Below are 57671 nucleotides of genomic sequence, written 5' to 3'. Positions count from 1 at the left end.
CAGACATAAAAAAACCGGCGTTGGCCGGTTTTTTTATGTCGCTAATTAGCGCACGTCCGTTTAACGCACTTCCATGCCCGGTTTGGCGCCACTGTCCGGGCTGAGGATGTGAATGTCATCCCCGCCGGGGCCGGCGGCCAGTACCATGCCTTCGGAAACGCCGAACTTCATCTTGCGCGGTGCCAGGTTGGCTACCAGTACCACCAGTTTGCCTTCCAGTTCTTCCGGTGCGTAACGCGCTTTGATGCCGGCGAAGACGTTGCGCTCGCCCAGCTCGCCCACGTCCAGTGTCAGCTGCAGCAGCTTGTCGGCGCCTTCCACGTGAGCGGCCTTGGCCACACGGGCCACGCGCAGTTTTACCTTGAGAAAATCATCAATGCTGATGGTGTCGTCGTCTGCGTCCGCTTTTTTCGCGTCTGCTTTCTTGGGCTTGTCGGCAACCGGTGCGGGCGTGCTGTCTTTGGAATCCGCCAGCATGGCTTCGACCTGCGCCATGTCGATACGGTTGAGCAGGGGTTTGAACTTGGCGATTTCATGGCCCAGCAGCAACTGGTCCGCGTCTGCCCAGGTAAGCGGCTCCACCTGCATGAAGGCTTCAGCACGCTCGGCCAACGCCGGCAAAACCGGTTTCAGGTAGATCACCAGCAGGCGGAACACGTTGATGGCGGTGCTGCAGATGGCCAGCACTTCCTGCTCCTTGCCCTCTTCCTTGGCCAGACTCCAGGGCGCCTTGTCGGCGATGTAGCCGTTGGCGTGATCGGCCAGTGCCATGATTTCACGCATGGCCTTGCCGAATTCGCGTTTCTCGTAGAAATCGGCAATGCGTGGGCCCGCTTCCTGGACTTCGCGCACCAGCATCATGTTGTCCAGGTCGGTACTGAGCGTGCCGCCGAACTTCTTCACGAAGTTGCCGGTGCGGCTGGCGATATTGACCAACTTGCCGACCAGGTCGGAGTTCACTCGCTGGGCGAAGTCTTCCAGATTCAGGTCGAAATCATCTACCCGGCTGGAGAGTTTGGCGGCGAAGTAGTAGCGCAGGTACTCCGGGCTCAGGTGGTCCAGATAGGTGCGGGCCTTGATGAAGGTGCCGCGGGACTTGGACATTTTGGCGCCGTTCACGGTGACAAAGCCGTGGCTGTAGATGGCGGTGGGTTTGCGCAACCCGGCGCCGTCCAGCATGGCGGGCCAGAACAGGCCATGGAAGTTGATGATGTCCTTGCCGATGAAATGGTACAGCTCGGCGGTGGAGTCCTTGCCCCAGTAATCGTCGAAGCTCAGGCCTTCGCGATCACAATAGTTCTGGAAGCTGGCCATGTAGCCAATCGGGGCATCCAGCCACACGTAGAAATATTTGCCCGGGTAGCCGGGGATCTCAAAGCCGAAGTAGGGGGCTTCACGGGAGATATCCCAGGGCTGCAGGTCTTCGATCCATTCCTGCAGTTTGTTGGCTACTTGCTCCTGCAGGGCGCCGGAGCGGGTCCATTCGCGCAGCAGGGCTTCGAACTTGGGCAGGTCAAAGAACAGCTGGGTGGTTTCCTTTTCCACCGGGGTGGCACCGCTGACCGAAGAATAGGGATCGATCAACTCTGCCGGGGTATAGGTGGCGCCACAGACTTCGCAGTTGTCGCCGTACTGGTCTTCGCTCTTGCACTTGGGGCAGGTGCCCTTGACGAAGCGATCGGCCAGGAACATGCCTTTCTGTGGGTCGTACAGCTGGGTAATGGTCTTTTCCAGGATGTAACCGGCATCCTTGTTGCGCTGGAAAACCATTTCTGACAGCGCCCGGTTCTCGGGGCTGTGAGTGCTGTAGTAGTTGTCGAAATTCACCTGGAAGTCGGCAAAGTCCCGCTCGTGGTCCGCTTTCACCTGGGCAATCTGTTGCTCCGGGGTGATGCCGTTTTCCTCGGCCTTGAGCATGATGGCGGTGCCGTGGGCATCGTCAGCGCAGACATAGGTGCACTGCTGGCCACGGAGCTTCTGGAAGCGAACCCAGATGTCGGTCTGGATGTATTCCAGCAAATGGCCGAGATGAATGGGGCCATTGGCGTAGGGAAGGGCACTGGTGACCAGTATCTTGCGGGGAGTGTCACTCATGGGAACGGCATCGATTTCCAAAAAATGGGTGGCCTATGATACGGGGGCTGCCGGGGTTTTTCATCCTGTGTTCTTCGCTGTCTGCGGTGCCGGTTTTGTACGCGTGCTGACGGCCATACCGGGAACGGCACCGCTGGAGTGAACGGGCGTTGTGGCGGTGCGGCGATGTGCTAGGGTTTGCGGTTAGTTGTGAGGGGGTGGGCAATGTCGCTGAGAGTTCGTATTCGCTGGTTACTGGTGGTCTCTGCCGCTATTTGTGTGGCGCTGGCAACGGTGGCCCTGTACTGGGTAAACCTGTCGTTGGTGGATACCCTCGCGGAGCGCAATGCGGAACGTGAGCTGGGCAAGGTGGAAGCCGCTTTCCTGGACCAGTTGTCGGTGTTGCGGGTACGGGCGCAGGACTGGAGCCAGCAGCCCGAGCAGGCGCCGCTGAATCAGGGGGGCGTTGGCCACCTGGACCTGATGATGGCGCTGGATAACGATGCCATTCGTTGGGATAACGGGGAGCCGGGAGTGAATTCGCCGGTGTTCGAGACCTTGGCGCGGCGTTTCACTGAACAGGGCTGCATGCCGATTTGGGGGGTGGTGAAGGTAGAAGGCAGGCCTTTGCTGTTCAGTACTGCGGTGGAAAATGGCTGTCAGGCCTATCTGCTGGGGGTGTGGCTGGATAGTGGCTGGTTGAGTTACCTGTCCGAGCGGGTAGGGCATGCCTTGTACGTGCAGGAAGCCCAGAGTGACGGCCAGTTAATGCGGGGTCTGGGCGAGGTGGAAGGCGGGCAGTTACAGGGGCGTTTTCCCATTCCGGATTTCCTCGGGGGCACGCCGCTGGCGGTGATTGTCGAGATCCCCCATGACGGTTACCAGAGTATGCTCTATGCGGTTTTGTTGGTGGCGCTGATTATGGTGGTGCTGACCTCGATAACCGTGTTCGTCATCAATTGCCGTATTCAGCCCATGCTGTTTGGGCGTTTGCGGCTGGTGCATAACGCCGTGCGATCGATTGCCCGTGGTGGGGCGCTGGACCAGCGTGTACCGGTGCTCGGCCGCGATGAGATCGGTGCCCTAGCGGAAGACTTCAATGCCATGGTGGACAGTATTCACCATGCCCAGACCCAGCTCGCGCAAGCCAGGATGCAGGCAGAGGATGCCAGCCAGACCAAAAGCCAGTTTCTGGCCAATATCAGCCATGAAATCCGCACGCCAATGACGGCGATTCTCGGTTACACCGAGCTGTTGCGCGATGGCTCGCTGAGTGCCACAGACAAGCGGCGCTACCTGACCATCATCCAGCACAACGGCGATGCGCTACTGGCGCTGATTAATGATGTGCTGGATCTGTCACGGATCGAGGCAGGCCAACTGCACCCGGAACAACGGCTGTTTTCTGCCCGGGTGCTGCTTGATGAAATCATCGACAGCTTGCAGTTGCGGGCCACCGAGAAAGACATTGACCTGCGTATCCATTACCTGACGGACATGCCGCCAACGGTCAGTGGGGATGCGTTCCGCCTGCGCCAGATACTGGTCAATCTGATTGGTAATGCGGTGAAGTTTACCGAGCGCGGGCGGGTGCATGTGGGGGTTAACTGGGATGAAGAGGCGTCGCGTCTGAATGTGTCAGTGGAAGACACCGGGATTGGCATCAGTGAAGGCGAGCTGAGCCGCATCTTCCAGCCCTTCTCCCAGGCGGATGCATCGCATACACGCCGCTATACCGGTACCGGTCTGGGGTTGAGCATCGCGCGACAATTGGCCCGTGCCCAGGACGGTGACATCCAGGTCTTCAGTACCCTGAACCAGGGTAGCTGCTTTGTGCTGGATATTCCGCTGGTGCGTGCCTGTGACACGGTTTCACAAACCGCTGGCGACAGGCCGGATGCCCTGCCTGCGTCCCGGGAAGCGCTGGCTGCGCTGGAGGGGGTGCGGGCGTTGCTGGTGGAGGACAACGAAGTGAACCGTCTGTTTGTGCGCAAGGTGCTGGAGCAGGTGGGCATGCGGGTAACCGAAGCAGAGCACGGGCGAGAAGCCTGTGCGGTCTTTCATGACGCAGACGGCGCTTACGACCTGGTGGTACTGGATATGCAGATGCCGGTGATGGATGGCTATGAGACTGCGCAGGCCCTGCGCGATCGGGGGTTTGACGGGCCTCTGCTGGCTCTGACGGCCAACGTGCTGGCGGTGGATCGCCAGCGCTGCCTGGAAGCCGGTTGCAATGCCTTTTTGGGTAAACCGGTGCGGGTCAGGGAGTTGCTGGCGGTGTGCGCGCAGCTCCTTAACCCGTCAGAGGTTTCCGTTAGCCGCTAATGTTTCTGGAAACCTGGGGAACCTCTGGATAACTCCTTGCATGCTCAGCGTGACCTGGAGCGTACAGCTGTTGTGTCTTGTCTCGACGGTAAGGGTGGCTCCCTTTCCTAGAGACAGGGCGCAGCAGATGTGCGCTCCAGGCCGCGCCCTTCGGGTCTTCCAGGCTGACCCGCACTCGTTGTTGCGCTTTTTCGATGGATGGACATACACCTTCAAAAACGCGCCTAGATTGCGAGCCAGCCTGAAAGACTGAGCACGTAAGGAGTTATCCAGAGGTTCCCTGGCCACGCCTGAGTGCATCGTGGACCTGTTGTTGGGAGACCGGTTTGCTGAGGTAGTCATCCACACCGGCGTCGCGGGCTTTCTGCACATAGTCACCGGTAGCGTGGGCCGACAGGGCGATGATCCAGCAATGCGGTGGTGTCTCCTGGGCGGTTTCCAGGGCACGAATTTCCCGGGTGGCTTGGTAGCCATCCATCACCGGCATCTCACAGTCCATGAAAATGATATCCCAGTAATCCGGATGGTTGCGGACCTGCTCTACAGCCTGCGCTCCGTCGCTGACCAGCGTGGCATGGATACCTAACGATTTGAGGATGCTGTCGATCACCAGCTGGTTGACGGCATTGTCCTCCGCCACGATCACCTTGAGCATATTGGCGCGGTCCAGCCGGATCAGTGGTTCTTTCGTGGTGGATGGAGCACGCGATTCGTCGGGGCCGGTGAGCAGGCTGCGTTTCAGCGCCTGACAGGAAAAGGGCGTTTCTATCAGTAGCAGATCTTCCGGCAGGGTGTCGCTGAGCGGCTGCCCGGTGGGGTGCAACAGCACCAGTGCCGGGTTGTCGAAGTGAGCGCGCAGGCGTTCCACGTAGTGGGGATCTTCCAGCACAGGTAGTTCCGCGATGAGATAGTCCACGGCTTGGCTGGGGCTGGCGGGATCAAGCGCGGTAATGACGTCACGGTATTCCAGCGTCTTGGCGCCCCAACGGCTGAGAATCTGCGAGAGGCTTAGCAATTGCGGGGCAGTGCTGGAGATGATCGCGGCGGTCCGGTTTGCCAGCACCGGTTGTTTCTGAATTTTTTCCACTTCCACCGGCAGGGATAGCCAGAATGTGGCCCCGCGGCCCAGAGAGCTGGAGACGCCGATATCACCGCCGAGCAGCTCGATCAACCGCTTGCAGATCACCAGCCCAAGGCCGGCGCCGTTGTGTTTGCCCTTGGCAGACAGATCGCTGAACGCCTGGAACAGGGACGACTGCTGGCCTTCATCCAGGCCGATCCCGGTGTCGACCACTTCAATCATCAGCACGCACATGCCCTTGTTATTCACCGGTTGCTTCAGGTTCACGTGCAGGGCGACGTGGCCGCGGTCGGTGAATTTGAAGGCATTGCTGAGCAGGTTGGTAATGATTTGCTTGAGGCGAATCGGATCGGTTTTGATGCGTTCAGGTACCCGGCTGTCGATATGAATATACAGCGGCAGGGATTTTTCGCTGGAACGCAGGGCAAACAGCCGCACGCAATCATCGACGATGTTTTCCAGTGCAATAGGCTGGTAATCCAGCTCCAGTTTCCCGGACTCGATCTTCGAGTAATCGAGAATGTCGTTGATGACGGTCAGTAACGACTGGGTGGACTGATAAATGGTGCCTACATATTGCGCTTGTTGATGGGTCATGCTGGTGCGGCGCAGCAGGTCGGTCATGCCCATGATGCCGTTCATGGGCGTGCGAATTTCATGGCTCATGGTGGCGAGGAATTCGCTTTTGGCGTGGTTTCTGGCGCCGGCCTTGAAGGCTTCCATTTCCGCGATGGCACGGTCGCGCACGGAATCGGAATGGGCTTCCTTCAAGCGGTTGATGCGCCGGGCGAGAGCCAGGGAAAGCAGCACGACTTCCAGAAAGACGCCTATCTGTACCAGGTTTTCGGTCAGAGAATTGCGTGGAACAACGCCGTATTTATTCAGTGCCATGGCCGCTGCGCCGACAATAAAGCAGGACCAGGCAATGGTGAAAATGCGCGCATCCGGGTCGCCGGCGCGGGTGCGGATCAGGCCGACGAAGAAGATACTGAAATCCATCAGCAAAATGGCACTGACGGAAATCGGAATCAGGAAAGTGCGGCTGGTAAAAGGCGCCGCGAGAAAGAGTACGGTGCCAATGCCCACCAGCATTTGCAGCCACATGGCCAGGCGCGGTGCTTTTTCCCGTAGCGACAGAAAGTGCAGGGTAAAGAGTGGCGGAAGCAGCACAATCAGGGGCAGCAGGTAATGAATCATGTACTGGCTGATCAGGGTGGAATGCGGCCACAGATAACGGTGGGCATAGCCATGCAATACCGCCATGAACAGGGTGACCACGGCGGACCAGCACACATACAACAAATAGACTTTTTCGCGAATGGAAAAGAACAGCGACAGGTTATAGAGAATCATCACTAGCATGCCGCCGAAGAAAATTCCCTGCACCACGCTTTGTGTTTGCGTCGAGGCGTTGTAACTTTCCTGTGACAGTAATTCCAGCGGCAGCTGGATGCTGTGTGCAGAGGCGACCTTGAGGAAAATGTCGTTGTCGGTGCCTGTGGGTAAGGTCAGCGGGAACGCGGGCGTCGGGGCTGTGCCTGGGCGTACGGAAAAATCCCGGTCCATGCCTGCCTGAAAGTGGGCGACCAGCGTGCCGCCGGCATCGATCTGGTAGACATCCACTTCACCGAGCATGGCGTAGTCGATTTGCAGCTGCCAGTCAGGATGAAGTCGATTAAGATTGCGAACTGAGAAGCGGAACCAGCAATGATCGGTGGTAAAGCCTAAATTCGGCGTGCTGGCTCCGGATGGTTGCCAGGGCAGGTCGGTGCGCTGAAGAATGGCATTAATGCCGGGCGACTGATCCGCAGGCGTGCAGAAGGTGTACAGGCCCTGATAGGGGTGCATGTGTTCCTGCTGTTCGCCGATGATTTGGGTGTCCGGCCCTTTGGCTGAAGCCAGGGAAGACAGGCAAATCGAGAAAAAAGCGACGAACAAAAGCAGAGCGGCTTTCGAGTCCTTGAACAAAGTGTCTTTATCCTGAATAGACGGGGTGACATCACCTCTAATCAGTGATGCTAGCAGCGTGAGCCGGGGGGCTCAATGCAGGGGGAGAATAACAGATGACAGGGATAGTGAACCGCTTTGCGGTGGGGCCAATTACCGGTGAGTCAGGGAAAAGCCATGTGCGCCTTTTCGGGGCATTGCCGCAAGGGGAGCTGGGCGCGGGCAACAAGCTTATGTGGGGGCGGGTTCGCTGGCGCAAACAGGGGGGCGACAGCTGGTCTGAACCCCGTAAGTTTCGCCTTAATGGCAACTTCGATGGCTCCGGGGTGGTGGTGATCAACGGGCTTGAGCCTGGCACCCGCTACCAGTATCAGGCCGGTTGGGTGCGCAGCGAAGAGGATGGTGAGCCACTGGACTGGCACGCCATTGAGAGCGGCTGTTTTTCCACCGATCAGCCCACGGCTGATCAGACAACCTTCTTGTTTGGTTCCTGTTGTTACCGGTTTGTCGGGTTGGATGGGATTATCCAGGATGATCGCGCCGACAAGATTTTTGCGGAAATGTCGGTGCAGGCGGAGCAGCACAAACCGGATTTTGTCCTGTTTGGTGGTGATCAGGTCTATGCCGATTCCATGTACAGCATTGGCGCGGCGGCCACCCGTGACGATTTCGATTCCCTCTATCGGGCCAGTTTTTCCCAGAAGCACCTGGCCAAATTGTTAAGGGAAACCAACAGCTACATGATCCTGGATGATCATGAAATTGAGAATAACTGGCCGGCCAAGGCCGACGCCGAGTTATGGACGAACAAGTATCCGGCAGCGATCAAGGCATACCAGATTTACCAGGCATCTCATTCTCCGGCGGCCCCATTGAATGAGGCTGGCACCTATCTGGACCGTGACCCGGATAAGTTCTGGTACACCTTTTCCCGTGGTCCGGCGGATTTCTTTGTAATGGATGTGCGTACCGAGCGGGTGCTTAGCCGCTGGCCCTGGCAACGCAAGATGATCAGCGAGGTGCAGGAGCAGGCGTTCGTCGAATGGCTGGACCGTGACCCCGAGCGCGTCAAGGTGCTGGTGACTTCCGTGGTGATGTTTCCGGAACAGCGGCGCCCGTTTCGTGGCAAAGATGCCTGGGAAGGCTTTCGCCATCAGCGCCAGCGACTACTGGCTGCGATGGCAAAAAGTGCGAGCCAGAAACTGGTGGTGCTTAGCGGTGATGTGCATGCTTCCCTGTATGCCAGTTTGACCTTGAACGGTGGCAAAAAGGTACATAGCTGGACATGTTCCGGGCTGTTCTGGCCCACCGCCTTGTTTGCGTTCCGCTGGTATCGCCCGATGATTCGGGTGCCGGGGCTGCTCTATAGCGGCTGGGGGCGCCCGTTGGGGCAAGTCAGCGTGCCGGGTGAGGTCTTTAGCGACAATGCATTTTCGGTGGTGTCCTTCGATGACAGGGGCGCCCGATTTGCGTTGTTCGATCGCCGGAACCGGCCAGTGCCGGATGCAAGCCGAACCATCGAATGGTAAGCGGTCCGTGAGAGAGGGTGGCGGGTTTCTCATGCTGCCCATGGCGAAAAGCTTACATGAGTTGGCGCTTTTTTCGTCTTACCCCGGGTAGGCCGTTTCCCTAAAGTGGATCTTGCAAGGACGCGATGGAACACGGATGTTCGATTTCGGCCCGGTACAGCCTAGCCCGCCAACCCCAAATGGCGGGCTTTTCTTTTTCTGGGGTGTCCTCTTTCCTGTTTTCCCCTTTGATTGCCCATAACAGAACACCGATAATGTACTGCTTCACAGCAGGAGTCGGTCATGTCTGAGCAAGTAGAACAGCGGGAAATCCTCAAAGCCAAACTCAATCAGGAAACCGCCAAGGCTAGCTGGAAAGAGCTACAGCCGTTCTTTGCCCGTGGCCAGACGGTCTATGTGGCGCCGGAACTGGATTTGATTGAAGTCGCACTGGCGTTTTCAGACGATGAGGCCGCGCAAATTGCCCTGTGGCGGGACAAGGCCCAGGTCGACAAGGTTACCGATGAGCAGGCAGCGGCGTGGTTCGCGGCAGATAAAGGCTTGTGGACAGTGGTGCTACCGCCCTGGGTGCTGGTGCAGCCGGAGTCCGTGCAGTAACTCGATCTGTTGCCACAGACTCGTCGGCAATAGAGCGTTTGTCACGCGGTAACGCTGCCCAGTGGGTAACGCTCCTGGCATCTGGAATGCCGCCCCTTTCGATTCCTACTTTCTTGCTCGACCCTGACTCCGCCTCCCTCACTGCGGCTTATGCGGTGGGGGGCGAGTCCTGATGCCGTGTCCGGTACTCGCCGGGGGGCAGCCCCAGCCACCGTTTGAAAGCCTTGTTGAATGACGAGGGATCTTCATAACCCAGCTGCTGCGCGATCTCGGCAAAGCCTGCCTCGCTGTAGCGGACCAGTTGCTCGGCCAGTTCTGCGCGGACTTGATCGAGCAGATCCCGGAACCGGGTATGGTGTGCGTTCAGGCGCCGCTGAAGGTTGCGCACGCTCATGTTCAGGCTATTGGCCAAAGCCTGCTGGTCGTAATGGCCTTCCTCCAGTTGATGGCGCAGGCGTTCGCGAATCAGGTCAATCAGGTGGTGATCGCGCAGGGAATTCAGGGTCTTGTCGCAGTGGATCAGCGCTTGCTGAAAACGCTCGTCATCGTGATTGGGGTTGAGCGTATCGAGAATGTGGGCAGGGAACAGCACCTGATCGTGCTCGCGACTCGCGGTGACCGGGGCCTTCAATAAAGCACTGAACAGCTCGGTATGGGCAGTGTTCTCTCGCAGGTGAACGTGGACGTCTTCACTGGCCTGCACGCCCAGAGCCACGTCTGCCAGCCGCAAAAAACCACTCAGTACGGCATGGGTCTGCATGGTATGGAGTGGGGCGTCACCATTGGCAGCGCAGCGCACCGCAACATACTCGTCTTGCAGGTGAATGGTTACTTGCTGGGCTTCCGTGAGTAGCGGCCAGTACTGTTCCAGGACTTTCAGCGCCTGCCAGCCATCGCGGTAGTAGTGCAGGGCATCCCCCAGGGGGGCGATATCGGGGAGGAGAATTTGTTGGCCAATGCGAATGCCCATGGCCGGGTCACCAAGTTTCCTTTCCGCCTGCTCGAACAGCCGATGAATCGCGGACACGTCCAGACGCTCATCATTCTCGGTCAGTAGAGATGCCGGCAAACTGGCGTTGGTAAACAGTTCCAGCAGATCGAGCCCTTGGCGCTGCCAGTAACGCAGGTCACTGCGGAACATGGAGATGTGTTTGCTGAACATGGGTTGCCTCTAATCTTTTATTCTTATGTCGTTGTTTTGAAACGGCATTGGTTTTTGGCGACACACTCCCTGTTTGGCTGGCGTCTGGCGCCATATGTTGCTCTTCCTCTCCCTCGTAAGGTAGCCACTTCGTACGATAGTACATCGCTCTGTGCGTAATAACGCACCATTTTGCGATATATGTGGCGCGAAAACCCTCAAAACGGTGACTTACGTCACGCTTTTGTCCTGATGTTAGGGAGAGAGATAATAATGAATGCAACTAAGAACAAGTTCGTAGATGTGCCGGCGGCTCGCCTGCTAGCGCCGCTGGCCCTGGCCGTATCACTGGCCGCCTGTGGCGGTGGTGGCAGCAGTAGTGGTGGTGGTGGTGCTAATGGTGGTGGTGAGAACCCGGTGGGCTATCAGTTCCCGCAGGACATGCCAGCCGATGTACCGCAGCAGGAAATCGCCTGTGGTGGTGACGACGCCATCATGTTGGATGCGAATAACATTACTGACAGCGCCAAGATTGCTTTCCTTGATGCTCAGGACGGGGATGTGATCGCGTTCCCGGAAGGGCGCTTTGACCTGAACGATACGCTGACCCTGGATGGTGAACTGGGTGGCGCACGCATTGCAGACATTACAATTTGTGGCCAGGGCATGGACAAGACCATCCTGGATTTCAGCAATTCCGTAGGTGATGACGGTCTGTTTATCACCAACATCAATGATGTGGAAGTCTACGGCCTGGCCGTAGTGGAAGCGGCCAACAATGCCATCAAGTTCCAGCATGCTGATGGTGTGCGTATCAACTACACCGCGACGGTATGGCAGGGTGAGCCGGACAAGGGCAACGGCGCTTACGGCCTGTACCCGGTAGAAAGCAGCAATGTGCTGGTGGAAAACAGCTACGTACGCGGTTCTGCGGATGCCGGTGTCTATGTGGGGCAGTCACAGAACATTGTTGTGCGCAACAACGTGGCCGAATACAACGTGGCGGGGATCGAAATCGAGAACTCCACCGGTGCGGACATGTACAACAATATCGCCCGCTTCAATACCGGTGGTTTGCTGGTATTCGATCTGCCCATCGGTAATGGCACCTATGGTTCTGGTGTGCGGGTCTTCGGTAACACCGTGACTGAAAACAACACCAAGAACTTTGCCAATAGCAGCAGCAACCCGGGTGGCGTTCATATCGTGCCGCCGGGCACAGGTGTCATCGTTCTGTCCACTGACGATGTGGAAATTTTCGATAACGAGATTGCCGATCACGATACCCTGGCAGTGGCAGTGACCAGCTTCTTTATCGCCGATGAAAACGCGGCGGGTCCCGATTATCAGTCCATCATCGCCGACGGTTGGCTGCCAGTTGTGCGCAATATTCATGTGCACGATAACGCCATCACCAATGCCGGTTCCGCACCGAATGGGGCGTTGATTCAGGACATGATTACGCTGTTCACACTGACTCCGGAACTGCAGTGGCCGGGCATTCTGTATGACGGTCTAGGCGAGCAGCTGGCTAACAGCAGCGCTTTGCTGCCAGTGGCTGACGCTTATGAAGAGGGCGAGAAGGTTTGTTTCCAGAACAACGGCGACACCCTGATCGGCTATCCCTACGACCCGGCCACCGCTGCCACCATGTCCGGCCCGACGCTGAGCCCGGCAGTGGGTGCAGATCTGCTGGATTGCAGCCAGCCGGCGTTGCCTGCGGCCACCTTGACCTTCAAGGGTGAGCAGTTTGGTTGTGGCGTGGATGACACCACCAGCGAGCACTGCAAGCCGGCCCCTGTTCTCTAACGTTTGTTTATCTTTTCTACCTGTCTGATTTCGGGGCGGCCTGTCGCCGCCCCGAAGCAGGAGTCATGACATGAAAACATTAATGCAGATTTCTCTGCTTTCTACCGCCGCAATACTGACCGCCTGTGGCGGCGGTGGCGGTAGTAGCGGCGGTGGAGGTGCTGGTACTGGTGGCGGCGATCCGGTGGCCAGGAACTGCCAGATCAGTGACAGCGCGGACGTAAACTGGGACGCACTGGAAAATGACAACCTGGAAAAGCTCTCGGACTACAACCTCTTTACCAGCAGCTGTGATCCCACCCGGGATGCCCACGGTGGCATAGCCTATGACTTGAATACGCCTTTGTTCTCTGACTACACCAGCAAATACCGGTTTGTGTTTGTGCCGGATGGACAGAGTGCCACCTACAATGAAGACACTGTTTTCGACTTCCCGGTGGGCACCGTTATTACCAAGACTTTCGCCCTGCCGGCGGATACCGCTTACCGCGGTTATGATCCGCAGACGAGCACGGAAACGTTGCTGGAAACCCGCCTGCTGATTCATCGTGCTGGCGGCTGGACCGCGCTACCTTATGTGTGGAACGCAGACGGCACCGAGGCGACCTACCGGGTTCAGGGGGCACAGTTGCCCGCGACACTGGTGCACAACGGTGCCCAGGAATCCTTCACCTATTCCGTGCCCGACAAGGCGCAGTGCAAGCAGTGCCACAGCCATGATACCGGCGATACCAATGTGTTTATTCCCATCGGTCCCAAGGCCCGTCATCTCAATGGTGATATGGACTATGGCAGTGGCCCGGAAAACCAGCTGAGTCACTGGAGCGACGTGGGTATTCTCAGCGGCCTTCCGGCTCTGGATCAGGTGGACAAGGTGCCGAGCTACCACGATGCTGATGCGGGCTTGATCAGTGGTTACAGCGATGAACAACTGATGGCGGCGGCAAAAGGCTACCTGGATGTGAACTGTGCCCATTGCCACGGCGTGGGAGGCACTGCGGCCTACACCGGTTTGCAGCTGGAGTTCTGGCGCGACTATGACACCGAGAAAGAAAAGCACGGTGTCTGCAAGGGCCCCATCGCCTATGACCAGGGTGAAATGACCTACGACGTGGTGCCGGGTAACGCAGACGAATCGATCCTGCATTTCCGCATGGATACCACCAACCCGCAGGACAGCATGCCGCGCCTTGGCCGTGCGCTGATCCATGAGGAAGGTGTTGCCCTGGTGAAGGCCTGGATCAACAGCCTGCCTGACGCGTCCTGTTCCTCCAAGTGAGGGTGATGCAGTGATAGCAAGAACCGGTCTGTACAGCGTCTTGTTATTGCTGCTGACGGCTTGTGGTGGCAGTGGTGGCGGTAGTGATACGACCGCCACCGCACCAGAGCCCGAGCCGGATATCACCGACCCGCGCTGTCTTGCCGACAGCGACGGGCCGAACTGGCAAGCGCTGGCGGAAGTGAATTGCCCGCGCCTGTCCCAGTATCAGCTGTTTTCTGATGGCCGTGATCCTCGTGTGGGCCCCACTGGGCCGGGGCTAGCATTTGCCCCGGCCAGTGGCCTTTTTAGTGATCACGCAACCAAGTATCGATTTATTTTTCTGCCCGAAGGGAGCACGGCACAATACCGTGACACTTTTGGGCTGGTATTCCCGGTGGGCACCGTGATGGTGAAAACCTTCGCCTTGCCGGTCAGCGCTGCCGGGGGCGATGACCGTCTGATGGAAACCCGCCTGTTGATCCACCGGGCCTCCGGCTGGGTGGGGTTGCCGTATCAGTGGCAAGCGGATGGCCAGGATGCCACGCTGGCACGGACCGGCAAGGTGATCGACACCTATGTCATGGTCGACGGTGTGCAGCAGGATTTCCGCTACCAGATCCCCGATGTGCTGGCTTGCCGCAAGTGCCACCAAGGCCGCACTGACAATGAAGTGATGACCCCGCTGGGCACAACGGCTCGTCAGCTGAATCATGATTTTCCCTACGCCGGTGGAGCCAAAAATCAGCTGGTTTACTGGCAGGAAAACGGCATGCTGGCTGATGCGCCTGCCCCGGCAAGCTGGCCCCGCGCCGTGGATTGGCATGACACCAGCGAACCGCTGGACCTGCGCGTACGCTCCTATCTGGATACCAACTGCAGCCATTGCCACAGTGACGTGGGCAGCGGTGCGCTGTCGGGCCTGCGGCTGGAAATGTGGCGAGACCCTACCGATTACATCTATGGCATCTGCAACCGGGCGCAGGGGTATTACGGGGGGCCGTTGGGCCTCACCTACGATATCGTGCCCGGCAATGCGGCTGACTCGGTGTTGCCGTTCCGGCTGGGTGCTCAGCGCCATACCGATAATGCCAAGGATATGATGCCACCGCTGGGTCGCAGCCTCGCAGACCACGATGCGGTCGCACTGGTGCGCCAGTGGATTGATGCGATGCCCGCGAAAGCGTGCGCCACATTGGATTAAGGAACCTCTGAATAACTCCTTGCGTCTTTCTGCGCTGGCTCCTCTTGTTTACCCCGCAACGCGCGATAACGTTTTTCGTGCTGTCATCCTGCTGTCCTGATGGAATGGTTTGATTACTTGAAACAGCAGGCTGGTATTGGCCGCGGCCACCGGTATAGAGTGAGCGAAAGGGCCTGCAGGGCGCGCCCGGCCGGCCTGGTGAGGGTCCGGAGAACGTGACCTCTCACGTGATCCGGTTTTACGTAACGAGGTTGCGTAGTAATGCGTAGTTCCAAGGACGCCGGAGGTTTCGATGCAGGATGACATCGCTCAACGCCAGGCGCTGTTGCAGGCCCAGCTGGAAGGGCAGGTCACTGCCCACATCGGTGCTGACCACCAGTCTCTGTTTCGCAGCTTTCTCGCTGCCTATTATGAAATGAGCAGTCTGGCCGCGTTGACGGCCCGGCCTCCGGAACAACTCTTCCATATCGCCCAGCAGCACTGGCTGATGGCGCACCAGCGCCACCCCGGCGAAACCCTGATTCACCTGAAGCCTCCCTGTCGCCCCGGCGGCCTTGCCGCGTTGCGCACCGTTACCGATGACGTCCCCTTTCTGGTGGATTCGGTGGCCATGGCCGTGCGTGATGCCGGCACCGCCATCGACTGGACCGTGCACCCGGTCATTCAGGTGCGACGCGATGCCCATGGGCATCTGACCCAGGTGACGGGGGTGGGTGATGGCGAGCAGCCGGCGGAGTCCATGATCTACGTGGAATTCGAACCGCTGGCAGACGACGAGGATTATGCCCGCCTGCAGGGCATTCTCGAGCGCGTGCTGGGTGATCTGCGCGTGGTGGTGGACGACTTCGAGCCCATGCTCGACAACCTGGAAGCGACCCGCAGCAACCTGTCGGCCAGTTACCCGGAGCGGGATCAGCAGGAGTTACAGGAAGCCACCGGCTTTATCGAATGGTTGTCCGAAGACCACTTTACCTTTCTGGGATATGCCCGTTCCGAAGCGAAAGCGGTGGACGGTGGCATGCAACTGCATCTGGTGGACGAGGCCGGTCTTGGTCTGGCGCGACCCGGCAGCCCTTACGCCAACGCGGATGAATTTATTGCGCCCCATGACGAAATGGCCAAATACATCCGCCATGGTCGTCTGGTAGTCGTAACCAAAGCCAATGTGCGCTCGCCGATTCATCATCCGCACTATATGGATGTGGTATCCGTGAAGCGCCTGGCCGCTGATGGATCGGTGGAAGGCACCGACCGCTATATCGGGCTGTTTTCCCTGGATGCTTACATCAATCGTCCCCGGGACATTCCACTGATTCGCCGCAAGGTGAATTACGTGCTAGACCGTTCCCGGTTGCCGGAACGCTCGCATTCCGGCAAGCACCTGCGCGATATCATTTACCAGCTTCCCCGCGATGAGTTGTTCCAGTGTCGAGAGGAAGAGTTGTACGACATCTGCATGGGCATTCGCGCCCTGCGTGATCGTCATCATCTGCGGATATTCATGCGCCGGGACCGCTATGGGCGTTTTTATTCGTGCATGATTTACCTGAGCCGCGAGCGCTACTCCCGGGAATTACGCGACAAGGTCACCGCCGAGCTGATGACGTTGTGCAACGGTCGCTCCGTGGAGCGCACCGTGGATTTCCTCCGCGAAGGGCTGGCCCGGATTCACTGCATTGTACGTATTCCCCAAGGCACACAGCTGGCCATGACCGACAGCCAGGTGGAGCAACGGCTGATTGAAATTACCCGCTCCTGGTCGGACCAGTTACGGGAAGTGTTGCGCGAAAGTGGCTACCAGGATGAGCAGGGCGACAAGGTGGGCAGCCGGGCCGATGACGGGGCTGCCCTGGCCCTGCGTTACGGTGACGCCTTTCCCCTCGGTTACCGGGAAGCACACAGTGCCGTGGAAGCCGCCGCCGACCTGCAATACCTGACGCAGTTGTCTGCCGCCCAACCAGTGCTGCCCTGCCTGGCCATTACCGATGCAGACGGTGCGGCGTGCCCGACCAGCCTGCGACTTTATAGCCTGAATAATCCCATCGGTTTGTCCGATGTGCTGCCGGCACTGGAAAATTTTGGTTTGCGGGTAGCGCGCCAGAACCCGACCCGGGTGACGCCCCGTGATGGCGAACCTCGCTGGATTCAGGTCTTCGACGTGCAGGTCCATGGTGAGTGTTCCCTGGGGCCGGCCCAGCAGAAGCGTTACTTCGAAGATGCCTTCCTGCAATGCTGGAATGGCCATACGGAAAATGACGGCCTGAATCGACTGGTGTTGCTGGCGGGCCTGAATGCCCGTCAGGTGGTGTGCCTGCGTACCCTGACCAAATACCTGATTCAAACCGGGTTGCCGTATTCGCAGAACTACATGGAAGAGTTGCTGGCGGAACATGCGCGCATTGCCCGCTTGCTGGTGCAGCTTTTCGAAACCCGCTTTGACCCGCAGTTGACTGACAGCCGTCGTGATAATGAAGGATTGAAACTGGCACAGAACCTGGATCATGAACTCGATGGCGTGGCGTCCCTGGATGCGGATCGTGTGCTGCGGGCGTTCCTGAGTGTGGTGCGCGCGGGGCTGCGTACCAATTTCTATCAGCAGGACGCGGGCGGCCATGACAAAGCCTATGTCAGCCTGAAGCTCGATCCGAAGAAGGTGTCGGAGTTGCCGCCGCCGTTGCCCATGTACGAAACCTTTGTGTATTCACCCACCATGGAAGGCATTCACTTGCGTGGTGGGCCGGTGGCCCGTGGCGGCCTGCGCTGGTCCGACCGGCGTGAGGATTTCCGCACCGAGGTGCTGGGCCTGGTCAAGGCGCAAATGGTCAAGAACGCCATTATTGTGCCGGTGGGGGCCAAGGGCGGTTTTGTGGTGAAAGGCGGCACACCGGGAGATCGGGAGGCGTGGCAGCAGCAGGGTATTGCCTGCTACAAGGAGTTCATCCGTGGCCTGCTGGACCTCACTGATAATCGCGAAGGCGACGCGATTGTGGCGCCGGAACAGGTGGTGCGCCACGACGGCGATGACCCCTATCTGGTAGTGGCGGCGGACAAGGGCACCGCGACCTTCTCGGATATTGCCAACGGCCTGGCAGATGAATACGGCTTCTGGCTGGGCGATGCGTTTGCCTCTGGAGGCAGTGCCGGTTACGACCACAAGCAAATGGGCATTACCGCACGGGGTGCCTGGGAAAGCGTGAAGCGTCACTTCCGGGAACAGGACAAGGATATCCAGACGCAGCCGTTTACTGTGGTGGGGATCGGCGACATGGGCGGCGATGTGTTTGGCAACGGCATGCTGTTGTCGGACCAGATTCAATTAGTCGCGGCCTTCAATCACCTGCACATCTTTATCGACCCAAACCCGGACCCGGCGGCCACCTTTGCCGAGCGCCAGCGCCTGTTCACGACCAGGGGCGCCACCTGGGATGATTTCGACCGCGAGGCCATGTCCGAGGGCGGCGGTGTCTGGTCGCGCAGCGCCAAGAGTATCGAACTCAGTGAGCCGGCCTGCCAGGCGCTGGGTATCAGTGAACGGACGCTGACCCCGGCAGAATTGATCATGGCGATTCTCAAGGCGCCGGTGGAACTGCTCTGGAACGGTGGTATCGGCACCTATGTGAAAGGCAGTAACGAGAGTCATAGCCAGGTGGGGGACAGGGCCAATGATGCCATTCGTGTGAACGGCAAGGAACTGCGCTGCCAGGTAGTGGGTGAGGGCGGCAATCTGGGGCTCACGCAACTGGGGCGTATTGAATTTGCGCTCAATGGCGGGCGGATCAATACCGACGCCATTGATAACTCCGGCGGCGTGCACAGCTCTGACCGGGAAGTGAATATCAAGATTCCGCTTAACCAGCGTTTGCGTGACGGGCGGCTGGATCGCGATACCCGCGACCCCTTGCTGGTGCGCATGACCGACGATGTGGCCGATGCGGTGCTGCACGACAACTACGTGCAGAGCCTGGCTCTAAGCCTGCTGGAATACAACGCGGCGTCGCGGCTGGATGAGCACGCCAACCACCTGCGTACGCTGGAGCGTCAGGCCATGCTGGTGCGCACGGTGGAGTACCTGCCGGATGATGAATCACTCAGCGAACGTCGCACCCGCGGCAAAGGGCTGACCCGCCCGGAACTGTCGGTGTTGTTGTCCTATACCAAAAATGCGCTGTTCGATGCCTTGCTGGCGTCGGATGTCCCCGATGATGCGTTCTTTGACAAGGACGTGCTGCATTACTTTCCGCAGGAACTGGTGGAGTCCTTCGGCGATGATCTGCTTAACCATGGCCTGCGCCGGGAGTTGATCGCCACGGTGCTGGCCAACGCGGTGGTCAACCGGATGGGGTTCGCCTTTGTGCATCGGTATGCGGATGAGCATGGTTTGTCCTTGCACCGTTTGGTGAAGGCCTACGCCATGGCCCATGCGGTGTTCGATGGCGACCTGTATTGGGCGCCGGTGGATGGCCTGGACGGGCGTGTGGACAGCCAGGTGCAGCTACGGCTTTATGGCCGCGTCATCGGGCTGATGAAGCACGTGACCACCTGGCTGATTCATTACAAATGGGGGCGGCGTCCGGTGGCAGAAGCGGTGGCTCGCTACCGCAAGGCCATTGCCGAGCTGGAAGGCATGCTGCCTGAGGCACTGCCGGGCAGTTATCGGCAGGAATGGGATCAGGCCGTGGAGGGCATGAAAGACGATGGCGTGCCCGAGAAAGAGGCGAAGCTGTTAGCCAATACCATGGTGCTGGGGTGCGCCCCGGATATTGTCGAGCTTGCCTCGCTGGCCCAGGTGCCGCTGAAACTGGCGGCGGAAGTGTACTTTCTGGTGGGCGATAAGCTGCAGATTCTGTGGCTGCTGTCGTCGATTCTGGATCTGTCTGTGCAAGATCGCTGGCAAGCGCTGGCCCGTGCCAACCTGCGCGAAGATTCCTACCGCCTGCACCGCCAAGTGGCCGCCAAGGTGCTGGAGTATGAGGGTGACAACGCCGCCGCGCGCTTTGCCGCCTGGGAAGAAAAATCCCGCCGCAAGGTGGCCTTTGGTATCCACCGTTTGCAGACCCTGCAGGCGGATGGCCCCCACGACTTCATGACACTGGCGGTGGGGGTGCGGGAGCTGCGTAAACTGCGAAGCCTGTAACTCGCAGAAGTCGGTACCACACGGAATGCACTTGAGTTGGCTGGCCTCTGCATATACTGTACAAAAAGACAGTATATGCAGAGGTGAAGTTTATGCGCGCAGCGAACCGGGGCACCTTGAGCCAGCTACCTGGCCGTTTTGCCGTCAGCCATTCTGAATCGGATAGCCCTCCGGTGAGCCGGCCGACTCGCTATCATCGCGAAAAAGCCAGCAGCATCATCATGACCAATCGTAGTCCGGACCTGCCGTTCGAGCAGAGTATCAATCCGTATCGGGGCTGCGAACATGGCTGCATTTATTGCTATGCCCGTCCCAACCATGCCTATGTGGATTTATCACCCGGTCAGGACTTCGAGAGCGAGATTTTCTGCAAGGACAATGCTGCGGAGGTGCTTCGCGACAGCCTTCGCAAACCGTCTTACCGCTGTCGGCCCATTGTGCTCGGCACGGTCACCGACCCTTATCAGCCCATTGAGCGAGAGCGACGCATTACCCGTGAGCTGTTGCAGGTGTTGGTGGATTGCCAGCACCCCTTCAGCCTGATTACCAAAAGTACTCTGGTGCTGCGGGATCTGGACCTGATTGCGCCCATGGCCCGGGCGGGACGTGCCTCGGTGGCTGTTTCGGTCACCACGCTGGATAACCGTCTGAAAGGAGAGCTGGAGCCCCGTGCCAGCGGCGGCAAGGAGCGGTTAAAGGTGGTCCGCGAACTCAGCCGTGCCGGCGTACCGGTAACGGTGCTGGTGGCGCCGGTGATTCCCTTCATCAACGACCATGAGCTGGAAGACATTGTGCATCAGGTGGCCATGGCAGGCGCCCAGCAGGCAGGTTATGTGGTGCTGCGCTTACCCCATGAAGTCGGGCCGCTGTGGCAGGAATGGCTGGCGGACCATTACCCGGATCGGGCCGAGAAGGTCATGTCGGTAATGCGTGATCTGCATGGCGGCGCCATTTATGACAGCCGCTGGCACCAACGTCAGAGCGGGCAGGGTGCCTGGGCGCATCTGCTGCGTCAGCGTTTTGACTCCGCCTGCCGCAGTGCCGGGCTGGCGGACAGGGAGTCGCTGGATCTGGACACGGGCGGCTTTGTGCCACCCGGGCCCCATGGGCAGCTGAGCCTGTGGGGAGCCGTTTAGTAACTCTGGGTTATTTACCTTTGCCGGCCTTTCCTTTACTTTAGTGACCAGTGGTTACTAATTTGCATTGACGGTGCGCCCGCTTCCGGTGTGCCTGACAGGAGAGTCCGATGAAAGCGGTATTGATTACCGGTGCCAGCGCCGGTATTGGTGAAGAGTTTGCTCGCCAGCTGGCCACCCAGGGGCACAACCTGGTGCTGGCGGCGCGTCGTCTGGATCGATTGGAAACATTGGCCAGTGAGTTGCGCCAGCGCCATAACCTTGAGGTTGTGTGTATCGCCTCCGATTTGGCCCAGGCCGGTGCGGCAGAAAAACTGGTAGCGGATATGGCTACCCATAATGTGGAACTGACTGGCTTGATCAACAATGCCGGTTTTGGCGACCGGGGCGATTTTTCCGATCTACCACTGCAGCGTCAGCTGGACATGATCCAGGTGAATGTGACTGCCCTGGTGGATCTGACCTGGCGGTTGGTGCCACAGCTGAAAGCGTCCAGCCATTCCAGTACGGCAGGGCAGGGGGCGTTTGTGATCAATGTGGCGTCCACTGCGGCGTTCCAGGCCGGCCCGAACATGAGTATCTATTACGCCTCAAAAGCGTTTGTGCTGTCGTTTTCGGAAGGCCTGCATGAAGAGCTGAAAAAAGAGGGCGTGGCAGTGAGTGCGCTTTGCCCCGGTGCCACGGCGTCCGAGTTTGCCCAGGAAGCGAACATGACCAACACCTTGCTCTTCAAGGCCGGCACCATGACCACCGAAGCGGTGGTCAGCAAGGCGCTGGCCGGACGCCACCGCGCGATTGTGATTCCTGGCCTGAAGAACCTGTTGATGGTGTGGCTCGGCAAGCTCTCGCCCCGTATGATTACCCGCCGACTGGCTGGATTGTTACAAGCGTGAATTCTTGTCCTTTTCAACGTGCCCGTTCCCCGGAGCAGAAAGCGGAACGGCGCGCCCACATTCTGGAGGCGGCGGCGCTGTTTTTTGCCGAACAGCGGTTCGCGGCCATCAGCCTGGCGACCATCGCCCGCCAGTCCGGTGTGACCAAGGCGGCGTTGTACCGGTATTTCCCTTCTAAAGAAGCGCTGTTTCTGGCGCTCTATCTGAGTGAACTGGATGCCATGGTTGAGGCGCCTCTGCCGCAGGAGGGGCCCGCTTGGGCGGCAATCAGTGAGCTACTAATTGCCCGCCCATTGTTCTGCCGGTTGACCTCTATTCTGCATACCGTGCTGGAACACAATCTGGATGAATCACAGGCACGGGAATTCAAGCAGGCCTTGCTGGCCAGTTTTGCGCAGTTGGCTGCTCGCCTGCAGCGCGACTTTGCCCTCGAGGGTGACCAGGCCATACGTTTCCTGATGCAGGTGCAGCAATCGGTGATAGGTTGCTGGGCGGTGAGTCAACCGGCACCGGTGGTGGCCACCGTGATAAAGACGCCCCCGCTGGATGTGTTTCAGGTGGAATTCGGGGATGCACTGCGCACCCAGCTACGAGCGTTGCAGGCCGCGCTTTAAGGGTATGGCAGGATGGAGAGTATGACTGAACGGTTTGGTGTGGATTGTCTGTATGACCGGGCAGAGAAGCCTGTTGCAGTTTTGCTGCTGGCACACGGTGCCGGCGCTGCGATGGACAGCGATTTCATGAACACCATGGCCGCAGCGTTGGCATCACATTCCGTGGCGGTGCTGCGGTTTGAATTTCCCTACATGCAGCGCCGTCGTGACGAGCAACGACAATTCCCGCCGGACCGCGCACCGAAATTACTGGCGGCGTTTGCCGAGCGCGTCAGAGAAGCTCGAAGTCTGGCGGCTGAATTGTCTGAGATTCCCGATGGCGCGCTGCCACTGTGGATCGGTGGCAAATCCATGGGCGGACGCATGGCCTCCATGCTGGCCGCTGAGGGCAATGGTGTGGCCGCGCTGGATGTGGCTGGCGTTATCGCGCTGGGCTACCCCTTTCATCCGCCCGGGAAACCGGAGAAAACCCGCATTGATCACTTGCCGGCGCTGACGGCTCCCATGCTGGTCTGCCAGGGCGAGCGGGACCCCTTTGGCAAACCGGACGAGGTGGTGGGTTATGGCCTGCCGGAGCGGGTGCAATTACACTGGCTACCCAGTGGCGATCATGATTTCAAACCGCTGAAACGCAGTGGATTGCAACAACAGGACCTGATCGATGAATCGGCCAGGATGGCAGCCGCGTTCATGGCCAATGGGATGCCGGCCATCAACAGTCAGAAGGTCTGAAGTGGGGCAGGGGGCTGGGCCAAGCTGGCGAGGAAAGTTTCGCCAGCCTGGCCACGCGATGAACTCCGCGTTGGCGGTTTCTCTACTCAGCCGGGCACATTTCGGCGAGCTTACTTCTGCGGTTTTTCGCTGATCCACAGATTGATAGTGCCTTCGACCACCACGGTGCCGTCATCGCGCATGGCTTTTACGGTCACGGGCAGGTTGCCGGGCTTCCAGTCTTCCGGGTTGGCTTCTGCGGTGGCGGTAATGTTGGTGGTGGCCTTGGCGGTGTAGTTCACGTTCATGCCTTTGGGAATCCAGCGCAGGTGCTTGGGGACTGAGGCTTCAGCCATGGCGCCCATGGCGCATTCCAGTGCGTTGCAGATGGCGATGACGTGCACGGTCTGGATGTGGTTTTCCACCCCTTTGCGTTTCTTAAACGTAACCTCACAGAAATTCGGACGCAATTCAGAGATAGTGGGTGTGATGGTCGCGAAGTACGGCGCTTTGCGGCTGAAGACCATGGAGAAAAGCTTGCGCCCGGCGGGCAGCTTCAAGGCTTTTTCGTACATGTTCAGCAGGTAGTTATTACTCATGGGGCGGGCTCCTGAAATCAATGGGCTCATTCTCCACAGCCGGGGAGGCGCTGCAATGGGTTTTGGGGCGCCACGGCCCGGCCCAACTGCTACCATGGCGTCAGGATTTCAACATCAGCGGCATCAGCGAGAGGGGGAAGGGCGTGAAAGTCACACAGGCATGGAAGCGCAGTAGCTGGAAGATCAAGACACTGTTGATTCTGGTCAGCCTCTATCTGTTATACGTATTGCTGGGCTTTTTTGTTGCCCCCGGTCTCGTGCGTGACAATGCCCGTGATGCGCTGGCCCAGTTGACCGGCCGTGAAGTGGTGATCAGCGAGGTGAAGATCAACCCGCTGGCCTTGAGTGCCACCGTGAACGGGTTCGCTATCAACGATGAACAGACTGATGTCCTGTTGGGCTTCAATCAGCTTTATGTGAACTTCGAGTTGTCGTCGCTGTTTCGCTGGAGTTGGCATTTCAGTCAGGTCGACCTCGATGGCCTGACGGTGCGAGGTCAGCGCAATCCAGGTTCTGTCTTCAACTTTGACGATGTGCTTGCGCATATTGATAGCCAATTAACGGACAGTGCCGAGGACGTTGAGCCTGAGCCGGCCCCGGAAGACGCCGGGGCACTTCCCAACATTTCCGTGGGTGCGTTGGCCCTGACCAATGGCGACCTGCGCTATACCGAAGCCGCAGGCAAGGAACCCCATCAGTTGGTGCTGCCGGTGGCGTTTACGGTGACCAATTTTTCCACCGTGGCAAAAGGGGAAAACCAGAACGGTTACGCCATTCGCCTGGAAGGCCCGGATGGCGGTGCATTCGATTGGGATGGGCGTTTTGAATTCTCGCCATTCCTGGCCCAGGGCCGCTTGAGTATCGAGAAAGTGGACCTGGTGTCACTGGCAAAACTGGCCCAGGGCGAAGTGCGTTTTACCGTGCCATCCGGTGAACTGGATCTGCAGACGGACTACCTGTTCACCACGGAACCGGGCACCCGGGTGGTGGTGAGCAATGGTGAGCTGACCCTGCGTGAATTGCAGATTCAGAAACCCGGTGAAGACGCGCCCAGTGTCAGCGTGCCTGCGTTGACCGTGACGGGCATTGCCGTGGATAGCGAGAAGCAGGAAATCACCTTGCCGGAGGTGAGTCTCAGCCAGCCTGCTGTGAATGTGGTCCTGGATGCCGACGGGCTGGATCTGGCCACCTTGTTCTTGCCGGTGGACCCGGAAGAAGCGGAGCAGCGCAAACAGGAAGTGAAGGAAAAAGCGCAAGAAGCCGCAGAGCGCATTAAAGAGGCCGAGACGGTTTGGGTGACGAATCTGGGAACGCTGAAAGTGGATGGCAATACGTTCCGCTTCACTGACCGTACCTTGAATCCGCCGCAAACGGTGAGCCTGACCGACGGTGAGTTCACGCTGAAAAATCTCATCCTGGGTGAAGAAGCTACCTTTACCTGGGAGGGCAAGGCCCAGATTCAGGAGCAAGGCGCGTTGACGCACTCCGGTGAGGGCCAGTTGGCGCCGTTGTCGGTGACCGCCAAGGCGGCGCTGGCCGGGCTGCCGTTAGCACCGTTGTCGCCCTGGCTGGAGCGTGAAGCGCCGCTGAAAGTGGCTAGCGGTCAGCTGGATCTGGATTTGCAGTCTGCGGTGAAAGGCGATGGCCCGGATATTACCGTGAATGGCAGCGCCAGCATGGCCGGTTTCAATTTGCTGGAAGGCGGCCGACCTCTTATCAAGGTCAATAGGGTGCAGGTGAGCAAGCTGTCGCTGGATACCGCCGCACAGCGGGTGCGCGTTGGCGAAATCGGGCTGACGGGCATGGACATGCTGCACCAGGTGGACGCCCAGGGGCGAGATGCCTCTACCCGCATTGACGCCGCGATGCCATCGGGGAGCAGCTCGTCGAGCGCTTCATCTTCGTCTTCCTCAAAACCCTGGCAAGTGACGGTGGATCGCGTGCGTCTGATCGGCAGTCAGGTACGCCATGAAGACCTGTCGCTGAGCCCTAATTTCCGTATCGGCCTGTATCAGCTGTCGGGTACGGTGAGCAATCTGGATACCCGTCCGGGCAGCACTGCCAGGCTGGACCTGAATGCGCAGGTGGACCGGTATGCGCCGTTTTCCATCAAGGGGCGTTTGTCCCCGGAGCCATTGTCTACGGACATGGTGGTGTCGCTGAACAATTATGAAATGACCAGCCTGACGCCTTATACCGGGCTGTACCTGGGGTACAAGGTGGAGAAGGGCCAGTTGGGGGTGGATACCGAAGTCACCGTTGAGAAAAACCACCTGAACAGTGTCTCCGATATTCTTGCGGACCAGTTCTATCTGGGCGAAAAAGTGCCCAGTGATGAAGCGGTGAGGGCGCCGGTGAAACTGGGTCTGTCGGTGCTGCGCAGTCGTTCCGGTGAAATTACCTTGCCGGTGAAAATGTCCGGTGACCTGGATGACCCCAGCTTCAGTGTCAGCGGCATGATTCTGAAAGTGCTGACCAACATTGTGGTCAAGGCGGCCACGGCGCCGTTCTCCGTACTGGCCGGGCTGGCCGGTGGCGAGAACCTGGAGACCATTGTGTTCGACCCCGGCACCGCCGAGGTGGGCCCGCAAACCTCCAGTTCCTTGCAAGCCCTGGCCAAGGTGCTCACTGAAAAGCCGCACCTGCACATCGGGCTGGTTGGTACGGCCAGTGCAGAGGATCGCACCGCGCTTGCCGATCAGACGATTGGGGACGATGTGGCCGGTGATGACTGGCCGGGTATTGATGCGGCCGTGTTGGAAAAGAAATGGCGCCGCAAGCTGATCCGCCGTTACGAGTCTGACTATGACCGTGATGTGGAAACACTGGTCAGCGCGCCCCTGCCCGAGGATGACGATGAGCGGGACAGTGTACTGGCGCGCAGTGCCTGGGATGCCATGGTCACCGCAGAGGCGCCCTCAGTGGATAAGGCACAGCTGGTGGAGCTGGCACGTTTGCGTTCGGAAAATGCCAAGGCGGCGCTGGTGCAGCAGTTCCAGATTGAGCAGTCCCGGGTGTACCTGAAAGAATCCAAAGTGGATGGCGCGGTGACCGGGCTGACCCTGACGCTGGAAAAATAATCGGTGGCATTAATCTGGGGAACGGAACGGGACGGCGTGCGCTACGAGGTGAGGCGCGCGGGGCAGACTTTGCGGCTGTATGCCAACGGCGTTCAGCATTCGGAGTTTCACCCCAAGCGTTTACTTACGGGCAGCGTGTGGGATTTGCTGTGGTTGCCGGCCCTGCTACACGAACCGGCCCGGTTCCGCCGGGTGTTGGTGCTGGGACTGGGGGGCGGTTCGCTGATTCCCCCCATCCGCAAACTGCTGGATCCGGATGTATTGATGGCGGTAGAGCTGGACGGAGCACACTTGCAGGTGGCCCGCGAAGTATTCGGCATCGAGGCGTTTGGGGTGGAGACCTGGCAGGGGGATGCGCAGCAGTGGTTGCGTGATTATCAGGGGGAACCGTTCGACCTGATTATCGAAGACCTGTTTGCGCCCAGTAACGAGCAGGTTAGCCGGGCGGTGCCCGCCGATGCTGACTGGCTGGCCTGCCTGCGCGGGAACCTGTCGGCGCATGGTTCCCTGATCATGAACTTTGGCGATTGGCAGGAATACCGCGACAGCCCGGCCTCGGGCCGCCGCGCCATGAAAAGTTTCAGCAGCCGTTTCCGCTTATCATGCAGCGATTGCCATAACGCGGTGATCGCGTTTACCCGCCAGTCGGCGCGCAGCATTCACCTGCGCCGGCGCCTTGCCGCGACGCCGGCATTGAGCCATGCGAAAGCGGCAGCGCGGCTGGATTACCATATTCGCCAGTTGGACTGACCCGGGTTTGAGGTCAGTCCTTGTCCAGCATGGTCAGGGAATACAGCCCGTCATTTTCTTCGCGGGTTAGCAGCTGGTTGCTGCGGGGCTGGTCATCGTGCATGCCCACGAACAAGGCCCGGTAGGTCAATACTGCCTGCACATAATCCCGGGTTTCACGGAACGCGATGGACTCGATCCACACATCTGCCGGGACGCCGTCTTCGGCGTTCTCCAGCCAGCGATTCACCCGGCTCGGGCCCGCGTTGTAGGCGGCCAGGGCCAGCACCCGATTGCCGTTGAAATCGTCGAGGAGCTCCGCCAGATAGCGGCTGCCAAGGGTAATGTTGGTGTGTTTGTCCTGCAGGGTCTTGGTGGTGGGCTTGCCCATGCTGGCGTCTTTGGCCACCTTGCGGGCGGTGGCAGGCATCAGTTGCATTAGCCCCATGGCGCCGACCGGTGAGCGGGCCAGCGGATTGAACGCGCTTTCGCGCCGGGCCACGGCCATGGCCAGCCAGGGATCCAGGTCATGGGGTTTGGCTTCTTCCTCGAACAGCGGCAAATACGCGGGTGGAAAACGCCATGCCAGGGTGTTCCAGGCCTTGGCCTGAATGGATGCCTGTACGGCCAGGTCGTACCATTTTTGTGTAAGGGCGTAGTCGGCCAGTTCCGCCAGCTGTTCCTTGTTGCTGTGCCACATCAGCCACATCCATTCCTGATGCGCCAGGTAGGGTTCATCCTGTGCTCGCAACATGCGGATACGGGTGATCGCCGGCGGCGGCGTGAACGTGGCGGAGGGTGTGTGCTTCTGTTCGGAGAAACGGTAGGGCTCGCCCAGGCGGTCTGCGGCCAGGAAAGCGAAGAAATTACGTTGTTGGGCGGCCTGTTGATACAGCTCACGGGCCTGATCCGGCTGGTCTGTGTTTTCCAGTGCGCGGGCGCGCCAGTACAGCCAGCGGGAGTCGTTACGGTCGTCCTGGGGCAGGCGCATGACCCACTCATTCAGGGCGTCCCAATCCTGTTCAATCACCGTGCGCCTGGCGCGCTGTGCCACCAGTGAGGTCTCCGGGTGGCTCGCCAGCCAGCTATCCAGCCACTGGCGATTCGCTTCCACCCCGCGGATGGTGGAGTACCAGGCGATGCGTGTACCGGCGCGCTCGCGTAGTGCTGCGTCGGTGAGGCCCTGTTTTTTGCTCTGCGTGTCGAACCATTTGCGCGCGGCTTCGGTGTCCTTGTAGGCCCAGCGGCGCAGGCCGGCGGAGAGCAGCGCTTGACGCTGCGATGCCGGCAGGTTGCGAGGCAGGTCAACGACCTTGTCGGGGTTGCTGTACAGCGTTTGCAGCCATTCGCTGGCGGTGGCGTAGGGGCTGTTTGCCAGCATCTTGTCCAGGTAGCGCATCAACCCGGCGCTGTTGCCATCAAAGGCCAGTTGCTGGCGTTCCCAGATTTGCGCATCGCCGATGACACCCGCGTCGCGGGCGGCGTTGAACAGCGGGTCGCAATTGTTGGGGCGGGACTGGCCGGTGGCCCAGAGTTCTTTGCCCGCTTGCAGGGCGGCTTTTTTAACGGCTTGGTCGCCGGTTTCCCATTGCGCCTGGTGGTAATAGCAGCGCAGTGCTACCCCGCTGGGTGCACTGTCGGTAATGGCGAGTAGTGCCTGCCATTTTTCCGCTTTGCCGTAGGCGACAGTGGCGAGCTGACGAATATCCTGGGGGAGCGGCGAATCCGGGTACTTTTCGGCGTACTGCGTTACTTTGTCAGGGCTGAGTTGGGGCAGGGCGGCGCGCAGCCGGTGGAAGTCGAGATAGGCTTGCAGGGGGTGCTGCTCTCCCAGGGCCTGTTGCTGCCGGGAAAGGGTTTCCCAGTCATCGTTGCGTGCTGCGTCCAGTGCTTGGTGGAAGTTGTCGCTATCCGTAGCGGCAACGACCAACGAAGAAAACAGACAGCAGGCAAACAGTGCTAAAGCGCGAGTTGGCGCAGTGCGAACCATTTGTGCCTCCACATCGTCGGAATGAATGGGCCAATTCTACCGGGCTCGCTAGGCGCTTGGCGTGGTGATTATGTAAAACTTGAGCAAGACCCTACTTATGGCTCAGCGCGTGAGTATGCCGTTTGCCGTACCCGTACCCGTGTCCGGACCTGTGTGATTTGCACTATACTGCCGCCGCTGATTACCTGAGCCGGAGCCCATGGAAAATACGACCCAATTATTGCTGCGCCAGTCCGATGCCCTTGCCGGGCGAAATGTACTGGTGGTGGATGCCAACGACCCTGCACTGAAAACCCTGGCAGTGGATGCCACGGTGCATGTACATGCGGATGATTACACCATTGGTGCGCAGCAGTGGTCGCCCGCGCCCACAGTGCCGGAAGGGACAGATTTGCTGGTGCTGCCGTTGCCCAAGTCCATCGACCGGTTACGGTTTCTGCTCAACTGGCTGGCCGGTGAAATTACGGCGCCCACCGAGCTGTGGCTGATCGGCCCGGCCAAGGGTGGCATTCGTGGTGCCCTGAAATACCTGGATGCCCATGTGGATGAATCGGTGCTGGAAGATAGCGCCCGTCATTGCAAGCTCTATAGCGGTTTATTGCAGCCGGGGGAGAAGCAGTCCCTGAAAGCCTGGGGTACCGTGCTGGAGGTGGCGGATCAGGAAGCCATCAGTTACCCGGGGGTGTTCAGCCATGGCCGTCTGGACGAGGGCAGTGCGCTCCTGCTGGCGGCCATGGAGGCGCACACGCTGGGTAAGCCAGGGAAGGTGATTGATATGGGCTGCGGCGCGGGTGTGATCAGCGTTTGGCTGGCTCGTCAGGGCTGGCAGGTACAGGGCGTGGATGTCAGTGCCAGCGCCGTGGCGGCCAGCACCGATAGCCTGGCCCGCAACGGCCTGCAAGGCAGGATCATGGGCGGTGATCTGTTCTCCCCGATTCAGGGGCGCGTCGATATGGTGGTTACCAATCCGCCGTTCCATGACCGTCGCCAACGTACCACGGACATCACCCGTCGACTGATTGCGGAAGCACCTTCACACCTCAAGTCAGGTGGCGTGCTGTGGCTGGTAGCTAACCGCGAATTGCCCTATGTGCAGTGGCTGGATGATGCTTTCAGTCATGTGCAGGTGGCCAGCGAAACCACCCGCTTCCGGGTCTACCGGGCGGTGCTGTAATTAAGCCGCCCGCAGGTTGTTACAACATCCGTTCCCGGGCCATCCAGGCAATGCAGTTTTCCAGCATGGTGGCCAGCGGCACCTGATCATTAAAGCCCAGCTGTTCTACGGCCTTACTGCCGTCGGCATGCACGCGGCTGGTGATCAGAGCCACTTTTTCCGGAGTGAGGCGGGGCTCTTCACCGGTGAACAGGCTGCCGATGGGGTAGAGCTGGCCGGCCAGTTTCAGCACTGCGGGCGGCACGGTGCGCTGCGGCGCCTTGCGTCCCAGCTGGCCGGCAATGGTCTGGACCAGAGTCAGGAAACTGGCTTCCACGCCGGCAAGAATATAACGCTCACCGCAAACACCGTGCTCCAGCGCCGCAATATGGGCCCGTGCCACTTCTTCCACCGCACAGAAATTCCCGCCGCCCGGGGGCACGCCGGGCAGTTTGCCGTCGTTGATCATGCGGATCATCTGTGACCAGTTGTGGGTGTCACCGGCGCCAATAATGCCGCAGGGATTCATGATCACCGCGTCCAGCCCCTGGCGAATGCCGTTTTCCACTTCCTGTTCCGCCAGAAACTTGGTGCGGTTGTAGCCGATCCAGTCATTGGCGGCGTTGGAAGGGGTTAATTCATTGATCGGGTTGTCCTGAATGCCCCAGGCAGAGATGGACGAGGTATGAATAAAGCGGCCGGCCACGTTTTTCAGGGCCGCGCTGACCATGGCCTGGGTGCCGAGTACGTTGTCCCGGTATTGTTGCTCATTACCCCGGCGCCACAGGCTGGTGTTACCTGCTACGTGAAAAACCGCATCCGGGGCAGCGGGCATAACCAGGGCAAGTTCGGTGGCATTGTCCAGTGGTGCCTGGACGACAGATACGCCCTTCTTGGCATGTAAGGTGCTGGCATCACTGTTGGGGCGTACCAGGGCAACGACATCCCATTGTTTGTCGAGAAGCTGGTCGATGATATGCCCGCCGAGAAACCCCCGGCCCCCACTGATAAATGCCACTGGCATGGTTGGTATCCTTCTTTGGCTGACGCTTGTTTCCTCTTCTATACGCACTGAAATGGATGCTGGCAACTGCTTTGTCCGCCCGGTGACTCGCTTTTCAAAACAGCCACTTGTCGAAACCTTGACGATTTTGCTTCAACACTGGCCAAGTTGATGGGTTTTGACTATATTGCCGTTTCAAACAGGCGGGTGTAGTTCAATGGTAGAACGGCAGCTTCCCAAGCTGCATACGAGAGTTCGATTCTCTTCACCCGCTCCAGACATAAAAAAACCGCCTTTTGGCGGTTTTTTTATGTCTGGGCCAGGGAGTCTCTGAAGAACTCCTTGCGAACCAGCCTGAAAGACTGAGCACGCAAGGAGTTCTTCAGAGGCTCCCTAGATGCAAAACGCTTGATGCCGGATGCCAGACGCAATAAATCGAAAGTCACATCACTGCTGCCCTTGTTGACGCGTTCCCTGCGCCCCCAATCTTTATGCCCGCAGGGCCGTTCCAGCAAAATAGCCGTGGGGTTTTGACTTTAGGTGTTAGGCATCCAGCATCCAGCGTCGAGCTCCGGGCGTCTTGCGTTCCATCTCAAATCCCTGACCTTCCAATCACACCGAACAGGACAGGTGCCGACCGTCGAGTCGGAAAAGCGCGCGGATTTCGTATTCGCTCCCCAGTCCGCTGGCGGCATCGCTGGCGTGCATGATGTCTGGGTAGCAGTGGGCCCAGGCACAGGGTTTGACCTGTTGCTGATGTGGAGTCTGCGGGTTGCGTTTGCTGGTGGCGATAAAGGTATTCTGCTCCAGGTTGAACAGAACATAGCCCTGAAATTCGGCCCGGGCGGGAAGGCCCATTTCTTCCAGAAAATCAGACATCCAGCGGTGATGGCTATCGCTGCTCATGGTGGCCTCCTGTTTACTCCGTGCGGGCTCGCAGGCGATAGGCGCCGCACACAAGGTGTATCACCGTAAGTTACGTCAGCCGTTGCAGAGGATGGATAGGCGTTGCTTGTCGTTTTGTCGCGTTCTTGTGATTGATCTCGTGTGAAGGGAGCACTACTGGATGGGCGTTGCATGGCAGAATAGCTGTACATAAAGACAGTGTTTTGCCATGCTTGTCAGACTGTGGATTTCCGGTGTGTTGTTATGTCTGCCCTGCCTTTTTTCAGTGAGCGTATTTCTGCGGGGTTCCCGTCTCCGGCCCAGGGGTATCTGGATGAGCACCTGGATCTGAGCCGGCTATGCATCCGCCGGCCCGCGTCCACCTTCCTGTTGCGTGTGGAGGGGGACTCCATGGTGGATGCCGGTATTTTTTCCGGGGACATCCTGATTGTGGACCGCTCACTGGAAGCCGTTGCGGGGGATGTGGTGGTCGCCTCGCTGGATGGCGAATTCACGGTGAAAGAATTGCAATTGCAGCCGACACCGATGCTCAAGCCCCGCAATCCTGCCTATGCGCCGATACCCATTGGCGGCGAGGGTGTGGACCTGTTCGGGGTGGTGACGTTTTGCCTGCACGCCTTGCGGGGCGGCGGGTAACGGCCATGTTTGCCCTGGTTGACTGCAACAGCTTCTATGCCGCCTGTGAGCGCCTGTTCCGCCCGGATCTGCAGGGGCAGCCTGTGGTGGTGCTTTCCAATAATGACGGCTGCATTGTAGCCGGGTCTGCGGAAGCCAAGGCGCTGGGGGTGAAAACCGGCATGCCGGTACACCTGGCTCGCGATTTGATTGCCCGCCACAAAATCGTGGTTTTTTCATCCAACTATGCCCTTTACGGGGATATTTCCCAGCGGGTGATGGCGACGCTGGAAACCCTGGTGCCTCAGGTGGAGGTGTATTCCATTGATGAGGCGTTTCTGGATCTGTCGTTGATGGGGGAGGCCGAGCTGTTGCCGCTGGCGCAGCAGGTACGAGCGCGCATTGCCCGCTGGGTCGGGGTGCCGGTGTGCGTGGGGATAGCGCCCACCAAGGTGCTGGCCAAACTCGCCAATCACGCCGCCAAGCGCTATCCCGCCACGGGCGGTACCGTGGTGCTGACCGACCCGGCGCGCCGGGAAAAACTGCTGGCGTTAACGCCGGTGTCCCGGGTGTGGGGAGTGGGGCGCCGGTTGTCGGGGGGCCTTGAAGCGCTGGGTATCGAGACGGCACTGGACCTGACCCGGGCGGATAGCGGCATGATCCGTCGGCGGTTTTCCGTGGTGCAGGAACGGCTGGTGCGGGAGCTGAACGGGGAGCCCTGTCTGTCTCTGGATACGCAGCCTTCGCCGCGCCAGCAAGTGATCCATTCCCGTTCTTTTGGTGAGCCGGTAACCGCCTTGCCGCCGTTACGTCAGGCGCTGAGTGACTTTGCTTTCCGGGCCATGGAGTCCTTGCGCAAGGAGAATTTGTACACTGGCCGGGTAACGGTCTATTTGCGCACCGCCCCGATGGGCAAGCCCCAACAATTGTTCCCCGATACGCTTAGTGCCGCCTTTTCGCCCGCCGCGGCGGACACCCGCGTGGTGGTGCATCAGGCGCTGGCCTTGCTGGCGCAGTTATGGAAACCAGGGTACCGCTACGGAAAAGCCGGAGTGATTCTCACCGACTTGCGCGGACGTGATCAGATCCAGGATGGATTGTTTGCGCAGCAAGGGGAACCCGATGACAGGGGCAACGCCTTGATGACGGTAATGGATACGATTAACCAGAGCGGTGCCGGCAAGGTGTGGTTGGCGGGGCGGGGCATGCAGACGGATCAGCGTAGTGCCTGGGCCATGCGCAGGGCGCACCTGTCTCCGGCCTATACCAGTCGCTGGTGTGATTTGCCGGTGGCACGCTAGCAGGCGCCTTTGTGCATGAGTGTCAGGGAGCCCGCTTCGGTATTTCCACGTCGATGAGGATCCGGTCCAGCGGCGTTGGGTGTTGGCCGTGGGCCTGCATGGCTTGATGTCCATTATCACAGATGAGCGGGGTGAGCCCCAGAGAGCCGCGCCGGCCACTTTGAAGGCCAGCGGGCTCTGTCGGTAATGGGGTGTGGCTTACTGGTTGGCCACCGCGGTCATGTTTACCCGATCCAGCATACGCTCTTCGATACGGTCCAGGCGTGCTCGACAGTCGCGGAAGGTGCGGCTGATGCAAGTGGTATTGGCCACCATATCCAGTTTCGGCCAGGTCGCCTGCTCGCCTTTGCGGATATAGTTCCGCACATCTTGCAGCGTGGGGTTATTCAGAACACGCAGGGCGTTGAGCGGCTGGCGGGGCGGGATCATGTTGATGTCGCCGATATACTTCTGCGTCACCATGCTCTTCGCCTTGTCGATCATCAGCCCCATGTCGTTGGATGCCACCCGGCGCTGCACCAGCTGCAGGCCATAGCGCAGGTTCATGGAGACGTTGCGCAGGGCCCAGTCGCCCAGGGTGCTGAGGGAGCTGTCGGTGTTTTCGTTGCGAGACAAAAACGGCACCACATGGGGGTTGGTCTGGCTGACGATGGAGTGGTTGACCCCGTAAAGGCGAGCCAGCCGGCGAATGGGCAGGTCGTCGACGATGGAGCCGTCAACAAACTTGCGGCCGGGGATGTAGGGAACCCGTTCGCCGTCGATGTTCTTTGCCCACAGGGAAACCGGCGGGTAGATGCCGGGAATCGCACAGGAAGCCAGCGAAGCCTTGCGGATCAGCACATTGGGCGAGGTGCGCCAGTTCAGCAGGCGCGCGTGCTGGTTGCGGTCATAGGGGCTCACGGTAATGTTGATTTCGCGCCCGGTGTGTCGATAGGCCTCTTCGAAGGTCATGTCGGTGATGTTTTCTTCCAGGCAGGCTTCCAGATGGTCGCCGTCCAGAACCGGGGTGCCGCGTACCAGACCTTTCCAGCCCAGCACCTTGAAGGCTTCCAGATAAATGTTTTCTGGCTCCAGTTTCACCTTCAACTCTTCATCGTTGTGAGTGCCTACCACTGAGCCGATGATGCTGCCGGCACTGGAACCGGATATCACCGAAGGCAGCAGGTTCTGCTCCCACAGGCAGCGGGCCACCCCAATATGGAACAGGCCCAGGGCTGCGCCGCCGGACAGCATCAGGCAGCTTTGTCCGAAGGCCTGGCCGGTGGTTTCAAAGAAATCGAGTTTTTCTTTCAACCCGAATTCCTTGAAGTTGCTGTCGCACAGATAGTTCAGGGCGGTGGAGACTTCAGTCAGGTAGTTTTCGATCAGGCGTTTGGTACCCACGCGGCTGTGTTGATAAAGGCGCGGGTTGGAAATGTTGCCCAGATTACCGTGCAGGCCTTCGTGCAAATGGAAGACCAGCTTGTTCACGTCGTTGCGTTCACGGGCCTGGCGAATCTGCCAGAGACGGTTACGAATCAACTCGTAATCGTAATAGGGGGAACGGTCCACTTCCTTCCATTCGTCGGCGCCGGAAAGGCGGTCGTGTTCCTGGCTGGCTTCATACCATTCGTCGTAGGTCGTCGCGTTATCGATGGCGCGTTCGAGCTGCTTGAGGGTGCCTTTCATTGAGGCTCTCCACCATTCATTGTTGTCATTGAGTAATGTCAGTATAGACAGGAGAGAGGGCCAGGTTTAAGTGTTTGTAGGACAAAAAGCACAGTGGCGCAGATAAAAGTGTCTGTTTTTATGAGTGTATTTGCGCATTGCCAGGCTTGGCCCGGTATTGGCCCGGAGTCATGGCGGTGTGGCGTTTGAAACTGCGCTGGAAGGAACGGATATCGGAATAGCCCAGGGCGGCGGCGATATCGGCCTGGGGCAAGGTGGTGGTGGTGAGCAGGTGACGTGCCTGTTTCAGGCGCACGTCATCTAGCAGTTTTTGCCAGCTCTGGTCTTCGTCGGCCAGCCGGCGATGCAGGGTGCGTACATTCATGCCCAGCCGCTCGGCAACGGTTTCCTTGCGGGGCAGGGAATGGCCAATGGCATCCTGAATACACTGTTTGACCCGCTGGCTGAGATTGGTGTCCACACCCAGTTGGTTCAGTTGCTGGATGGCATGGGCTTCCAGCGTGGAGAGCAGCAACGGGTCCGGTTGGCGTATGGGCTGCTGCAATAATTGCGGCGCGCCGACCAGGGCGGAACAGGGTTGTTCGAACAATACATCGCAGAGAAACACGCGCCGGTATTCCTCTACCTGTGCCGGTGGAGGGGTGGGGTGTTCCAGCCAGACCTGTTCCGGTGCCAGCAGATCGTTGCCGGTGAGCCAGCGGGAGTAGCGCACCCAGGAGCCGAGAACGTTATCGATCAGATGTTGACGTGCGGGCTGCTGGCGATACAGGCAATCCCAGCGGATGGCTACCTGGTGGGCATCGACAGTGGTGTCTGTGGTGCCCATGTCGCCGACCAGCTTTTCGTACAGGCTGACCTTGGATAACGCTTCCTGAAGCGTGCTGGCACTCATGGCGATATAGCCGATCACATTGTAGGAACCGGGCTGCACAAATTCCGACGTGTGTAGCCCGAACAGGGGATCGGCGGACTGCGTGATAAGGGCGTGCAGCAGGGTCTGAAAATCCTGCCCATGGATGCGGGTATCCGGTTTCTGGATATGGCTGGGGTCCAGGTTGGCCTGCTGTAGCGCTGCAGCGGTATCCAGCCCACGGGCTTGCCCGTGAGCCAGGTACTGCTGGAGTGCTGCGCTGCAAATCTGGCCCAGTGCGTCCATGGAGATGCCCGATCAGTTCAGTTCAAAGGTGATTTGTACCTGAGCGGAAATCTCGGTTTCGCCGGCCCGGTAACTGTCTGCGGCACCGCTTTCCTTGCTGCGAGCCATCATCATCACCGGTTGCGGGTGGTGGATACCCTGAGCGGTGATCTGGAAGGCTTCACCCAGATCGCGGTCGGCGGCTTCGGCAATAATTTCTGCCCGTTGGCGGGCATCGGCCACGGCTTTTTTCAGTGCCTGGTTGCCCAGCTCGTCGCGGTTGCTGACCTCAGCGCCAGTGGGGCGGATGTTACGTACGCCCTGTTCTGCCAACCCTTCCAGCAGCTCGGCATAGGTTTCAAGGCCATCGACCTTGAAGCTCACGTCGCGGCTGACCTGATGGCCAATCAGTTTGCGCTCGGGTTGGTATTGCCATTGGGGAGAGACACGCATGGTACTGGCAGTAACGGATTTTTCTTCAATATCCAGATCATCGGCCAGATCCAGCATATTGCCGACGGCGTCGTCCACGCGGTCTTTCATGTCGGCAATATCATCGCCATTTTCACTGGCGGTGGCGACCACGGTGAAGCGATCCGGTTGGGCGTTGATTTCGCCGCTACCGGACACGGTAATGCTGTCGCGGGTGGTATTGATGGTGGTGTTGTCGCAACCGGTCAAAGCCAGTGTGCCAGCGATCAACAGGGTCGCAGCGGATACAACTTTCATGATATCTCCTTGTACTGCCGTGCAGGCGGCAAAGCTCTATTTTGCTGATCGGTCAGGTTTACGCAACTCATCTCGCACAAACCGTTTAAACGAATGGTTTCCCTTACAAAACGCAGGGCAAAGGTCCCCTTGGTTGTTGGTCCGTTAGCCCCTATCATCGCAGCTCGTGAGGCAGAGGCAATCGGTGAGTACAGTCATGAGTTCAGCCATGGATAAATCGGAGCAGCAGATTCGACAGCACCTGGGCGATTTTATTCCCGAGGATCTGGGTGTCAGCCTGAATCAGGTGAATGGCATCAGTGCGTTTCAGTTGAGCGATGCTGCCGTGACGGCCACGGTGACTCTGGGTTATCCCTGCGACAGTATTCGTGACGCGCTGATTGATGCCATTCACGCCCACATGGCCCCGGTGCTGGAGCAGCGCTCCCTGTCAGTGACGGTGGAAAGTCGCATTGTGCCGCACCGGGCGCAAAGCAGCCTGCCGGCGCGGGACCAGGTCGCTAATATCATCGCCGTTGCGTCCGGCAAGGGCGGGGTGGGCAAATCCACTTCGGCGGTGAATCTGGCGCTGGCATTACAGGCGGAGGGCGCCCGTGTTGGGTTGCTGGACGCGGACGTGTTCGGGCCCAGCCAGCCGTTGATGCTGGGGCTGCCCGACGGTACGCGCCCACAAGTGCTGGAAGGCAAATTCTTTGTGCCGGTGGACGCCTACGGTTTGCAGACCATGTCCATGGGGTACCTGACCACAAAGCAGACACCGGTGGTGTGGCGTGGGCCCAAGGCCAGCGGCGCGCTGGTGCAGATGATGGAACAGACCCGCTGGCATGAGCTGGACTATCTGTTGGTGGATTTGCCCCCCGGCACCGGGGACATCCAGCTGACGCTGGCCCAGAAAATCCCCGTAGCCGGTGCCGTGGTGATTACCACGCCGCAGGATATTGCGTTGCTGGATGCCATCAAGGGCGTGGAAATGTTCCGCAAGGTGGACATCCGGGTGCTGGGAATCCTGGAAAACATGGCCATGCATGTCTGTAGCCAGTGCGGGCATCAGGAGGCTATTTTCGGTCAGGGCGGTGGCGACAAGATGGCAGCGGATTATGACACTGAGGTGTTGGCTGCGCTGCCATTGTCCCTGCGCATCCGCGAGCAGGCAGACAAGGGCGAACCGGTGATGCAGGCGTTCCCCGACAGTGACGAGGCTGCACTTTACCGGGCAGCAGCCCGGCGCCTGGCGGCCCGGCTATCACTGACGGAAGTCGGCAAGCGGGCGTTTCCCAGTGTGACGCAGCATTGAACAAGAGCCCGATGAGGGGGCCGGTCGGCTGCGTCAGACATCTGGCATCCGGCGTCCGGCGTCTATACCATTGGCCGCTTGCACGCTAACCACTTTGGAACATTGAGGCGTAAATGACTATTAAATCGGATCGCTGGATTTCCCGCATGGCTGCTGAGACAGGCATGATCGAGCCATTTCAGGCCGGGCAGATTCGCGCGGATGAGAACGGCGAAAAGCTGATCTCCTATGGCGTCTCCAGCTACGGCTACGATGTGCGCTGTGCCGACGAGTTCAAGGTGTTCACCAATATCCACTCCGCCACGGTGGACCCGAAAGCGTTCGATGAACGCAGCTTTGTGGATGTGAAGGGGGAGTATTGCATTATTCCGCCGAACTCTTTTGCGCTGGCCCGCACGGTGGAATATTTTCGCATTCCCCGAAATGTGCTCACCATTTGCCTGGGCAAATCCACTTACGCACGGTGCGGCATTATCGTTAATGTCACGCCGCTGGAACCCGAGTGGGAAGGGCATGTGACGCTGGAGTTTTCCAACACCACGACGCTGCCGGCAAAAATTTATGCCCACGAAGGCGTGGCGCAGATGTTGTTCTTCGAGTCCGATGAGGTGTGTGAAACCTCCTACATGGATCGGGGCGGCAAGTACCAGGGCCAGCGTGGTGTGACCCTGCCACGGGCCTAGTCTGCAGCAGCCTGGGAATCAGCGGGCGTTGATTCGGGTTCCAGTTCCGGGCCGTTGTAGTCGATCATGATCATCTCGGCTTTCAACAGGGTGCTCTCAATGTGTTTTGCCTGCACCACCATGTAATCCAGCTGCGGCGCTACCCAGAACAGGGTGCGCCGTTTTTCTTTGCTGTCCCCGGTGCGCTTCTTTTCCACCAGCAGGGTATCCAGTTTGCCCAGCGGTGTTTTCAGGATTTCCCTGTCGATCACTTCAAAATGATGCTCGCGCACTTTGTCGCCGTACACGCTGGTCACCGAGTAAGATTTGTCGCCGGTGGCAAACACGCAGCGCCCGCGTAGCAGAATCGTCAGCTCATCCAGTGTGTCGTCGGGAATATCCAGGCTTTCCTTGTCGTCTTCGGATTCGTTGTGCACCCGTGGCGGGTTCCACTCAAAATCCATGTGGTGGAAGCGCCGCTGACCGAACCCTTTGAACTCATGCACGTAGCGCGCTGTGCGGGGCTGGCAGTCACGCCAGTGAAAATAGCTTTCCTCGGTGTTGCTGAGCAGAAACGATTTCGCCTTGAGCAACATATGGTAGTAGTCGTCGCCCTCTGCCGGTTCCAGCACCAGTTCGGCTTTGACTGGGGTAGGCAGCTTGTTCACATAAATACGGAACTCGGCAGAAAAGGGGGCCAGGGGTTCGTTGGCTGTGGCCAGGCTGCTGGCCAGCACCAGCAAAAGTGAAATCAACCGCACGCTCAGAGTCCTTTCAGTGATTGCAGGGTCATCAGGTGTTCGCCATCGTCGTTCTTCTGCATCAGCTGCACCAGCGTATAGTCATGACCCGGTGCGAACCACATGTAGGTCTGCCGGTCGCTGTTCTTGCCGCGTTGGCGCTGCACTTTCAGTGTTTTCACCTTGTCGCCGTCGATGGTCAGTGTTTCCGCGCCAGTGACGGTGTAGTGGTGGGTTTTCTGCGCACGTTCATCGGCCACCTGCAGTTCTATTTCTTTGGCGCCGTCGCGCAATTCGCACTGCAGGGCCAGGGAGACGGAGAGTTCATCGGTGGCGTTGTCGCTCACGTCGTAGCTGCGCATGGGTTTGTCGGTACGTTCGCTGGCGGCCACGCCGGTCTGGCGATCAATATGCAGCTTGGCCTCTTTGACCTTGCCCAGTCCGCGGCGCTCGTAACCGTAGTAATTGCTCAGCGGGGTGCAGCCTTGCCAGTTGAACAGGGCGGTTTCGCGAATCTCGCCGAGCCAGTTTTTGGCGTGGACTTCCATTTTCCAGAGCCCGTCCTGAACCTGGCTGAGAGAGCGGGTGGCGACGATGCTGAATGGAATGCCTTCGCTTTTCAGGCGGTAGTCCAGACGGAACGGTGATGGCGTTTCGTCCCCGGTGGCGGCGGAAGAAAAGGCCAGATTCGCCAGCAGGATACCAGCGAAAATCAGGGGTGTGCGTAGAGGGTTACGCCAGTGCGTAACCCTGCGCAGGGAGTGGCTTCCCATCCAGTAGGACTCCGTTGTCAGTCAGTTCCAGTCTATCTCGTGCCCGCCATTGCAGCACTTGAGGATAGAGCAGGTGTTCGCGTTGTTGTACACGCTTGGACAGGGAATCAACGGTATCGTTCGCATGCACCGCAATGGGGGCCTGGGCAATCAGTGGGCCGCCATCCAGCTCTTCAGTGACGAAGTGAATGGAGCAGCCGTGTTCGCTGTCGCCGGCTTCCAGGGCGCGGGCATGGGTATTCAGCCCGCGATATTTGGGCAACAGGGACGGGTGGATGTTGATCAGTTGCCCGGCGTAATGGCGGACAAAGACAGCTGAAAGGATGCGCATGAAACCGGCCAGCACGACGGTATCCGGGGCGTAGGGGGTGAGCACCTCGATCATGGCCTGGTCGAACTGCTCCCGGTCCGGGTAGTCGCGATGATCCAGGCTGGCGGTGGGGATGCCCGCCTGTGCGGCCCGCTCGAGGCCGGCGGCGTTGGCGCGATTGGAAAATACCACGGCAATCTCGGCGTCGAGGGTACCTGTTTTTTGGGCATCCATGATCGCTTGCAGGTTGGTGCCTGAGCCGCTGATCAATACCGCCAGCTGGTGTGTCACTCTGGCAGTCCGTCCAACACTACGTCCGGCTCGCCGTCGCCGGCCTGGATTTCGCCGATCAGGAAGGCGTTTTCGCCTTCGGCTTCCAGCAGGGCGAGGGCGTCGTCCACGTGGCTGGCGGGGACAGCGATGACCATGCCGACGCCGCAGTTGAAGGTGCGGTACATCTCAAAGGCGGGTACCTGGCCTTCCTGCTGCAACCATTGGAACACGGCGGGGAATTCCCAGCTCTTGGTGTCGATCACGGCACGGACGTTGTCCGGTAGCACCCGCGGCAGGTTTTCTGGCAGGCCTCCGCCAGTGATGTGTGCCATGGCGTGGACTGGCACCTGTTCAATCAACTTGAGCAGGGGCTTAACGTAAATGCGGGTGGGTTCCAGCAGGTGCTCGATCAACGGCTTGCCGTCCAGATCGATGTCAGTGTCTGCCTGGGCCATGATGCGGCGGATCAGGGAGTAGCCGTTGGAGTGAGGGCCGGAGGCGCCCAGGGCGATCAGCTTGTCGCCGGCTTCCACCTTGCTGCCATCCAGTACGCCGTCTTTTTCCACCACGCCGACGCAGAAGCCGGCCAGATCGTAGTCTTCGCCCTCGTACATGCCGGGCATTTCCGCCGTTTCGCCGCCGATCAACGCGCAGCCAGCCAGTTCGCAGCCTTCGCCAATACCGGTGACCACGCTGGTGGCGATTTCCACGTCCAGCTTGCCGGTGGCGTAGTAATCCAGGAAGAACAGGGGTTCGGCCCCGCCCACGATCAGGTCGTTAACGCACATGGCGACCAGGTCTACCCCCACTTTTTCATGACGGTTGTGGTCGATGGCCAACCGCAGCTTGGTACCCACACCGTCAGTACCTGCCACCAGAACCGGGTTTTTGTACTTGGTGGGCAACTCGCAGAGGGCGCCGAAACCGCCGAGACCGCCCAGCACTTCCGGGCGACGGGTCCGCTTGGCAACAGGGGCGATGCGTTTAACCAGCTCGTTACCGGCGTCGATATCGACACCTGCGTCACGGTACGTCAGTGGCCGTTTCTGTTCGGTCATGGGGGGCTCCGGGTTGGTGAAGGCGCGTATTCTAGCAACGGGCCTGCCTGCTGGGGAACCTCTGCGTGACGCCTTGGGGCGTTAAACTCAGCGAAAGCGGGTTTCGTCTGACGGAGAAGGTCGCTTCGCTCAGTGATTTGCCCTGTAATTTGCCGGAAACGGGTTCGCGTGGCTGAGGTGAATAGGTGATAATAGCGCGCTTGAATTTTCGGTTGGAATGAGCGCCCATGCGTTTTATTGGATTGTTGGCCGTGTTGTTGGGATGGAGCCTGCTGGCCCAGGCGGAATCGCTGGATACAGTGCAGGTGCCGGTGGATGGCCGTGGCGACGCGCAGCGGCAGGACGCGCTGGCCGAGGGCCTGGAGCAGATGCTGGTGCGTCTGAGTGGGCAGCGGGATGTACTCAGTGAGGCTGTGGCCAGTGAAGCCGCTTCGCGGCTGGATCGTTGGGTGACCCGCTACGATTACAACACGCTGGATGATGGCAGCAGTGCCTTGCAGGCCCGTTATGACGTGAATGGCCTGATGGCCTTTATGGCGGAGCAGGGCGCATCGGTGTGGGGAATGCCCCGGCCCCGGGTGCTGCTCTGGCTGGTGGAGCAGGGCGCAGGCCGCGGCGAGATGGTGGTGGAAGGCCATCCGCTTTATGCGCAGTTGGTTGCGCAAGCCCAGCGACGTGGCCTGACCCTGGTCATCCCGCAGTGGGATAGCGAGGATCAGGGGCGTTTGAACGTGGCGGACATCCGTGGCCGGTTCGATCAGCAATTGCGTGACGCCTCCAGCCGCTACCCCCATGAGCTGATTGCCGCTGCAGTGCTGTACCAGGGTGAACCGGCCACGGTGAGCTGGCGAGTCCTGAAAGACAAAAGCACTCTGGAAGATGGCCGGGAGAAAACGGCGAACGACGAAGAGGCTGTTACTGCGTTGATCGACCGTGTCACCGACCAGCTGGCCGCCCGCTATGCGGTGAAAGGCGCAGTAAGCGATTTGCGTACCCTGTTGGTGGTGGATCAGGTCGACCAGCTGCAAGACTGGTTCACGTTACAGCAGTTTCTGGCAGGCCTGAGCGGGATGCGCCGAGCCTCACTGGTACAGGCCTCCGGTACCACGCTGACCTTTGGGTTGGATTTCAGTGCCAGCGACGAGCAGCTGCGCAACCTGCTGGAACTGTCTCCCCAGCTGCGCGCCTGCCCGGATCCGGCGGTGGCCGGCCCCCAATGGCATTACTGCTGGCGTTGATTCGATGAGCGCGCAACTTCCCCTGGCCCTGCAACTTCGCGAGGGCAATGCCCTGGATAATTTCCACGCGGGCCCCAATGGCGCAGCCGTTGCCGGGCTGCATGAGGCCGTGGAAGGTGTCGACCGGCAAGCCTTTTTCTGGGCCGGTGACGGGCAGGGCAAAAGCCATTTGCTGGAAGGTGCAGTGCGTCTGGCCCAGCACAATGGTCTGGATGCCTGCCTGCTGCCTGCCAGTGAAATCATCCCACTGGTTCCCGACGTGCTGGAATCCATGGAACAGTTCGGATTGCTGGCCATTGATGATTGCCAGTTGTTTGCCGGCCTGCCTGCCTGGGAAGAAGCTCTGTTCCACCTTTATAACCGGCTGATGTCGTTGGGCGGACGATTACTGGTCACCGCCAATGCGTCGCCGGGAGCCATGGGCTTGATGCTGCCTGATCTGGCTACTCGTCTGGCGGCGGGGCCGGTCTACCGGCTGATGTCGCTGGAAGACGAGGATTTACAGGCGCTGCTGCAGGAAAGAGCCAGGGCGCGAGGCTTGCGGCTTGAGCCTGAAGTGGCCCATTACATCGTATTGCGCAGTGAACGTTCCGCTGGCGCCTTGATGGAATTATTGAGCGATCTGGACCGTCTGGCCCTGGCGCAACAACGCTCTGTCACGATTCCCTTTGTCAAGGATGCGCTGGGGTGGTAAAAATGGGCGCTTAACGAATAAACAACAGTTCGCTACCTGAATTGGCGATATATTGCGCTTGATTACATTGGGTTACACGTTCGTGCGCGCTTGGCAGGCGACACGATGCCTCTATTTGTATACCCGCAAGCGCAAGATCCACATTAGAACAATAACGCCAGGCAAAAAGCCTGCAGGAGAACAAAATGCGCCACTTTGGGCTACAGCAGTGCCTTGCTGGTTGCGCCTTGATTGTTGCGGCCACCTCCCATGCAACCGTCTATGAAATCAATAACACGAGTGATGCAGTGGTTACTGTCGTGGCCGTGGATGGCGATGACACTGATGGCGTTTGGGATAAAACCACCCACTGGGAGGTGACGACCAGCAACGCCGGTGGTACCTGCACCTTGCGAGAAGCCCTTTATGCCAGCAATTACCGTATTGCCGTGGGGGCCTGTGAGGCCGGAGGCGCCAGCGATACCATCAAACTTCAGGAAGGCAAGGTCTATACCTTGACCGAGGGTGAGTTGCCCGTCGGCAATGGCGAGCAAATCAAGTTCACCGAAGACACGTCGGTGGACCCGCCCGTGGTGACAGCGACGGATATCGAGCCCTTGAGCAACCAGGTTAAGTTCGATTTGATCCTCGATGCTTTCGAAGAACCTGAAGGCAAAACCCTGCCGGTGATCACCGCAGCAGGCAATTCCCGATTGATCCATGTCTACGATGGTGGCGCCATGTCGCTGACCAATCTTGAACTGACCGATGGTAATGCTGGTGTCGATAATGGTGGTCTGATTTATGCCATGGGGCCGGTCATTATCGCGGCGAACGTGTCCATGAATCAGGGCATGGCAACGAATGGCGGGGCCATGTATCTGGAGGAAGGCTCAGGCCTTGTCTTCAGCGCAGGCGGGCGTTTTGAAAACAATGTCGCCACCGGTGTGGGCGCGGTTATTGCCAGCTCGGATACCTTTAAAGGTTCGATTATTGGCTATGATTTTTATATGGCCGATAACGAAGCTGGGTCGGGCGCTGCCGATGCCGGCGCTATTCACATCAATGGGGATCCAGATGCCACTGTGAATCTGGAATTGGCCAACGGCATGGTGGTCAATAATACCGGTGGCGTGCTTAACGTGGTCTCCACGGATCACGTGGCGGTGCTGGCCAACATGACTATCGCCTTCAATGATGGTGTCGCTCTCACGTTGGCGCAAACCCAGTTTGATGACCCTGCCGATGCGACAACGCGCGATATAATTCTGCATAGCGTCATGGTGGGTAACAGTGTTGGTGCTTGCGCTGGCCCGGTGCTGGACGGCACGGCCAGTCCGGCAGACGCAGCAGCGCGCCTGCTGTTCACCATTACCGATGATGCTAATTGCCCGGAGCCTGAAGAGCAGACCCTGGGCACGCCCGTGACCAATAACCCCAATACCGCGCAAGCGGATATTTTCCTTGGCATGGATCGCGTGCCTTGCGCCGGTACTGGCGCTGGTGCTTGCACACTGATGACTGCCGAAGAGATCGGTGGACCTTACCCTGGCTTGCTGCCCAACCCGACCCCTGCAGCGTTGGCGGGTGATCCCATGGCGCCCAGTCTGTTTGATCGCGCCAGCCCGGAAACCGCTACGGTGGACCAGTGTGAATCAACCGATAACCGCGGTAACTCACGCGGTGGCCCGGCGGGTCGTTGTGATGTGGGGGCGGTGGAATTTCTGCGGGCGCGAGCACAACCGGATGAAGTCGATCTGATCAGTGGCCAGTCAGTACTGGCGGATGTGCTGGAGAACGACCGCAATGATACCGAAGTGGACTGCGGTTTGCTGGAAGACGTAGTGGTAACCGAAGGGGTGTGTAATATCGGCGAGACCGACTGCATTGCTGACGCGATCCAGGATCGCTGTCTGGTAGTGGTCGCTCAGCCAAGTCGAGGCTCGGCTCGAGTTGAGATCGATGCCGATGGTTATCCCCGCATCCGTTACACACCGAGCTCATCTTTCCACGGCGTGGACCAGTTGCGCTACGAGGTAGACAAGGACGCCTTTTTCGGTGGTACGGACCTTGGCCAGAACCAGAGTGAAATCACTAACCTGGTGGCTGAACCTGCCAGTGGATTGACCGAAAAAAAGAGTATTGGCGCCCAGGGCGGCATGATGCTTGCTCTTCTGGCCCTGGCTGGGCTGATTCGCCGCTATCGCCTGTCGTTAAAGGGAGCGCTAGCTCTGGTTTCTGCCTTGTTCAGCGGTCCTGCGTTGGCGGTGGATATTGAGGTGAACTCTCTCGTCGATCAATTTCCGCCCATTACCAACGATGGAAAATGCACGTTACGCGAAGCGCTGGAAAATGCTGGAGGCTCCGGCAGCCCGGATTGCGCCTATGGCGGCAACTCGTCTGACCGGATTCTTATTCCGGCAGGCGAGATTCACCTGGCCACAACCCTGATTATTGAGGGTGGCAGTGTGGAGTTGGTGGGCAAGGGGGTGCGCGATCTGGACCCTGCGGATGATGAAGAAACGCTGACCCGAATTATCGGCAACGGCACGGAACGTCTTTTCGAAGTGGAGCCGCCGAACCCAAGTTCAGGGCATCCCGGTGTCACGTTCCGCTATCTGACGCTGGAAGACGGGGTTGCGACGGGTAGCGGTGAGGCCGGCAGCGGTGCGGTGATCACCACCGGTGGCTCGGTGATTTTTGATCGTGTGGTGATTACCAACAACCATGCCGATGCCTCTGCCGGGGTGGCCTATGTGCGCTCCAATGCGGGGAATGAAAAATTAGTGACGTTCAACCGCGCCTATGTGTACAACAACACAGCCGCTGTGGCAGGGGGGGTAGTTTCAACCACTACGCAGAACAACGACAAAGTGACGGTGGCCATGGTCGACAGCACCTTTGAGGCCAATACCAGTGTCACCAAGGGCGGTGTACTGGATGCCAATATCAACCTGGGCTCCGTGACAGTTTCCAACAGCACTTTTGTCGATAATATGTCGCCCCAAGGCGCGGCGCTGGATCTGAGCAACATCGTGGTGGGGGCGACCATCATGAACAGTACCTTCATGAATAATGCCGGCGGAGGATTGGGGATTGATCTCGGCGATGCCCCTTCAGAAATCCAGATGGCCAACAGCATTTACTTCGACAGTGGGGCGGCGTGCACCAGTGGCGCCACTGTATTGCACGAAAGCCACTACAACGCTTTTTCCGATGCTGCCTGTGGAGCAACAACAGAAAGCAATAACCAGGCATCATTGGGAAGCGCCGACCTGGATAGCACATTAAGTGGGGAAGACGGGGTGGCGGATGATTACACGCCACCATTCCTGTCCATGAGTGACCCGGAAAACGACGCCATCCTGGTGGACAAGGGCAATGATGAAACCCTGGTCAGCGGCACTGGAACGCCTCTGCGTTGCCGTTCCGTGGATTTGCGTGGCATCTCGCGAACCTCCGGCGGTCGTTGTGATCTGGGTGCCTTCGAGTACCAGAAAATCACCGCCGGCGACGATGAAGGCACCAATAAGAACCGCCCAAATCGCCAGGTGGCGGTGGATATTCTGGATAATGATCTGGCCAGTGATGGGGCCGAGATTCTTTATCTGGATGAGGTGGACCCCAGCCTGTTCCTGGCTAATGTATTCACCTTTGAGCATGCCGAGATTGTGACAGGCTCGGATCCGGTGAAATATGCGGGCACTGGTGATCAGTACCAACCGGACATGACGGAAAAAACACGTTATGTACTGAGCGGCGCGTCTGATCCGAGTGTGGATGGTGCAATCATTGATTTCGTCTGGCTTTATTATAACGAAGACCGAGACGGCTACGATCTGCGCTGTGGCGAGCCCATTTCCCAGAAAGTCATTAATGCCAATCCGGACCTGTTCGAAGACGGGGATGTGGCGGATGAATGTGTAGTGCTCTTTACGCCCCCGACGACAACGGGTTTTGAGTCCAGTGTGTGTCAAAGCACCGACGACAATCCACTGAAAATGGCGTTCCTGTACACGTTTGAGGACAGCAATGGCGTCTCGGTCAATGCGACTGATGCGGCGACAGTGGTGATGACGATCAACGACAAGGCGCCCGCTCTGGACAACCAGTCGAAAATGAACCAGCCGGGGGCAACGGTGAGGTTCAACCTGACAGCATCAGATCCGGATGACCCGGACGCGGAAATTGATTGGAGCAATTACGATATTTCTGTCAGTCAGGCACCGAGCTTTGCGAAGAAAGATGAAAACGGCAATGTGGTGGGCGCCGGTTTGTTTATCGACAATGACAACGGCACCGTCACCTATATTCCGCAGAGCAATTACAACACCTTCAAGGATGTTTTCACCCTGACGGTTGAAGACACCAACTGCGGCACCGTTTCGCAGCAGGCCACCTTTACGGTTTCCTATCCCAACGATGAAACCTCTGCCGGGTCAGGTGGCAGTTTTGGTTGGGCAATGCTGGGTGGGCTAATCCTTTTGCTGCGTCGCCGAGTGGCGGCGTAGCACCCGACGCAGGGTTTCCCACACCACAGCTCCGAACAGCATGCTGAACATCAGCAATACAAGCTTGGGAATGTCCACCAGGGTCCAGAACAGAATATCGATGCTGGTGGGTTCCAGGTTCTGGAAAACGATAATGATGGCCAGAATCGCCAGCAGAATCTGCAACGCGCCCATGGGGTGAGCTATCAGCCAGTGCCCTGATTTGCGGCCGCTACGGGCCACCAGTGAGGGTTTTTTCGCGTTTGTTTCATCCATGATCTAGCTCCTTCTTTCATTTCCAACTCTAGTCTAACTCGTGCTTGTCCGGCTACCTCCCTATACTCTGGCTATTCGTGCAAAGGAGAGGTGAATGGATATCAGTGCCGGTTGGGATCTTGTGGTGATTGGTAGTGGCCCTGCGGGTGAAGCGGCGGCGATGCAGGCGGCCAAGAAAGATCTAAAGGTGGCGATCGTCGAGGATCAGTCGTCGTTGGGCGGGAACTGCACGCACTGGGGCACAATTCCCTCCAAGGCGTTGCGGCATCAGGTGCGCCAGGTGATTCGTACTCAGCGGAATCCCTTGCTACGGGGCATCATCAAGCCCCGCGAAATTCGTTGGCAGGACCTGATTGCCCGTACCCAGGAAGTGATCGACTCCCAGGTGCAGGTCCGCACGGACTTCTATGTGCGCAACCGGGTTGCCGTGTTCGCCGGGCGTGGCGAGATCCTGTCGCCGCAAGAAGTTCAGGTCGATGACCATGCCGGCCGTCAGCACTTGCTGAAAACCCGCAATATTCTGGTTGCCACGGGGTCACGCCCCTACCACCCGGATGACGTGGACTTCTCTCATCCGCGCATCTACGACTCGGATACCATTCTGACCATGGACCATACGCCGCGGCATATCCTTATTTATGGGGCCGGGGTCATCGGTTCGGAGTATGCCTGTATCTTCACCGGGCTCGGCATCCGGGTCGATCTGGTGAACTCCCGTGAGCATTTGCTGGATTTTCTGGATACGGAAATTTCCGATGCGCTTAGCTATCACCTGCGTGAGCAGGGCTGCACCATTCGCCAGGGGGAACACTACAAACGGGTGACCGCGGATGACGAGGGCGTAACGCTGGAGCTGGAATCCGGCAAGAAACTGCGCGCGGATGCCTTGTTATGGTGTAACGGCCGTTCCGGGAACACCCAGAATATTGGCCTGGAAAACGTGGGCGTTGAAGCCAACAGTCGTGGGCAGCTCAAGGTCAATGAGCGCTATCAGACTGAGATGGACACGCTCTATGCCGTCGGTGATGTGGTGGGGTGGCCATCACTGGCCAGTGCCTCCTACGACCAGGGGCGCTTTTGTGCGGCTGCCATTGCTGGTGACGAAGTGCGCCAGGTCACGGATGTGCCCACGGGAATTTACACCATTCCTGGTATCAGTAGCGTTGGGCGAACCGAGCAGGAATTGACCGAAGCCAAGGTGCCCTATGATGTGGGCCAGGCTTTCTTCAAGAACCTGGCCCGGGCGCAAATTACCGGCGAACGGGTGGGCATGTTGAAAATTCTGTTTCATCGCGAAACATTAGCGGTGTTGGGTATTCACTGTTTCGGCTACCAGGCCATGGAAATCGTCCATGTGGGCCAGGCGATCATGCGCCAACCGGGTGAAAACAACACGCTGGAGTACTTTATTGATACCACCTTCAACTATCCAACCATGGCGGAGGCCTATCGGGTGGCGGCGATCAATGGGCTGAACCGGATCAAGCGATAAAGAGAAGTGAAAGTTCAAAGGTGAGAGTTGAAAAGTGCGAGGGGGCCCGGTTTTACCGGCAGGCACCTTGTCCGCGCTTTTCAACTTTGAACGCTAAACTATCTCTGGTGTTTTCCCGCTTCAATAAAGAACTCCCGGTTGCGTTGGCGGGCCTGCCCGTTCTTGCGAACCAGCACCTGGGTAGCGCCGCTGCCGCCACGGTTGGCGGGTGTGCTGTGAAAGGCCAGCACCAGGTAGCTTTCTTCCAGCCAGTGCAACACGTAACTTTTCAGAAAGCCGGGCCGTTCGCTGTGCAGCCCCTTGCCGTGGCTGATCAGCACGGTGCGCATGCCATTGTTGTGGGCATTCTCCAGAAACTGCTGTACCAGGTTGTGAGCATCCATCAAGCGAACCCGGTGCAAATCCAGCACATCTTGAGGCTCATACTTGCCCAGCCGTAACTTGCGGTACACGCCTTCCTGCACGCCATCTTTTTTTAGCCCGACGATGTCCAGTGGCCCGACGGGCTGCACCTGTTCGGGAACGGTCAGCGGGTTGCGGTCTTTGCGATCGTCCACGGCGGCGGCACGACGTAATTGTTCACGAATAGAGGGTTCACGACGGGGTGTACGTTCTTGAACCCGGTTGTCCGGCTTTATCGGCGTAACATCCGCCATCTCCTGGCGAAACAGATCATCGTCGGAGGCCATGGAACTGCTCCACAAAATTCATCGTCTCTAACTTGCATGGTACACAAAGCCGGCGGAGACTGGGAGTAACAGACTCCCTGAGAAGGAGGGGTGTGATGGAACGTCGACGATTCAGCCGGCCCAGGCTGAGGGTTAATGTGCGAGTGTGCGCCGACCAGCGGCCAATCGGTCATATCCTGAATATTACAGATCAGGGGGTTTGCCTGGCGGGTAAAGGCGTACCACCGCAAACCTTGCAAGAGATGGTGTTGATGCTGCCTTTCAACCTGTCCGGACAGCGTGAACTGCATGTGAGCGCAGAACCGTTATGGCATAACTATCTGGACAATGGCCATTGGCGGGGCGGGTTTCGTCTGGCAACAGACGAGCAGACCGCAACCATGCTGTCGAAGCTGGTGAGCCGTTACGGGGAATAGCGGGGAGGAGCGATCAGCGGTTACTGCAAGGCCGGGAAGGCGTAGCAGTAACCGGGCCCTATCTCTTTCGGCAACCCTCGTCGAGAAACCGGTAACGCCCAGGGTTGATCAGAAGGCGATATAATCAGTAAGCCTGTGGACGTGGGCGGTCCCGGCTTTCCTCTCCTTTCTCATCATCATGTCTGTGACGCTTGGCGTCTCGCTTGCGGCGCTCACGCTCTGCACGCTTGTGCTCTTCTTCCCACTCATTCGGGTCGTAGTCATCAAATTGGCGACGACTCATGGTGCCACTCTCTTTCCAACGTTAAAGGATACTTGCCGTTTTGCAGGTCAGCTCCGTACTGCGACGAATGCAACCTGCCATTGGATATATAGCACTAAAAAGTGGGGGGTAGAAGGGAAAAGGGGCACCATTTATCGGTACCTCGTCATCATGGCGAAACAGGGCGGTGATCAGTGGCCGTAGGTCTGGTCCAGATAGTCGAGAATGGCTTCGGATTCGAACAATTCCTTGCCGGTGTTCGGGTCTACCAGGTAGGGCACAGCGATTCTGCCGGCCCGGGCCAGCAGATCGACCCGATTGCGCTGGCTGGGGGCGTAGTTCATATCAAGGCGTTTGCGCACCACCGGTAGCACCCAGTCCTGCCATTGGTCGCGACCACACTGGCGTAGCAGGTAGGGCAGCTGCAGTTCGGTCAGTCGTTCACGAACCAGGCGTGCAAAGGGGCTGGCTTCGAAAGAATACAGCTCCAGCGGTTTTTCCGGCGCCTGGCTGTCCAAGCAGCGGATCCCGCGGCTGCCACGGGGGGCTGAGGCGGCCACTGCGGCGGCGGTGCGCAGACGCAATTGCCAGCTTTTCGGGGCCGGCCGGCCACCATATTGCTGGTAGAGGTAGTTGATGATGGCGGCGGATTCATACAAGGCTTCGCCGGTGTTGGGGTCCATCAGGTAGGGAAATTGCTGCTTGCCGCCCAGCCGTTCCACCAGGGGGCGATAGCGGTCGCCACCTTTCGGGCAGGGGAACATCATCACGTCCAGGTCCAGATCCGTTAATGCTTCGCGAACCAGGCGACAGAACGGGCAGCCTTCCATGTCGTAGAGCTCCAGCGGCTCCTGCGGGCGGTTGCTGTGGCCTTTGCTGGCAACACCGCGGCCCTGTTGCAGCGAGGAGGAGAGCAGTGAACGAAAAACCTCTGTGCTGTGTGACATGGTGAATACTCCTGAAACGAATTGGCGCGACCATACCATGTGATCGGGGACATTCATTGGCCGCACGGACATCAAGCTTTTCAATGACTTGCAGCCTTGCCCGTTCCGCTCACGGGCGCTGTTAACTCCTGTCATTGAGACATTGGAGTGGCTGGGGCACTCTTGCCACCCTATACCGGGCTCCCAAGCCCTTCATAACCCGTCAGCAAACGCTGATACATGCCTGAGGCAAGAGGAAGGTTCCATGACCGAAGCCTATATCTATGATGCCATTCGTACTCCCCGTGGTCGGGGCAAGAAAGATGGCTCTTTGCATACGGTTAAGCCGCTGGATCTCGTAGTAGGCCTGATCGACGAAGTAAAAGACCGTTTCCCGAATATGGACACCAACCGCATTGATGATGTGCTGTTGGGTGTGGTGACCCCGGTCGGTGACCAGGGTGCCTGTATTGCCAAGACGGCGGCGCTGGCAGCGGGTCTGCCGGATACCGTGGCGGGTTATCAGCTGAACCGTTTCTGCGCGTCCGGCCTGGAAGCGGTGAATACCGGTGCCCAGAAAGTGGCATCCGGTTGGGATGACCTGATTCTCGCCGGTGGCGTGGAATCCATGAGCCGTATCCCCATGGGCTCCGACGGTGGTGCCTGGGCGATGGATCCGATCACCAACTATGAGACTGGCTTTGTTCCCCAGGGGATCGGCGCCGATCTGATCGCCACCATCGAGGGCTGGAGCCGCCGTGATGTGGACGAGTTCGCTGCTCAGTCCCAGTCCCGCGCTGCCAATGCCTGGGAAAAGGGTTATTTCGAAAAATCCGTAGTGCCGGTGAAAGACCTCAATGGCATGACGGTACTGGCCCAGGACGAACACGTTCGTGCGGGTACCACCGCCGATGCGCTGGCCGGGCTGAACCCGTCTTTCGCCATGATGGGCGAAATGGGCGGTTTTGATGCGGTTGCTTTGCAGAAGTATCACTGGCTGGAAAAGATTAACCACGTTCACCACGCGGGTAACTCCTCAGGCATCGTAGATGGTGCTTCTCTGGTAGTGCTTGGTAACGAGAAAGTGGGCAAGGATTACGGCATGAAGGCCCGTGCCCGGGTCGTTTGCACCGCTATCAGTGGTGCCGATCCAACCATCATGCTCACGGGGCCTGGCCCGGCTGCCAAGAAGGCGCTGGCAAAAGCCGGCCTGAAAGCCAGCGACATCGATCTGTGGGAAATCAACGAAGCCTTTGCGGCGGTGGCCATGCGCTTCATGAAAGACATGGATATCACCCCGGATATCACCAACGTCAATGGCGGCTCCATCGCCATGGGTCACCCGCTGGGTGCCACTGGTGCCATGATTCTGGGCACCGCACTGGATGAACTCGAGCGCCGCGACAAGAAGTTCGCATTGTGCACCTTGTGTGTGGGCGGTGGCATGGGTATCGCCACCATCATCGAGCGTCTGTAAGCCGCGTCGAACGATTTCGGAGTAAAGATATGAGTGAACAAACTGCTATTCGTTGGGAAAAAGACGCGGACAATATCGTCGTTCTGACCCTGGATGATCCCAACCAGTCTGCCAATACCATGAACGAGCTGTACGGCAAGTCCATGGCGGCGGTGGTCGAGCGTCTGGAAAAAGAGAAAGACGAGATTGCCGGGGTGATCATTACCTCTGCCAAGAAAACCTTTTTTGCGGGCGGTGACCTGCGTGATCTGCTGAAGGCGCGCAAGGAAGATGGCCCGCAATTTCTGGCCGGTGTGACCGAGATCAAGGGTCAGCTGCGGGTCCTGGAAACACTGGGCAAGCCTGTGGTCGCTGCCATGAACGGCACGGCTCTGGGTGGCGGTCTGGAAATCGCACTGGCCTGTCATCACCGCGTTGCCATCAATGACAAATCCGCCCAGTTCGGTCTGCCGGAAGTATCTCTGGGCCTGTTGCCCGGCGGCGGTGGCGTGACCCGTATCGTCCGCATGCTGGGTATCCAGGATGGCCTGATGAAGGTGCTGATGCAGGGTCAGCGCATGAAAGCGGATAAAGCCCAGAAAATTGGTCTGATTGACGAGCTGGTGGCGGATCGCGATGCGATGATGGCCAAGGCTCGCGAGTGGATCAAGGCAAACCCGAAGGCTCAGCAACCCTGGGACCAGAAGGGCTACAAGATTCCGGGCGGTGACCCGAAGAACCCGAAATTTGCCGTTAACCTGCCGGCTTTCCCGGCAAACCTGAAGAAGCAGCTCAAGGGTGCCAACTACCCGGCGCCGCTGGCGATCATGTCTGCGGCCATCGAAGGCGCAGCGGTAGATTTCGATAACGCCTCTCTTATCGAAGGCCGTTATTTCGTGTCACTGGTGACCAGTCAGGTTGCCAAGAACATGATCACTGCGTTCTTCTTCAACCTGCAGGCCATTAATGGTGGTGCCAGCCGTCCCGATGGCATTGAAAAATTCCGCGCCGAGAAAGTGGGTGTTCTGGGTGCCGGCATGATGGGTGCAGGCGTGGCTTATGTAACGGCCCGCTCCGGATCTCAGGTGGTGTTGAAGGATATTTCTGCCGAGAACGCGCAGAAGGGTAAAGATTACTCCCGCAAGCTTCTCGACAAGGAAATCTCCAAAGGCAAGATGACCGAGGAGAAGAAAGAAGAGATCCTCGGCCGCATTACTGCCACTGCAGATGCCAAAGACCTGGATGGCGTGGACTTCGTGATTGAAGCCGTGTTTGAAAACACCGAGCTGAAGCACAAGGTGTTCCAGGAAATCGAAGACGTGGTTAATCCGGATGCGGTACTGGGCTCCAACACCTCCTCCTTGCCGATTACCGGCCTGGCCAAAGGTGTGAAGAAAAAAGATAACTTTATCGGTATCCATTTCTTCAGCCCGGTAGACAAGATGCCGCTGGTGGAAATTATCTGTGGCAAGGACACCTGCCCGGAAGCACTGGCCAGGACCTACGATTACTGTCTGCAGATCAAGAAGACCCCGATCGTGGTCAACGACGCCCGTGGTTTCTTTACCACCCGTGTGATCGGTACCTTCGCCAATGAAGGGATCGCCATGCTGGGTGAAGGCGTCAATGCCCAGTCCATTGAACAGGCGGCCATGCAGGCGGGTTACCCGGTGGGTACCCTGAACCTGATCGATGAAATCAACATGGAAACCGCACTGAAAATCGGTAAAGCGGCCCGTGATGATGCCAAGCGTGAAGGGACTGAGCCCCCCGCAGAGCACCCGGCAGAAGTGGTCATGAAGAAGATGGTCGAAGAGCTGGATCGCCCGGGCAAGCTGCAGGGTAAAGGCTTCTACGAGTATCCGGAAAATGGCAAGAAGCACCTGTGGTCCGGTCTGGCCGATGCGTTCGGTGGCAGCAAGGACATGCCGTTCGAAGACATCAAGGAACGGATGATGTTCATCGAGTCCCTCGAAGCGGTGAAGTGCTTTGATGAAGGCGTGATGGACTCTGTGGCGGATGCCAACATCGGTTCTATCTTCGGGATTGGTTTCCCGGCCTGGACGGGTGGTGTGATGCAGTACATCAACCAGTACGAAGGTGGTTTGCGTGGTTTTGTTGCGCGGGCTCAGGAGCTGGCCAAGCTCTACGGCGAGCGCTTCAACCCGCCGGCTTCACTGGTAGAAAAAGCGGAAAAAGGCGAAATCTACAAGTAACCCTTGAGATTGCGCTCCATAAAAAGCCCGGCTTATCCAGCCGGGCTTTTTTTATAGCTGCCCGAGG

Annotated in this window: 44 protein-coding genes and 1 tRNA gene; 27 read left to right on the top strand and 18 right to left on the bottom strand. The window is 58.7% G+C overall.

Going from position 1 to position 57671, the window contains the following annotated elements:
* Positions 1–60 precede the first annotated feature (60 nt).
* Positions 61–2094 carry a methionine--tRNA ligase gene (gene metG / locus F1529_RS14390; RefSeq protein WP_155135659.1) on the bottom strand — a complete coding sequence of 678 codons (2034 nt, stop codon included), beginning with the start codon at positions 2092–2094 and terminating at the stop codon, positions 61–63.
* Here metG and F1529_RS14385 point away from each other — a divergent pair.
* Both F1529_RS14385 and F1529_RS14380 read left to right on the top strand, forming a co-directional pair.
* Positions 2093–2236, top strand: a complete 144-nt coding sequence (locus F1529_RS14385) for a hypothetical protein (protein ID WP_155135656.1) — start codon at positions 2093–2095, stop codon at positions 2234–2236. The genes metG and F1529_RS14385 overlap by 2 nt on opposite strands.
* Before the next feature lie 62 nt (positions 2237–2298).
* Positions 2299–4398 carry an ATP-binding protein gene (locus tag F1529_RS14380; RefSeq protein ID WP_155135653.1) on the top strand — a complete coding sequence of 700 codons (2100 nt, stop codon included), beginning with the start codon at positions 2299–2301 and terminating at the stop codon, positions 4396–4398.
* Positions 4399–4663: 265 nt separating this feature from the next.
* Here the strand turns inward: F1529_RS14380 and F1529_RS14375 are convergent, their stop codons facing one another.
* A complete protein-coding gene (locus tag F1529_RS14375; RefSeq protein WP_155135650.1) occupies positions 4664–7447 on the bottom strand; it encodes a hybrid sensor histidine kinase/response regulator in 2784 nt (927 codons plus the stop codon).
* Between the two features lie 95 nt (positions 7448–7542).
* On the opposite strand from F1529_RS14375, the gene F1529_RS14370 reads away from it, so the two are divergent.
* Both F1529_RS14370 and F1529_RS14365 read left to right on the top strand, forming a co-directional pair.
* Complete coding sequence (locus F1529_RS14370) at positions 7543–8955, top strand: alkaline phosphatase D family protein (RefSeq protein WP_155135647.1); 1413 nt, start codon at positions 7543–7545, stop codon at positions 8953–8955.
* A 282-nt stretch (positions 8956–9237) separates the two neighbouring features.
* A complete protein-coding gene (locus tag F1529_RS14365) occupies positions 9238–9552 on the top strand; it encodes a DUF2288 domain-containing protein (protein ID WP_007148927.1) in 315 nt (104 codons plus the stop codon).
* Positions 9553–9700: 148 nt separating this feature from the next.
* On the opposite strand, the gene F1529_RS14360 is transcribed toward F1529_RS14365, so the two are convergent.
* Positions 9701–10714: an AraC family transcriptional regulator gene (locus F1529_RS14360; protein WP_007148738.1), complete on the bottom strand. Its 1014-nt coding sequence runs from the start codon at positions 10712–10714 to the stop codon at positions 9701–9703.
* 252 nt (positions 10715–10966) lie between these two features.
* On the opposite strand from F1529_RS14360, the gene F1529_RS14355 reads away from it, so the two are divergent.
* The 8 genes from F1529_RS14355 to F1529_RS14320 all read left to right on the top strand — a co-directional run bounded on the left by F1529_RS14355 (position 10967) and on the right by F1529_RS14320 (position 23473).
* The gene (locus F1529_RS14355) at positions 10967–12502 is read left to right on the top strand and encodes a parallel beta-helix domain-containing protein (RefSeq protein WP_196220412.1); all 1536 of its coding nucleotides are present in this window, start codon (positions 10967–10969) and stop codon (positions 12500–12502) included.
* A gap of 70 nt (positions 12503–12572) precedes the next feature.
* Positions 12573–13781: an SO2930 family diheme c-type cytochrome gene (locus F1529_RS14350; protein ID WP_155135641.1), complete on the top strand. Its 1209-nt coding sequence runs from the start codon at positions 12573–12575 to the stop codon at positions 13779–13781.
* A gap of 10 nt (positions 13782–13791) precedes the next feature.
* Entirely contained in the window at positions 13792–14964 is a 1173-nt protein-coding gene (locus F1529_RS14345) for an SO2930 family diheme c-type cytochrome (RefSeq protein WP_196220411.1), read from the top strand.
* 292 nt (positions 14965–15256) lie between these two features.
* On the top strand, positions 15257–20098 hold the full coding sequence (locus F1529_RS14340; RefSeq protein WP_155135635.1) for an NAD-glutamate dehydrogenase: 4842 nt from the start codon (positions 15257–15259) through the stop codon (positions 20096–20098).
* A 92-nt stretch (positions 20099–20190) separates the two neighbouring features.
* Complete coding sequence (locus F1529_RS14335; RefSeq protein WP_155135632.1) at positions 20191–21234, top strand: PA0069 family radical SAM protein; 1044 nt, start codon at positions 20191–20193, stop codon at positions 21232–21234.
* Positions 21235–21344: 110 nt separating this feature from the next.
* On the top strand, positions 21345–22127 hold the full coding sequence (locus F1529_RS14330; RefSeq protein WP_155135629.1) for an SDR family oxidoreductase: 783 nt from the start codon (positions 21345–21347) through the stop codon (positions 22125–22127).
* Entirely contained in the window at positions 22124–22741 is a 618-nt protein-coding gene (locus tag F1529_RS14325; RefSeq protein ID WP_370457036.1) for a TetR family transcriptional regulator, read from the top strand. Before F1529_RS14330 ends, F1529_RS14325 begins: the two co-directional genes overlap by 4 nt.
* Positions 22742–22762: 21 nt before the next feature.
* A complete protein-coding gene (locus tag F1529_RS14320) occupies positions 22763–23473 on the top strand; it encodes an alpha/beta family hydrolase (protein WP_196220410.1) in 711 nt (236 codons plus the stop codon).
* Between the two features lie 110 nt (positions 23474–23583).
* Here the strand turns inward: F1529_RS14320 and F1529_RS14315 are convergent, their stop codons facing one another.
* Complete coding sequence (locus tag F1529_RS14315) at positions 23584–24051, bottom strand: hotdog fold domain-containing protein (protein WP_007151282.1); 468 nt, start codon at positions 24049–24051, stop codon at positions 23584–23586.
* A gap of 143 nt (positions 24052–24194) precedes the next feature.
* Here F1529_RS14315 and F1529_RS14310 point away from each other — a divergent pair, with 143 nt between their 5' ends.
* Both F1529_RS14310 and F1529_RS14305 read left to right on the top strand, forming a co-directional pair.
* Positions 24195–27131: a DUF748 domain-containing protein gene (locus F1529_RS14310; RefSeq protein ID WP_370457035.1), complete on the top strand. Its 2937-nt coding sequence runs from the start codon at positions 24195–24197 to the stop codon at positions 27129–27131.
* A gap of 3 nt (positions 27132–27134) precedes the next feature.
* The gene (locus tag F1529_RS14305) at positions 27135–27881 is read left to right on the top strand and encodes a hypothetical protein (protein ID WP_370457034.1); all 747 of its coding nucleotides are present in this window, start codon (positions 27135–27137) and stop codon (positions 27879–27881) included.
* A 13-nt stretch (positions 27882–27894) separates the two neighbouring features.
* Here F1529_RS14305 and F1529_RS14300 read toward each other — a convergent pair whose 3' ends face one another.
* Complete coding sequence (locus tag F1529_RS14300) at positions 27895–29850, bottom strand: transglycosylase SLT domain-containing protein (protein WP_155135623.1); 1956 nt, start codon at positions 29848–29850, stop codon at positions 27895–27897.
* A 199-nt stretch (positions 29851–30049) separates the two neighbouring features.
* Here F1529_RS14300 and F1529_RS14295 point away from each other — a divergent pair, with 199 nt between their 5' ends.
* The gene (locus F1529_RS14295; protein ID WP_007150282.1) at positions 30050–31024 is read left to right on the top strand and encodes a methyltransferase; all 975 of its coding nucleotides are present in this window, start codon (positions 30050–30052) and stop codon (positions 31022–31024) included.
* Positions 31025–31043: 19 nt separating this feature from the next.
* Here the strand turns inward: F1529_RS14295 and F1529_RS14290 are convergent, their stop codons facing one another.
* Positions 31044–32027: an NAD-dependent epimerase/dehydratase family protein gene (locus F1529_RS14290; RefSeq protein ID WP_007151323.1), complete on the bottom strand. Its 984-nt coding sequence runs from the start codon at positions 32025–32027 to the stop codon at positions 31044–31046.
* Between the two features lie 182 nt (positions 32028–32209).
* Between F1529_RS14290 and F1529_RS14285 the strand changes: the two genes are divergently transcribed.
* Positions 32210–32283, top strand: a tRNA-Gly gene (locus F1529_RS14285).
* Between the two features lie 335 nt (positions 32284–32618).
* On the opposite strand, the gene F1529_RS14280 is transcribed toward F1529_RS14285, so the two are convergent.
* Entirely contained in the window at positions 32619–32912 is a 294-nt protein-coding gene (locus F1529_RS14280; protein WP_155135620.1) for a hypothetical protein, read from the bottom strand.
* A 243-nt stretch (positions 32913–33155) separates the two neighbouring features.
* Between F1529_RS14280 and umuD the strand changes: the two genes are divergently transcribed.
* Entirely contained in the window at positions 33156–33548 is a 393-nt protein-coding gene (gene umuD, locus F1529_RS14275) for a translesion error-prone DNA polymerase V autoproteolytic subunit (RefSeq protein WP_007149267.1), read from the top strand.
* A 5-nt stretch (positions 33549–33553) separates the two neighbouring features.
* Entirely contained in the window at positions 33554–34828 is a 1275-nt protein-coding gene (gene umuC, locus F1529_RS14270) for a translesion error-prone DNA polymerase V subunit UmuC (protein WP_155135617.1), read from the top strand.
* Between the two features lie 198 nt (positions 34829–35026).
* Here the strand turns inward: umuC and F1529_RS14265 are convergent, their stop codons facing one another.
* From F1529_RS14265 to F1529_RS14255, 3 genes are all read right to left on the bottom strand, one after another.
* On the bottom strand, positions 35027–36496 hold the full coding sequence (locus F1529_RS14265) for a DUF3336 domain-containing protein (RefSeq protein ID WP_007150439.1): 1470 nt from the start codon (positions 36494–36496) through the stop codon (positions 35027–35029).
* A 118-nt stretch (positions 36497–36614) separates the two neighbouring features.
* On the bottom strand, positions 36615–37652 hold the full coding sequence (locus tag F1529_RS14260; protein WP_155135614.1) for an AraC family transcriptional regulator: 1038 nt from the start codon (positions 37650–37652) through the stop codon (positions 36615–36617).
* A gap of 12 nt (positions 37653–37664) precedes the next feature.
* Positions 37665–38360 (bottom strand): SIMPL domain-containing protein, encoded by a 696-nt coding sequence (locus F1529_RS14255; protein WP_007149105.1) that lies wholly within the window; start codon positions 38358–38360, stop codon positions 37665–37667.
* 208 nt (positions 38361–38568) lie between these two features.
* On the opposite strand from F1529_RS14255, the gene apbC reads away from it, so the two are divergent.
* Both apbC and dcd read left to right on the top strand, forming a co-directional pair.
* Positions 38569–39654: an iron-sulfur cluster carrier protein ApbC gene (gene apbC, locus F1529_RS14250; protein WP_230457803.1), complete on the top strand. Its 1086-nt coding sequence runs from the start codon at positions 38569–38571 to the stop codon at positions 39652–39654.
* Between the two features lie 113 nt (positions 39655–39767).
* A complete protein-coding gene (gene dcd, locus F1529_RS14245) occupies positions 39768–40337 on the top strand; it encodes a dCTP deaminase (RefSeq protein WP_007150841.1) in 570 nt (189 codons plus the stop codon).
* Here dcd and F1529_RS14240 read toward each other — a convergent pair.
* The 4 genes from F1529_RS14240 to purM are packed head-to-tail and all read right to left on the bottom strand — an operon-like array spanning position 40334 to position 43470.
* Positions 40334–41077 (bottom strand): DUF3108 domain-containing protein, encoded by a 744-nt coding sequence (locus F1529_RS14240; protein ID WP_370457033.1) that lies wholly within the window; start codon positions 41075–41077, stop codon positions 40334–40336. The two genes, dcd and F1529_RS14240, sit on opposite strands and share 4 nt — an antisense overlap.
* Positions 41078–41079: 2 nt before the next feature.
* Positions 41080–41829 (bottom strand): DUF3108 domain-containing protein, encoded by a 750-nt coding sequence (locus F1529_RS14235; RefSeq protein ID WP_007150810.1) that lies wholly within the window; start codon positions 41827–41829, stop codon positions 41080–41082.
* Positions 41789–42430, bottom strand: a complete 642-nt coding sequence (gene purN, locus F1529_RS14230; protein ID WP_370457032.1) for a phosphoribosylglycinamide formyltransferase — start codon at positions 42428–42430, stop codon at positions 41789–41791. The genes F1529_RS14235 and purN overlap by 41 nt, the downstream gene beginning before the upstream one ends.
* On the bottom strand, positions 42427–43470 hold the full coding sequence (gene purM / locus F1529_RS14225) for a phosphoribosylformylglycinamidine cyclo-ligase (protein WP_155135605.1): 1044 nt from the start codon (positions 43468–43470) through the stop codon (positions 42427–42429). Before purM ends, purN begins: the two co-directional genes overlap by 4 nt.
* A gap of 227 nt (positions 43471–43697) precedes the next feature.
* On the opposite strand from purM, the gene F1529_RS14220 reads away from it, so the two are divergent.
* From F1529_RS14220 to F1529_RS14210, 3 genes are all read left to right on the top strand, one after another.
* On the top strand, positions 43698–44708 hold the full coding sequence (locus F1529_RS14220; RefSeq protein ID WP_155135602.1) for a DUF2066 domain-containing protein: 1011 nt from the start codon (positions 43698–43700) through the stop codon (positions 44706–44708).
* Between the two features lie 4 nt (positions 44709–44712).
* Entirely contained in the window at positions 44713–45402 is a 690-nt protein-coding gene (hda, locus tag F1529_RS14215; RefSeq protein ID WP_007149351.1) for a DnaA regulatory inactivator Hda, read from the top strand.
* Between the two features lie 185 nt (positions 45403–45587).
* Positions 45588–49892 carry a choice-of-anchor Q domain-containing protein gene (locus F1529_RS14210; RefSeq protein WP_155135599.1) on the top strand — a complete coding sequence of 1435 codons (4305 nt, stop codon included), beginning with the start codon at positions 45588–45590 and terminating at the stop codon, positions 49890–49892.
* On the opposite strand, the gene F1529_RS14205 is transcribed toward F1529_RS14210, so the two are convergent.
* On the bottom strand, positions 49857–50147 hold the full coding sequence (locus F1529_RS14205) for a hypothetical protein (RefSeq protein WP_155135596.1): 291 nt from the start codon (positions 50145–50147) through the stop codon (positions 49857–49859). The genes F1529_RS14210 and F1529_RS14205 overlap by 36 nt on opposite strands.
* A 94-nt stretch (positions 50148–50241) precedes the next feature.
* Here F1529_RS14205 and sthA point away from each other — a divergent pair, with 94 nt between their 5' ends.
* Positions 50242–51639: a Si-specific NAD(P)(+) transhydrogenase gene (gene sthA, locus F1529_RS14200; protein WP_155135593.1), complete on the top strand. Its 1398-nt coding sequence runs from the start codon at positions 50242–50244 to the stop codon at positions 51637–51639.
* A 98-nt stretch (positions 51640–51737) separates the two neighbouring features.
* Here sthA and smrA read toward each other — a convergent pair whose 3' ends face one another.
* Positions 51738–52328: a DNA endonuclease SmrA gene (gene smrA, locus F1529_RS14195; RefSeq protein WP_155135590.1), complete on the bottom strand. Its 591-nt coding sequence runs from the start codon at positions 52326–52328 to the stop codon at positions 51738–51740.
* A 95-nt stretch (positions 52329–52423) separates the two neighbouring features.
* Here smrA and F1529_RS14190 point away from each other — a divergent pair, with 95 nt between their 5' ends.
* A complete protein-coding gene (locus F1529_RS14190) occupies positions 52424–52744 on the top strand; it encodes a hypothetical protein (RefSeq protein WP_155135587.1) in 321 nt (106 codons plus the stop codon).
* A 124-nt stretch (positions 52745–52868) separates the two neighbouring features.
* Here F1529_RS14190 and F1529_RS14185 read toward each other — a convergent pair whose 3' ends face one another.
* Both F1529_RS14185 and F1529_RS14180 read right to left on the bottom strand, forming a co-directional pair.
* Positions 52869–53027, bottom strand: coding sequence for a hypothetical protein (locus F1529_RS14185; RefSeq protein ID WP_007148904.1), 159 nt, complete (start codon positions 53025–53027; stop codon positions 52869–52871).
* Between the two features lie 170 nt (positions 53028–53197).
* Positions 53198–53953, bottom strand: a complete 756-nt coding sequence (locus tag F1529_RS14180) for a glutathione S-transferase N-terminal domain-containing protein (RefSeq protein ID WP_155135584.1) — start codon at positions 53951–53953, stop codon at positions 53198–53200.
* 244 nt (positions 53954–54197) lie between these two features.
* Between F1529_RS14180 and F1529_RS14175 the strand changes: the two genes are divergently transcribed.
* Together F1529_RS14175 and F1529_RS14170 are read left to right on the top strand one after the other, a co-directional pair.
* Positions 54198–55409, top strand: coding sequence for an acetyl-CoA C-acetyltransferase (locus F1529_RS14175; protein WP_007149222.1), 1212 nt, complete (start codon positions 54198–54200; stop codon positions 55407–55409).
* Between the two features lie 29 nt (positions 55410–55438).
* On the top strand, positions 55439–57604 hold the full coding sequence (locus F1529_RS14170; RefSeq protein WP_155135581.1) for a 3-hydroxyacyl-CoA dehydrogenase NAD-binding domain-containing protein: 2166 nt from the start codon (positions 55439–55441) through the stop codon (positions 57602–57604).
* The last annotated feature ends 67 nt before the right edge of the window (positions 57605–57671 follow it).

This window comes from Alcanivorax sp. VBW004 (assembly GCF_009718865.1).
In the GTDB taxonomy this organism is placed as follows: domain Bacteria; phylum Pseudomonadota; class Gammaproteobacteria; order Pseudomonadales; family Alcanivoracaceae; genus Alcanivorax.
This window is presented reverse-complemented; position numbering and strand designations above follow the sequence as displayed.

Bases quoted from the DNA above. Each gene is read 5' to 3' on its own strand.
- F1529_RS14385 (WP_155135656.1), top strand. From the start codon at position 2,093: ATGGGAACGGCATCGATTTCCAAAAAATGGGTGGCCTATGATACGGGG.
- metG (WP_155135659.1), bottom strand. From the start codon at position 2,094: ATGAGTGACACTCCCCGCAAGATACTGGTCACCAGTGCCCTTCCCTAC.
- F1529_RS14380 (WP_155135653.1), top strand. From the start codon at position 2,299: ATGTCGCTGAGAGTTCGTATTCGCTGGTTACTGGTGGTCTCTGCCGCT.
- F1529_RS14370 (WP_155135647.1), top strand. From the start codon at position 7,543: ATGACAGGGATAGTGAACCGCTTTGCGGTGGGGCCAATTACCGGTGAG.
- F1529_RS14365 (WP_007148927.1), top strand. From the start codon at position 9,238: ATGTCTGAGCAAGTAGAACAGCGGGAAATCCTCAAAGCCAAACTCAAT.
- F1529_RS14360 (WP_007148738.1), bottom strand. From the start codon at position 10,714: ATGTTCAGCAAACACATCTCCATGTTCCGCAGTGACCTGCGTTACTGG.
- F1529_RS14355 (WP_196220412.1), top strand. From the start codon at position 10,967: ATGAATGCAACTAAGAACAAGTTCGTAGATGTGCCGGCGGCTCGCCTG.
- F1529_RS14350 (WP_155135641.1), top strand. From the start codon at position 12,573: ATGAAAACATTAATGCAGATTTCTCTGCTTTCTACCGCCGCAATACTG.
- F1529_RS14340 (WP_155135635.1), top strand. From the start codon at position 15,257: ATGCAGGATGACATCGCTCAACGCCAGGCGCTGTTGCAGGCCCAGCTG.
- F1529_RS14335 (WP_155135632.1), top strand. From the start codon at position 20,191: ATGCGCGCAGCGAACCGGGGCACCTTGAGCCAGCTACCTGGCCGTTTT.
- F1529_RS14330 (WP_155135629.1), top strand. From the start codon at position 21,345: ATGAAAGCGGTATTGATTACCGGTGCCAGCGCCGGTATTGGTGAAGAG.
- F1529_RS14320 (WP_196220410.1), top strand. From the start codon at position 22,763: ATGACTGAACGGTTTGGTGTGGATTGTCTGTATGACCGGGCAGAGAAG.
- F1529_RS14315 (WP_007151282.1), bottom strand. From the start codon at position 24,051: ATGAGTAATAACTACCTGCTGAACATGTACGAAAAAGCCTTGAAGCTG.
- F1529_RS14300 (WP_155135623.1), bottom strand. From the start codon at position 29,850: ATGGTTCGCACTGCGCCAACTCGCGCTTTAGCACTGTTTGCCTGCTGT.
- F1529_RS14295 (WP_007150282.1), top strand. From the start codon at position 30,050: ATGGAAAATACGACCCAATTATTGCTGCGCCAGTCCGATGCCCTTGCC.
- F1529_RS14290 (WP_007151323.1), bottom strand. From the start codon at position 32,027: ATGCCAGTGGCATTTATCAGTGGGGGCCGGGGGTTTCTCGGCGGGCAT.
- F1529_RS14280 (WP_155135620.1), bottom strand. From the start codon at position 32,912: ATGAGCAGCGATAGCCATCACCGCTGGATGTCTGATTTTCTGGAAGAA.
- umuD (WP_007149267.1), top strand. From the start codon at position 33,156: ATGTCTGCCCTGCCTTTTTTCAGTGAGCGTATTTCTGCGGGGTTCCCG.
- umuC (WP_155135617.1), top strand. From the start codon at position 33,554: ATGTTTGCCCTGGTTGACTGCAACAGCTTCTATGCCGCCTGTGAGCGC.
- F1529_RS14265 (WP_007150439.1), bottom strand. From the start codon at position 36,496: ATGAAAGGCACCCTCAAGCAGCTCGAACGCGCCATCGATAACGCGACG.
- F1529_RS14260 (WP_155135614.1), bottom strand. From the start codon at position 37,652: ATGGACGCACTGGGCCAGATTTGCAGCGCAGCACTCCAGCAGTACCTG.
- F1529_RS14255 (WP_007149105.1), bottom strand. From the start codon at position 38,360: ATGAAAGTTGTATCCGCTGCGACCCTGTTGATCGCTGGCACACTGGCT.
- apbC (WP_230457803.1), top strand. From the start codon at position 38,569: ATGGATAAATCGGAGCAGCAGATTCGACAGCACCTGGGCGATTTTATT.
- dcd (WP_007150841.1), top strand. From the start codon at position 39,768: ATGACTATTAAATCGGATCGCTGGATTTCCCGCATGGCTGCTGAGACA.
- F1529_RS14235 (WP_007150810.1), bottom strand. From the start codon at position 41,829: ATGGGAAGCCACTCCCTGCGCAGGGTTACGCACTGGCGTAACCCTCTA.
- purM (WP_155135605.1), bottom strand. From the start codon at position 43,470: ATGACCGAACAGAAACGGCCACTGACGTACCGTGACGCAGGTGTCGAT.
- F1529_RS14220 (WP_155135602.1), top strand. From the start codon at position 43,698: ATGCGTTTTATTGGATTGTTGGCCGTGTTGTTGGGATGGAGCCTGCTG.
- hda (WP_007149351.1), top strand. From the start codon at position 44,713: ATGAGCGCGCAACTTCCCCTGGCCCTGCAACTTCGCGAGGGCAATGCC.
- F1529_RS14210 (WP_155135599.1), top strand. From the start codon at position 45,588: ATGCGCCACTTTGGGCTACAGCAGTGCCTTGCTGGTTGCGCCTTGATT.
- F1529_RS14205 (WP_155135596.1), bottom strand. From the start codon at position 50,147: ATGGATGAAACAAACGCGAAAAAACCCTCACTGGTGGCCCGTAGCGGC.
- sthA (WP_155135593.1), top strand. From the start codon at position 50,242: ATGGATATCAGTGCCGGTTGGGATCTTGTGGTGATTGGTAGTGGCCCT.
- smrA (WP_155135590.1), bottom strand. From the start codon at position 52,328: ATGGCCTCCGACGATGATCTGTTTCGCCAGGAGATGGCGGATGTTACG.
- F1529_RS14190 (WP_155135587.1), top strand. From the start codon at position 52,424: ATGGAACGTCGACGATTCAGCCGGCCCAGGCTGAGGGTTAATGTGCGA.
- F1529_RS14185 (WP_007148904.1), bottom strand. From the start codon at position 53,027: ATGAGTCGTCGCCAATTTGATGACTACGACCCGAATGAGTGGGAAGAA.
- F1529_RS14180 (WP_155135584.1), bottom strand. From the start codon at position 53,953: ATGTCACACAGCACAGAGGTTTTTCGTTCACTGCTCTCCTCCTCGCTG.
- F1529_RS14175 (WP_007149222.1), top strand. From the start codon at position 54,198: ATGACCGAAGCCTATATCTATGATGCCATTCGTACTCCCCGTGGTCGG.
- F1529_RS14170 (WP_155135581.1), top strand. From the start codon at position 55,439: ATGAGTGAACAAACTGCTATTCGTTGGGAAAAAGACGCGGACAATATC.